The organism is Kribbella sp. NPDC051137 (assembly GCF_040682535.1).
In the GTDB taxonomy this organism is placed as follows: Bacteria; Actinomycetota; Actinomycetes; order Propionibacteriales; family Kribbellaceae; genus Kribbella; species Kribbella karoonensis.
In genome coordinates this window covers 204906-259669 of record NZ_JBFBBI010000008.1, presented here as the reverse complement: position 1 = coordinate 259669, position 54764 = coordinate 204906, and the positions used below count along the sequence as shown (strand labels likewise).

The 54764-nt window shown below is 69.6% G+C and carries 60 protein-coding genes and 1 pseudogene (2 of these 61 cut by a window edge); 23 read left to right on the top strand and 38 right to left on the bottom strand.

Features of this window, described 5'->3' with window-relative positions:
* The 5 genes from AB0M51_RS39315 to AB0M51_RS39295 all read right to left on the bottom strand — a co-directional run.
* On the bottom strand, positions 1 to 861 hold the 5' portion of the coding sequence (locus AB0M51_RS39315; protein WP_344198955.1) for a sugar phosphate nucleotidyltransferase. It extends 234 nt beyond the left edge of the window; 861 of the gene's 1095 nt are visible here — the first part of the coding sequence; it begins with the start codon at positions 859 to 861; its stop codon lies off the left edge, out of view.
* 9 nt (positions 862 to 870) lie between these two features.
* A complete protein-coding gene (locus tag AB0M51_RS39310; RefSeq protein ID WP_344198957.1) occupies positions 871 to 1890 on the bottom strand; it encodes an NAD(+)/NADH kinase in 1020 nt (339 codons plus the stop codon).
* A gap of 62 nt (positions 1891 to 1952) precedes the next feature.
* On the bottom strand, positions 1953 to 3014 hold the full coding sequence (locus tag AB0M51_RS39305) for a hemolysin family protein (protein WP_363753717.1): 1062 nt from the start codon (positions 3012 to 3014) through the stop codon (positions 1953 to 1955).
* Positions 3011 to 4348 carry a hemolysin family protein gene (locus AB0M51_RS39300; protein WP_363753714.1) on the bottom strand — a complete coding sequence of 446 codons (1338 nt, stop codon included), beginning with the start codon at positions 4346 to 4348 and terminating at the stop codon, positions 3011 to 3013. Before AB0M51_RS39300 ends, AB0M51_RS39305 begins: the two co-directional genes overlap by 4 nt.
* A 66-nt stretch (positions 4349 to 4414) precedes the next feature.
* Positions 4415 to 5242, bottom strand: coding sequence for an SDR family NAD(P)-dependent oxidoreductase (locus AB0M51_RS39295; protein ID WP_363753711.1), 828 nt, complete (start codon positions 5240 to 5242; stop codon positions 4415 to 4417).
* A 70-nt stretch (positions 5243 to 5312) separates the two neighbouring features.
* On the opposite strand from AB0M51_RS39295, the gene AB0M51_RS39290 reads away from it, so the two are divergent.
* Positions 5313 to 6227: a LysR family transcriptional regulator gene (locus AB0M51_RS39290; RefSeq protein WP_363753708.1), complete on the top strand. Its 915-nt coding sequence runs from the start codon at positions 5313 to 5315 to the stop codon at positions 6225 to 6227.
* Here the strand turns inward: AB0M51_RS39290 and tatA are convergent.
* Positions 6183 to 6482, bottom strand: coding sequence for a twin-arginine translocase TatA/TatE family subunit (tatA, locus tag AB0M51_RS39285; RefSeq protein WP_344198967.1), 300 nt, complete (start codon positions 6480 to 6482; stop codon positions 6183 to 6185). The genes AB0M51_RS39290 and tatA overlap by 45 nt on opposite strands.
* Positions 6483 to 6549: 67 nt before the next feature.
* Here tatA and AB0M51_RS39280 point away from each other — a divergent pair, with 67 nt between their 5' ends.
* Entirely contained in the window at positions 6550 to 7230 is a 681-nt protein-coding gene (locus tag AB0M51_RS39280; protein WP_344198969.1) for a TIGR03089 family protein, read from the top strand.
* Complete coding sequence (locus AB0M51_RS39275) at positions 7230 to 8009, top strand: SDR family NAD(P)-dependent oxidoreductase (RefSeq protein ID WP_344198971.1); 780 nt, start codon at positions 7230 to 7232, stop codon at positions 8007 to 8009. Before AB0M51_RS39280 ends, AB0M51_RS39275 begins: the two co-directional genes overlap by 1 nt.
* Here the strand turns inward: AB0M51_RS39275 and galE are convergent.
* From galE to AB0M51_RS39255, 4 genes are all read right to left on the bottom strand, one after another.
* Entirely contained in the window at positions 8006 to 8956 is a 951-nt protein-coding gene (gene galE / locus AB0M51_RS39270) for a UDP-glucose 4-epimerase GalE (protein WP_363753703.1), read from the bottom strand. The two genes, AB0M51_RS39275 and galE, sit on opposite strands and share 4 nt — an antisense overlap.
* Positions 8957 to 9028: 72 nt before the next feature.
* A complete protein-coding gene (locus AB0M51_RS39265) occupies positions 9029 to 9658 on the bottom strand; it encodes a class I SAM-dependent methyltransferase (protein WP_363753700.1) in 630 nt (209 codons plus the stop codon).
* Complete coding sequence (locus tag AB0M51_RS39260) at positions 9655 to 11733, bottom strand: spermidine synthase (protein WP_344198977.1); 2079 nt, start codon at positions 11731 to 11733, stop codon at positions 9655 to 9657. Before AB0M51_RS39260 ends, AB0M51_RS39265 begins: the two co-directional genes overlap by 4 nt.
* A 64-nt stretch (positions 11734 to 11797) precedes the next feature.
* Complete coding sequence (locus AB0M51_RS39255) at positions 11798 to 12631, bottom strand: serine protease (RefSeq protein ID WP_344198979.1); 834 nt, start codon at positions 12629 to 12631, stop codon at positions 11798 to 11800.
* Between the two features lie 249 nt (positions 12632 to 12880).
* Here AB0M51_RS39255 and AB0M51_RS39250 point away from each other — a divergent pair, with 249 nt between their 5' ends.
* Positions 12881 to 14380 carry an LCP family protein gene (locus tag AB0M51_RS39250; RefSeq protein ID WP_363753695.1) on the top strand — a complete coding sequence of 500 codons (1500 nt, stop codon included), beginning with the start codon at positions 12881 to 12883 and terminating at the stop codon, positions 14378 to 14380.
* Positions 14381 to 14392: 12 nt separating this feature from the next.
* Positions 14393 to 15391: a glycosyltransferase family 2 protein gene (locus tag AB0M51_RS39245; protein WP_344200702.1), complete on the top strand. Its 999-nt coding sequence runs from the start codon at positions 14393 to 14395 to the stop codon at positions 15389 to 15391.
* On the opposite strand, the gene AB0M51_RS39240 is transcribed toward AB0M51_RS39245, so the two are convergent.
* From AB0M51_RS39240 to AB0M51_RS39220, 5 genes are all read right to left on the bottom strand, one after another.
* Positions 15388 to 16146 carry an ABC transporter ATP-binding protein gene (locus AB0M51_RS39240; RefSeq protein ID WP_344198983.1) on the bottom strand — a complete coding sequence of 253 codons (759 nt, stop codon included), beginning with the start codon at positions 16144 to 16146 and terminating at the stop codon, positions 15388 to 15390. The two genes, AB0M51_RS39245 and AB0M51_RS39240, sit on opposite strands and share 4 nt — an antisense overlap.
* A complete protein-coding gene (locus AB0M51_RS39235; RefSeq protein WP_363753690.1) occupies positions 16133 to 17032 on the bottom strand; it encodes an ABC transporter permease in 900 nt (299 codons plus the stop codon). The genes AB0M51_RS39240 and AB0M51_RS39235 overlap by 14 nt, the downstream gene beginning before the upstream one ends.
* Positions 17033 to 17074: 42 nt before the next feature.
* The gene (locus AB0M51_RS39230) at positions 17075 to 17776 is read right to left on the bottom strand and encodes a tyrosine-protein phosphatase (protein ID WP_363753687.1); all 702 of its coding nucleotides are present in this window, start codon (positions 17774 to 17776) and stop codon (positions 17075 to 17077) included.
* Between the two features lie 2 nt (positions 17777 to 17778).
* Positions 17779 to 18444, bottom strand: a complete 666-nt coding sequence (locus tag AB0M51_RS39225; RefSeq protein WP_363753684.1) for a hypothetical protein — start codon at positions 18442 to 18444, stop codon at positions 17779 to 17781.
* Between the two features lie 80 nt (positions 18445 to 18524).
* Positions 18525 to 20456, bottom strand: a complete 1932-nt coding sequence (locus AB0M51_RS39220) for a carbohydrate binding domain-containing protein (RefSeq protein ID WP_363753681.1) — start codon at positions 20454 to 20456, stop codon at positions 18525 to 18527.
* Between the two features lie 112 nt (positions 20457 to 20568).
* Between AB0M51_RS39220 and AB0M51_RS39215 the strand changes: the two genes are divergently transcribed.
* A complete protein-coding gene (locus AB0M51_RS39215; protein ID WP_363753678.1) occupies positions 20569 to 21705 on the top strand; it encodes a substrate-binding domain-containing protein in 1137 nt (378 codons plus the stop codon).
* Here AB0M51_RS39215 and AB0M51_RS39210 read toward each other — a convergent pair whose 3' ends face one another.
* Positions 21706 to 22029 carry an AzlD domain-containing protein gene (locus tag AB0M51_RS39210; RefSeq protein ID WP_344198995.1) on the bottom strand — a complete coding sequence of 108 codons (324 nt, stop codon included), beginning with the start codon at positions 22027 to 22029 and terminating at the stop codon, positions 21706 to 21708.
* The gene (locus tag AB0M51_RS39205) at positions 22026 to 22715 is read right to left on the bottom strand and encodes an AzlC family ABC transporter permease (RefSeq protein WP_344198997.1); all 690 of its coding nucleotides are present in this window, start codon (positions 22713 to 22715) and stop codon (positions 22026 to 22028) included. The genes AB0M51_RS39210 and AB0M51_RS39205 overlap by 4 nt, the downstream gene beginning before the upstream one ends.
* Before the next feature lie 83 nt (positions 22716 to 22798).
* On the opposite strand from AB0M51_RS39205, the gene AB0M51_RS39200 reads away from it, so the two are divergent.
* Positions 22799 to 23356, top strand: coding sequence for an XRE family transcriptional regulator (locus AB0M51_RS39200; RefSeq protein WP_344198999.1), 558 nt, complete (start codon positions 22799 to 22801; stop codon positions 23354 to 23356).
* Between the two features lie 124 nt (positions 23357 to 23480).
* Here AB0M51_RS39200 and AB0M51_RS39195 read toward each other — a convergent pair whose 3' ends face one another.
* Positions 23481 to 24311 (bottom strand): SAM-dependent methyltransferase, encoded by an 831-nt coding sequence (locus AB0M51_RS39195; RefSeq protein WP_344199001.1) that lies wholly within the window; start codon positions 24309 to 24311, stop codon positions 23481 to 23483.
* Positions 24312 to 24474: 163 nt separating this feature from the next.
* Here AB0M51_RS39195 and AB0M51_RS39190 point away from each other — a divergent pair, with 163 nt between their 5' ends.
* Entirely contained in the window at positions 24475 to 25353 is an 879-nt protein-coding gene (locus AB0M51_RS39190) for a helix-turn-helix transcriptional regulator (RefSeq protein ID WP_344199003.1), read from the top strand.
* Positions 25354 to 25377: 24 nt separating this feature from the next.
* On the opposite strand, the gene AB0M51_RS39185 is transcribed toward AB0M51_RS39190, so the two are convergent.
* Entirely contained in the window at positions 25378 to 25869 is a 492-nt protein-coding gene (locus AB0M51_RS39185) for a helix-turn-helix domain-containing protein (protein ID WP_344199005.1), read from the bottom strand.
* A gap of 55 nt (positions 25870 to 25924) precedes the next feature.
* Between AB0M51_RS39185 and AB0M51_RS39180 the strand changes: the two genes are divergently transcribed.
* Positions 25925 to 26521, top strand: a complete 597-nt coding sequence (locus AB0M51_RS39180) for a GNAT family N-acetyltransferase (RefSeq protein WP_344199007.1) — start codon at positions 25925 to 25927, stop codon at positions 26519 to 26521.
* A 345-nt stretch (positions 26522 to 26866) separates the two neighbouring features.
* On the opposite strand, the pseudogene AB0M51_RS39175 reads toward AB0M51_RS39180, so the two are convergent.
* The 7 genes and pseudogenes from AB0M51_RS39175 to AB0M51_RS39145 all read right to left on the bottom strand — a co-directional run.
* Positions 26867 to 27469, bottom strand: a pseudogene (locus AB0M51_RS39175) (alpha/beta fold hydrolase); the annotation flags it as partial.
* Positions 27470 to 27505: 36 nt separating this feature from the next.
* Positions 27506 to 27853: a VOC family protein gene (locus AB0M51_RS39170; RefSeq protein ID WP_344199009.1), complete on the bottom strand. Its 348-nt coding sequence runs from the start codon at positions 27851 to 27853 to the stop codon at positions 27506 to 27508.
* Between the two features lie 22 nt (positions 27854 to 27875).
* Positions 27876 to 28070, bottom strand: coding sequence for a ferredoxin (locus AB0M51_RS39165; RefSeq protein ID WP_344199011.1), 195 nt, complete (start codon positions 28068 to 28070; stop codon positions 27876 to 27878).
* A gap of 11 nt (positions 28071 to 28081) precedes the next feature.
* Complete coding sequence (locus tag AB0M51_RS39160; protein WP_344199013.1) at positions 28082 to 29281, bottom strand: cytochrome P450; 1200 nt, start codon at positions 29279 to 29281, stop codon at positions 28082 to 28084.
* Positions 29282 to 29303: 22 nt separating this feature from the next.
* Entirely contained in the window at positions 29304 to 30524 is a 1221-nt protein-coding gene (locus tag AB0M51_RS39155; protein WP_344199015.1) for an FAD-dependent oxidoreductase, read from the bottom strand.
* Positions 30521 to 31165, bottom strand: a complete 645-nt coding sequence (locus AB0M51_RS39150; protein WP_344199017.1) for a helix-turn-helix domain-containing protein — start codon at positions 31163 to 31165, stop codon at positions 30521 to 30523. The genes AB0M51_RS39155 and AB0M51_RS39150 overlap by 4 nt, the downstream gene beginning before the upstream one ends.
* Entirely contained in the window at positions 31165 to 32370 is a 1206-nt protein-coding gene (locus tag AB0M51_RS39145; RefSeq protein ID WP_344199019.1) for a cytochrome P450, read from the bottom strand. Before AB0M51_RS39145 ends, AB0M51_RS39150 begins: the two co-directional genes overlap by 1 nt.
* Positions 32371 to 32491: 121 nt before the next feature.
* Between AB0M51_RS39145 and AB0M51_RS39140 the strand changes: the two genes are divergently transcribed.
* Positions 32492 to 33946 carry an MFS transporter gene (locus AB0M51_RS39140; protein WP_344199021.1) on the top strand — a complete coding sequence of 485 codons (1455 nt, stop codon included), beginning with the start codon at positions 32492 to 32494 and terminating at the stop codon, positions 33944 to 33946.
* Here AB0M51_RS39140 and AB0M51_RS39135 read toward each other — a convergent pair.
* Together AB0M51_RS39135 and AB0M51_RS39130 are read right to left on the bottom strand one after the other, a co-directional pair.
* Positions 33911 to 34702, bottom strand: coding sequence for a hypothetical protein (locus AB0M51_RS39135; RefSeq protein WP_344199023.1), 792 nt, complete (start codon positions 34700 to 34702; stop codon positions 33911 to 33913). The genes AB0M51_RS39140 and AB0M51_RS39135 overlap by 36 nt on opposite strands.
* Positions 34703 to 34734: 32 nt before the next feature.
* Positions 34735 to 35313: a dienelactone hydrolase family protein gene (locus tag AB0M51_RS39130; RefSeq protein ID WP_344199025.1), complete on the bottom strand. Its 579-nt coding sequence runs from the start codon at positions 35311 to 35313 to the stop codon at positions 34735 to 34737.
* Between the two features lie 58 nt (positions 35314 to 35371).
* Here AB0M51_RS39130 and AB0M51_RS39125 point away from each other — a divergent pair, with 58 nt between their 5' ends.
* On the top strand, positions 35372 to 35953 hold the full coding sequence (locus tag AB0M51_RS39125; RefSeq protein WP_344199027.1) for a winged helix-turn-helix domain-containing protein: 582 nt from the start codon (positions 35372 to 35374) through the stop codon (positions 35951 to 35953).
* Here AB0M51_RS39125 and AB0M51_RS39120 read toward each other — a convergent pair.
* Positions 35917 to 36417, bottom strand: coding sequence for a MarR family winged helix-turn-helix transcriptional regulator (locus AB0M51_RS39120; protein WP_344199029.1), 501 nt, complete (start codon positions 36415 to 36417; stop codon positions 35917 to 35919). The genes AB0M51_RS39125 and AB0M51_RS39120 overlap by 37 nt on opposite strands.
* Positions 36418 to 36477: 60 nt before the next feature.
* Between AB0M51_RS39120 and AB0M51_RS39115 the strand changes: the two genes are divergently transcribed.
* From AB0M51_RS39115 to AB0M51_RS39105, 3 genes are read left to right on the top strand one after another with little or no spacing between them, the layout of a single operon-like run.
* On the top strand, positions 36478 to 37359 hold the full coding sequence (locus AB0M51_RS39115) for a glutamate-cysteine ligase family protein (RefSeq protein WP_344199031.1): 882 nt from the start codon (positions 36478 to 36480) through the stop codon (positions 37357 to 37359).
* Positions 37310 to 38260, top strand: coding sequence for a hypothetical protein (locus tag AB0M51_RS39110; RefSeq protein ID WP_344199033.1), 951 nt, complete (start codon positions 37310 to 37312; stop codon positions 38258 to 38260). The genes AB0M51_RS39115 and AB0M51_RS39110 overlap by 50 nt, the downstream gene beginning before the upstream one ends.
* On the top strand, positions 38257 to 38649 hold the full coding sequence (locus tag AB0M51_RS39105; protein WP_344199035.1) for an MAPEG family protein: 393 nt from the start codon (positions 38257 to 38259) through the stop codon (positions 38647 to 38649). Before AB0M51_RS39110 ends, AB0M51_RS39105 begins: the two co-directional genes overlap by 4 nt.
* On the opposite strand, the gene AB0M51_RS39100 is transcribed toward AB0M51_RS39105, so the two are convergent.
* The gene (locus AB0M51_RS39100) at positions 38627 to 39457 is read right to left on the bottom strand and encodes an AraC family transcriptional regulator (protein ID WP_344199037.1); all 831 of its coding nucleotides are present in this window, start codon (positions 39455 to 39457) and stop codon (positions 38627 to 38629) included. The genes AB0M51_RS39105 and AB0M51_RS39100 overlap by 23 nt on opposite strands.
* A 70-nt stretch (positions 39458 to 39527) precedes the next feature.
* Here AB0M51_RS39100 and AB0M51_RS39095 point away from each other — a divergent pair, with 70 nt between their 5' ends.
* On the top strand, positions 39528 to 40319 hold the full coding sequence (locus AB0M51_RS39095) for a phytanoyl-CoA dioxygenase family protein (RefSeq protein WP_344199039.1): 792 nt from the start codon (positions 39528 to 39530) through the stop codon (positions 40317 to 40319).
* On the opposite strand, the gene AB0M51_RS39090 is transcribed toward AB0M51_RS39095, so the two are convergent.
* Positions 40278 to 41099 carry a hypothetical protein gene (locus AB0M51_RS39090; RefSeq protein ID WP_344199041.1) on the bottom strand — a complete coding sequence of 274 codons (822 nt, stop codon included), beginning with the start codon at positions 41097 to 41099 and terminating at the stop codon, positions 40278 to 40280. The two genes, AB0M51_RS39095 and AB0M51_RS39090, sit on opposite strands and share 42 nt — an antisense overlap.
* 272 nt (positions 41100 to 41371) lie before the next feature.
* On the opposite strand from AB0M51_RS39090, the gene AB0M51_RS39085 reads away from it, so the two are divergent.
* Positions 41372 to 42007 (top strand): hypothetical protein, encoded by a 636-nt coding sequence (locus AB0M51_RS39085; RefSeq protein ID WP_344199043.1) that lies wholly within the window; start codon positions 41372 to 41374, stop codon positions 42005 to 42007.
* On the opposite strand, the gene AB0M51_RS39080 is transcribed toward AB0M51_RS39085, so the two are convergent.
* The gene (locus tag AB0M51_RS39080) at positions 41985 to 42611 is read right to left on the bottom strand and encodes a TetR/AcrR family transcriptional regulator C-terminal domain-containing protein (RefSeq protein ID WP_344199045.1); all 627 of its coding nucleotides are present in this window, start codon (positions 42609 to 42611) and stop codon (positions 41985 to 41987) included. The two genes, AB0M51_RS39085 and AB0M51_RS39080, sit on opposite strands and share 23 nt — an antisense overlap.
* Before the next feature lie 89 nt (positions 42612 to 42700).
* Here AB0M51_RS39080 and AB0M51_RS39075 point away from each other — a divergent pair, with 89 nt between their 5' ends.
* Together AB0M51_RS39075 and AB0M51_RS39070 are read left to right on the top strand one after the other, a co-directional pair.
* Positions 42701 to 42904, top strand: a complete 204-nt coding sequence (locus AB0M51_RS39075) for a hypothetical protein (RefSeq protein ID WP_344199047.1) — start codon at positions 42701 to 42703, stop codon at positions 42902 to 42904.
* A gap of 93 nt (positions 42905 to 42997) precedes the next feature.
* On the top strand, positions 42998 to 43225 hold the full coding sequence (locus AB0M51_RS39070) for a hypothetical protein (protein WP_344199049.1): 228 nt from the start codon (positions 42998 to 43000) through the stop codon (positions 43223 to 43225).
* 15 nt (positions 43226 to 43240) lie between these two features.
* Here AB0M51_RS39070 and AB0M51_RS39065 read toward each other — a convergent pair whose 3' ends face one another.
* Positions 43241 to 44404 carry an acyl-CoA dehydrogenase family protein gene (locus AB0M51_RS39065; RefSeq protein ID WP_344199051.1) on the bottom strand — a complete coding sequence of 388 codons (1164 nt, stop codon included), beginning with the start codon at positions 44402 to 44404 and terminating at the stop codon, positions 43241 to 43243.
* A 135-nt stretch (positions 44405 to 44539) separates the two neighbouring features.
* Between AB0M51_RS39065 and AB0M51_RS39060 the strand changes: the two genes are divergently transcribed.
* Positions 44540 to 45877 carry a UDP-glucose/GDP-mannose dehydrogenase family protein gene (locus AB0M51_RS39060; protein ID WP_344199053.1) on the top strand — a complete coding sequence of 446 codons (1338 nt, stop codon included), beginning with the start codon at positions 44540 to 44542 and terminating at the stop codon, positions 45875 to 45877.
* Here the strand turns inward: AB0M51_RS39060 and AB0M51_RS39055 are convergent.
* The 3 genes from AB0M51_RS39055 to AB0M51_RS39045 all read right to left on the bottom strand — a co-directional run bounded on the left by AB0M51_RS39055 (position 45874) and on the right by AB0M51_RS39045 (position 48853).
* Positions 45874 to 47094 (bottom strand): MFS transporter, encoded by a 1221-nt coding sequence (locus tag AB0M51_RS39055; protein WP_344199055.1) that lies wholly within the window; start codon positions 47092 to 47094, stop codon positions 45874 to 45876. The genes AB0M51_RS39060 and AB0M51_RS39055 overlap by 4 nt on opposite strands.
* A 74-nt stretch (positions 47095 to 47168) precedes the next feature.
* Complete coding sequence (gene purE, locus AB0M51_RS39050) at positions 47169 to 47654, bottom strand: 5-(carboxyamino)imidazole ribonucleotide mutase (protein WP_344200704.1); 486 nt, start codon at positions 47652 to 47654, stop codon at positions 47169 to 47171.
* 26 nt (positions 47655 to 47680) lie between these two features.
* Complete coding sequence (locus AB0M51_RS39045) at positions 47681 to 48853, bottom strand: 5-(carboxyamino)imidazole ribonucleotide synthase (RefSeq protein ID WP_344199057.1); 1173 nt, start codon at positions 48851 to 48853, stop codon at positions 47681 to 47683.
* Between the two features lie 103 nt (positions 48854 to 48956).
* On the opposite strand from AB0M51_RS39045, the gene AB0M51_RS39040 reads away from it, so the two are divergent.
* Complete coding sequence (locus AB0M51_RS39040; RefSeq protein WP_344199059.1) at positions 48957 to 49517, top strand: GtrA family protein; 561 nt, start codon at positions 48957 to 48959, stop codon at positions 49515 to 49517.
* A 1-nt stretch (position 49518) separates the two neighbouring features.
* On the opposite strand, the gene AB0M51_RS39035 is transcribed toward AB0M51_RS39040, so the two are convergent.
* On the bottom strand, positions 49519 to 50418 hold the full coding sequence (locus AB0M51_RS39035) for a hypothetical protein (RefSeq protein ID WP_344199061.1): 900 nt from the start codon (positions 50416 to 50418) through the stop codon (positions 49519 to 49521).
* 58 nt (positions 50419 to 50476) lie between these two features.
* On the opposite strand from AB0M51_RS39035, the gene AB0M51_RS39030 reads away from it, so the two are divergent.
* Positions 50477 to 51691: a GNAT family N-acetyltransferase gene (locus AB0M51_RS39030; RefSeq protein WP_344199063.1), complete on the top strand. Its 1215-nt coding sequence runs from the start codon at positions 50477 to 50479 to the stop codon at positions 51689 to 51691.
* Here the strand turns inward: AB0M51_RS39030 and AB0M51_RS39025 are convergent.
* Positions 51688 to 52311, bottom strand: coding sequence for a PH domain-containing protein (locus AB0M51_RS39025; RefSeq protein ID WP_344199065.1), 624 nt, complete (start codon positions 52309 to 52311; stop codon positions 51688 to 51690). The genes AB0M51_RS39030 and AB0M51_RS39025 overlap by 4 nt on opposite strands.
* 142 nt (positions 52312 to 52453) lie before the next feature.
* Between AB0M51_RS39025 and AB0M51_RS39020 the strand changes: the two genes are divergently transcribed.
* Together AB0M51_RS39020 and AB0M51_RS39015 are read left to right on the top strand one after the other, a co-directional pair.
* On the top strand, positions 52454 to 53848 hold the full coding sequence (locus tag AB0M51_RS39020) for an OFA family MFS transporter (protein ID WP_344199067.1): 1395 nt from the start codon (positions 52454 to 52456) through the stop codon (positions 53846 to 53848).
* Positions 53849 to 53997: 149 nt separating this feature from the next.
* Positions 53998 to 54764, top strand: the 5' portion of a protein-coding gene (locus tag AB0M51_RS39015) for an AraC family transcriptional regulator (RefSeq protein ID WP_344199069.1). The gene runs 130 nt beyond the window's last position; only the first 767 of its 897 coding nucleotides appear in the window; the start codon lies at positions 53998 to 54000; the stop codon falls past the right edge of the window.

Here is a 54764-nt window from a genome sequence, read left to right as displayed (position 1 = left end):
GTACGTGTCGGCGAGCGCGGCCCAGGAGCCGACGTCCAGCCAGTGCACGGGCATCGGTACGACGACCACGTCCGCGTCGACCTTGCCCTGCGAGGCGGGTTCCATCACGGCGTAGTCGACGCTGATCTTGCGCAGGTTCGGGTAGATCTCGGCGAGGGTCGCCTCGCGGGCCGGGGTGTCCCAGACGGCGGCGACCTCGCGGAGGCGGGCGGCGGAGTCCGGGAGCAGGGTGTCGAGGACGTTCAGGACCGTGGACGCCCGCCAGACGAACATGCCGGAGTTCCACCAGAACCGCCCGGTGGCCAGGTACTGCTCGGCGGTCTCGCGGTCCGGCTTCTCGCGGAAGCGGTCGACGACGTACGCCGCGGTGCCCTCGATCGGCTCGCCGCGCTCGATGTAGCCGAGGCCGGTGTGCGGGTGGGTCGGCTCGATGCCGAACGTGACCAGCGACCGGCCGCGCGCCTCGACCACCTCGAACCCCTGCTCGATCGCGGTCCGGAACTCGTCTTCCGGGCTGATCAGGTGGTCGGAGCCGACGAAGGCGACGACGGCGTCCGGGTCGTTCCGCGCGACGACCGCGGAGGCCAGGCCGATCGCGTTCGCGGTGTCCCGGCGGGCGGGTTCGCCGATGATGTTGTGCGGGCCGAGCTCGGGCAGCTCCTTGCGTACGACGTCCGTGATCGCGCCGACCGTACAGACGTAGATGTTCTCCGGGGCGACCAGTCCGAGCAGCCGGTTGTACGCCACCCGCAGCAGCGACTGCCCGGCCGCCAGCGGCAGCACCTGCTTCGGCCTGTCGTCTCTGGACATCGGCCACAACCGTGTCCCTGAACCACCCGCCAGGATCACCACGTTTCGCATGCAGAGACCCTACCGGTCGGGCGGTTGCGGAATCCGGAGGTGCTGGAGGTCCGGCGGCACAGGGGTGTCCGACGGCTGCCAGAACAGCTCGGACTCCCCGTCGATCCCGGTCGCCGGCGCGTCCGTGAGACGGAACCGATCGCGCAGCCGGCCGTAGAAGTCGGTCGGCCGCAGCCGCACCAGCCGCAGCCGTCGCGGTGATCCGTACACCCCGATCCAGTCCCCGGGGTCGAGGACGCCGCGCAGCTGACCGTCGATGCTCACCGCCGCCTGCCCGGAGTGCGGCAGCACCCGCAGCGCGATCGGCTCGTCCGGTGCGGCGACGACCGTACGGTTGAACGTCATGTGCGGCGCGACCGGAGTGAACACGATCGCCTCGGTGGTCGGCGACAGGATCGGCCCGCCGGCGGCGAAGCTGTACGCCGTCGACCCGGTCGGCGTCGCCACGATCACCGCGTCCGCGGAGTACGACGCGAGCAGCCTCCCGGACAGGTACACACCCAGCGCGACCTGGTGGTCCCGCGCGAGCTTCTCCACGACCACGTCGTTCAGCGCGGTGACGTCGAGCGCCATGCCCCAGCCGTCGCCCTCGGCGACCTCGTGCCGGACCGGCGGCGGAGGCAGCGCGGGACCGTGGCCGTAGCGCAGCAGCGACTCGATGCCGTGCGGGATCTCCAGCGGCCGGGACGCTCGCATGGTCAGCGTCATCCGTTCCTCGTACGTCGCTCCGCCGTGGTGGACCGCTTCCAGCGCGGCCTCGACGTCCTTGCAGGCGACCTCGGTCAGGAACCCGACCTTGCCCAGGTCGACCCCGAGTACGGCGGCGTCGTTCTTCGCCGCGATCCGCGCACCGCGCAGGAACGTGCCGTCGCCGCCGAGCGTGACCACCAGGTCGGGGTCACCGGCATGATGCAGCTCCGCGGTCCCGGAACGCCGTTCCTCGTGGTCCTTCCAGACGTCGATGTCGGTACAGCCGATGCCGTGCGCGGTCGCCCAGCGCCGTACCGTCTCCGCGGTCTGCACCGCCACCGGCCGACCCTGATGAACCACCAACCCAAGCCGCGATATCGCCACACCACACGGTAACCCGGCTATTCGGCCGCCTGGACGATCGGATCGGTCTCGTCGTCGAACTCGCCGATCACCTCTTCGAGCAGGTCCTCCAGCGCGACCACGCCGATCGCCCGCTCGCCGCCGCAGACCACCGCGAGCTGCGAACGTTCGTCGCGCATGGTCCGGATCGCCTTCGCCACCGGGGTGTTGTCGCCGAGCTCGAGCGCCGCCATCATCAGGTCCGACGCCCGGCTCGCGGTGTCGCCGGCGGTGGTCGCCCGGGCCGCGTCGCGGACGTGCACGATGCCGCAGATCCCTGCAGAACCGTCGGTACCGGAAACGACGGCGAGCCTGGAGCGGCCTTCGCGGCGGCTGGTCAGCTCGATCTCGCGGGCGGTCGCGGTCGCCGGGACCGTGGACAGCTGGGCGATCGGCGTCATCACCTGGCCCACCGTCGTGTTCTGCAACGCGAGCATCGCGGTCAGCAGCTCGTGTTCGGGCTCCTCGAGCGTCCCGTGTTCGCGGGAGGACTCGATCAGCAGCCGCAGCTCGTCCGGCCCGTGGGCGTTGGCGATCTCGTTCTGCGGGGTCACACCGACCAGGCGGACGCACAGGTTCGCGATCCAGTTCAGCACGCTGAGCAGCGGCCGGAACACGTACGTGAACCCGCGGAACGGCATCGCCAGGATCAGCGCGGACCGCTCCGGATCGCTGATCGCCCAGGACTTCGGCGCCATCTCGCCGAGCAGGACGTGCAGCAGGCCGATGCCGCCGACCGCGATGATCAGCGCGACCACATGCCCGACGCCCTCCGGGATGTGCGCGAGCTCGAACAGCGGATGCAGCAGGTGCGCCACCGCCGGCTCGCTCAGCGAACCGAGTCCCAGCGTGCACAGGGTGATCCCGAGCTGCGCGCCCGCGAGCATCAACGACAGCTCGCTGACCCCCGCGATCGCGGCCCGGGCGGACCGGCTGCCGGAAGCGGCCGCTTCCTCGAGCCGGTGCCGCTTCGACGCCACGAGCGCGAACTCGGCCGCGACGAAGAAGCCGTTCAGCGCCAGCAGTACGACCGAGATGACGAGCGCCCACGTCGTACTCATGCCACACGCTCCATCAGGACGATGCCCGGCACCCGGCGCTCGATCGTCTGCACGGTGAGCCGTACCGACTCGGTCGGCACCGGCTTCCCGTCGTGGTCGATCCGCTGCGGCAGCTCCACCACCAGCGCGTCACCGACCTCCGGGATCCGGCCGAGCCGCGCCATCACCAGCCCGGAAACGGTCTCGTAGTCGTCGCCTACCGGCAGCGGTACGCCGGTGGCCTCCTCGACCTCGTCCAACCGCCAGCGGGCCGGCACCACCCACGACCCGTCGCCGCCTTGCACCAGGCCGGTCTCCGGCAGATCGTCCTCGTCGCGGATCTCGCCGACCAGTTCCTCCGCGATGTCCTCCAGCGACACGATGCCCGCGAACCCGCCGTACTCGTCGACGACGATCGCCAGCTGCCGGCGCGCGGTCCGGAGTCGTTCCAGTACCGCGGGCAGCGGCAACGTCGTCGGTACGGCGACCGGCTGGGTGGCCAGCGACCCGACCGCGATCGTCGCGCGATCGGCCGGTTCGAGCTCGACGACGTCGCCGATCGCGACCACGCCGATCACCTCGTCCACCGACCCGCCGACGACCGGGAACCTGCTGTGTCCGGTGTCCTGCAGCTCGACCACCCGGGTCAGCGGCTCGTCGCGGTGCACGGTGACGACGTCGACGCGCGGCACCATCGCCTCGCCGGCGGTCCGGCCGCGGAAGTCCAGGCCGCGGTCCAGCAGCCGCATGGTGTCCTCGTCCAGCAGGCCCTGCTCGTACGACGTCTCGATGATCCGGTCGAGCTCCTGCGGCGTCGCCCCCTGCGGCAGCTCCTCGACCGGCTCGATCCCGACCCGGCGGAGAATCCGGTTCGAGGCCGAGTCGAACAGGTGGATCACCGGGCCGGCCACCGCGAGGTACAGCAGCGTCGAGCGGGACAGCCGGAGCGCGATCGCCTCCGCGCGGGCGATCGCCAGGTTCTTCGGGGCCAGCTCGCCGAGCACCATCTGGATGATCGTTGCCAGCAGCAACGCCAGGATCACCGAGACGGACAGGCTCACGGCCTCCGGTACGCCGGCCGCGCCGAGCAGGTGCTGCAGCCCCTCGCCGAGGTACGGCTCCGCGAAGTACCCGGCGAGCAGCGCGGTGATCGTGATGCCGACCTGCGCGCCGGACAGCACGAACGACAGCCGTGCGGTGACCTTCAGCGCCCGCGCGGCCGCCGCGTCACCGTCCGCGGCCAGCGTCCGCAGCCGGCTCCGGTCGACGGCGACGTACGCGAACTCCTGGGACACGAAGTAGCCGGTTGCAACGGTCAGCACCAGGATCAGGCCCAGGCCGGCCAGGATCAGCATGACCGAACCCTATGAGAACTCGAGCGACCGCAGTACTGCGGGGTCACTCACGTCGAGGCGGCTGGCCTACCGTCCGGTGGTTGGCTTCCAGGGGACGACCTCGCCGTCGCGGACGAGTTCGCCGTACAGGTCCGGGTCGACCTGGTCGGCCAGGATCAGGTCGGCGAGCGGGCGGACCGCCTCGGCCGGGGACTTGGCCCGGCTGAAGTCGTCGAACCACGGGCGGGACGCGCGCGTGTCGACCAGGCCCGGGCAGACCGACGCGACCAGGGTGCCGGCGGCCAGGTCGTCCTCGCGGCGGTCCGCGGCGACCGCGCGGACCGCGGCGACCTGGGCGACCTTGGACGGGAGGTTGATCCACTCCGGCCACCCGTGCGCGGCCGCCGTGCCGTCGTGGACCGCCGTACGCCATTCCTCGACGACCTTCTCGACGTCGTCGAGCGAGGCGCCGTCGAAGCGTCCCCACAGCTGCTCAGGAAGCTGCTCCAGGGTCCCCAACGAGCTGGCGACCACGATCAGCCGACCGCCCGGTCGCAGGATCGGCCCGAAGGCGCGCAAGATGTACTGGGCCCCGAGGTTCGCCACGTCCGCGAACTCGTCGACCTGCTCGACCGGCGTCTTCCCCGGCTCCAGCGGACCGACTGCGTTCGACACCACGATGTCCACAGCCCCGAGCTCGTCAGCCAGCCGTTGCACGGCTTCGCCGTCGGTGACGTCCAGCACCCGGCCCTCGACCCGGGCCTTGCCTTGAACCCGAGCTGCCGCGGCGGCGACCCGTTCCGGGTTGCGGCCGGTGAGCAGGACGAGGTCTTCGGGGCTCATGCGGTTGGCGAGTTCTTCTACGAGTGCGTAGCCGATGCCTTGGTTGGCGCCGGTGACCAATGCGATTCTCATGCGGCCAACGTAGGCCTGCACGAGGTATGACTCCAGCGAAAGTTCGGCACAGGTGGTATGCGTAGACGTCATGGACTTCACCGATGTCTCGCCGGTCGCGTTGCGGATTTTCCGGGAGGTGGCGGAGCGGGGTACGTTCACCGCCGCCGCGGCCGCGCTCGGGTACACGCAGTCGGCCGTGTCACGGCAGATCGCGACGCTCGAGCGTGCCGCGGGCAGTCAGCTGCTGGAACGGCGTCGCGAAGGCGTCGTACTGACGGCGGCCGGGCAGGTGGTACTGCGGAGCGGTGCGGTCGTCCTCGACCAGCTGGACGCGGCGGCGCGGGAGCTGGCCGGGTTACCGGTCGCGGGCGGGACGGTGCGGCTCGGGTGGTTCCCGAGTGCCGGCGCGGTTTTGTTGCCGCGGGCAATCAGCGCGGTACGGCGTACGCATCCGGCGGTGACCGTGACGACGCGGGAGGGGTCCACGCCGGCGCTGGTGCGGGCGTTGCGGGCCCGGACGATCGACCTCGCGGTGATCGCGTCGGCGCCGCCGTTCCGGCCGCCGGACGCGGAGACGCCGGCGCTCAGGCTCGAGACGCTGGCCGAGCGGAGCCTGCTGCTGGCGGTGCCGACCGGGCATCCGCTGGCGGCGTACGACGCGGTCGACGTCGGCGAGCTGCGGGGTCAGCGGTGGATCGCCGGACCGGCGTCGAGCGGGGAGCTGCTGATGGGGGTCTGGCCGGGGCTGGACGAGCGGCCGGTGGTCGCGCACACGGTGCGTGACTGGTTCGCGAAACTGCAGCTGGTGGCGGCCGGGGCCGGCATCACCACGATCTCCGCGTCGATGGCACCGGCGGTGCCGGCCGGTGTCCGGGTGCTCACCGTCCGCGGCGGCCCTCAAGAACTCCGCCGCACCATCCTCGCCCGCCTCCCCGGCCCCCTGCCGGAGCCGGTCGCCCTACTGGCGGCCGCCCTCCGAGCTGCGACCGCCGAACTCACCTGAGCCCTCCGGCTGCGCCGGAGCAACAGGAGGCGTGTCCTGCTGCGCGGGGGCGGGAGTGCTGGGCGCCTGAGCTGGTGCTTGGGGGACCTGGGCCGGGGTGCTGTCGTCGCCTTGGCGGGCTTTCTCGAATTCCTTCATCGCCTTGGCGGCGTTGCGGGTCAGTTCCGGGAGTTTCTTCGCACCGAACAGCAGCACGACGATGACCAGGATGACGATCCATTCGCCGCCTTCCGGCAGCGCGAGCTCTGGCACCATGACGAACCCTTCTCTCCACTCATTCCCTCCCAACGTACGCCGGTCCGCGAACCGTAGGGTGGGCCATATGTCACAAGTCCTGCCCGAGCTGTTCGCGGCCGCGGTCCGCCGGGACGGCGCCCGGCCCTTCCTCACCTACTACGACGACGCGTCCGGCGAGCGGATCGAGCTCAGCGCGGTGACCACCGCGAACTGGGTCGCCAAGACCGCGAACCTGCTCACCGACGAGTACGACCTCGAGTCCGGCGACACCGTCGCCATCGGCCTCCCGCCGCACTGGCTCGGCGTGGTCTGGGCACTGTCCACCTGGTCCGCCGGCGCCGCCCTCACCAGCGGGACCGGCACCGTCGCGATCACCGGCCCCGACCTCGCGATCCGCGGCGAGCGCGAGACGGTCGCCTCCGCCCTCCTCCCCCTCGGCGGCCGCTTCCGCGAACCGCTGCCGGAGGGCGTGCACGACTACGGCGCCGAGGTCTACAACCACCCCGACGTCTTCTCGCCGTACGACGCCCCGACGCCCGCTTCCCCGGCGTACGACGACCTCACCCACGAGCAGCTGATCGGTGCGGCGGAACCCGTCGCCGACCGGATCCTGGTCACCCGGACGCTCACCGACCGGGACGGTCTGGGCCTGCTGGTCGGGGTGATCGCCGGAGGTGGTTCGATCGTGCTCTGCCGCAACCTGGACGCCGGGAAACTCGAGCGCCGGGTCGCGGACGAGAAGGTCGACCGAATTCTGGAGGGGTAGTGCGACGGTTCGAGGGCAAGGTGGCGCTGGTCACGGCGGCGGCGCAGGGGATCGGGTCGGCGGTCGCGCGCCGGCTGGCCGACGAGGGTGCGTCGGTCGTGGTCACCGACCTCCAGGAGGACAAGCTCGCGGAGGTCTCGAAGAGCATCGGTGACCAGGCGCTGCCGGTACGCGTCGACGTGACGAGCCGGGACGACGTCGACGCGGCGGTCACGGCCGCGGTGGAGCGGTTCGGCCGGCTGGACGTCCTGGTGAACAACGCCGGCGGCTGCATCGTACTGTCGGCGCCGGAGGACGCGACCGCGGAGGAGTTCCACGCGCAGCTCGACCTGACACTCGTCGGCGCCTCGCGCTGCATCCAGGCCGCGCTCCCGCACCTGGTGAAGAACCGCGGCAACGTCGTCACGATCAGCTCGGTCAACGGCCTCGCTGCCTTCGGCAACGTCGAGTACGCCGCCGCGAAGGCCGGCCAGATCGCGCTCAGCGTCAACTACGCCGCGCGGTACGGCGAGCTCGGCGTCCGCTTCAATGTAGTTGCCCCTGGCACCATTCGGACCCCGGTCTGGGACCACCAGCCGGGCACCCTGGAGCGGTTCAGCAAGATGTACCCGCTGGGCCGCGTCGGCGAGCCGGAGGACATCGCCGCCGCCGTCGCGTTCCTGGCCTCGGACGACGCTTCCTGGATCACCGGCCACACCCTCCCGGTGGAAGGCGGGATCCTGACCGGCCCGGGCGGGATGAACCTGGGCCCGTCAGGCTTCTTCAAGAAGGAGTACTAGCGCGGCCAGGCCTCCCACGCGGTCGCGAACATCTGGTCGACCGTGTAGGTGTTCTGCCAGCCGAGGTCGCGGGCCGCGAGGTCGCCGTTCGCCACCACGCGGGACGGGTCGCCGGGCCGGCGCGGGCCTTCCGAGGGCGTGAAGTCGATCCCGGTCACGCGCCGGGCGGCGTCCATGATCTCGCGGACCGACGTACCGGTGCCGCTGCCGAGGTTGTAGACGCGCTCGAGGGACTTGCCGGCGTCGAGCGCACGGGCGGCCGCGACGTGCGCGCGGGCCAGGTCGGCGACGTGCACGTAGTCCTTCACCGACGTACCGTCCGGGGTCGGGTGGTCGGTGCCGTAGATCTGCGGGGTCTTGCCCTGGGTGAGCAGGTTGCAGACGATCGGGAACAGGTTGTACGGGCTGGCGTCGTAGACCGTCGGGTCCCCGGAGCCGACCACGTTGAAGTACCGCAGCGAGGTGTGCCGCAGGTCGGCGGCGGCCGCCTGGTCGCGGAGCAGCCATTCGCCGATCAGCTTCGACTCGCCGTACGGCGACTGCGGGTCCGGCGCGGTGTCCTCGGTGACCACCTCGTCGCGCGGCGTCCCGTACACCCCGGCGCTGGACGAGAACACGATGTTGCGCACGGACTTCTCCGCCATCGCCTCGAGCAGCGACACCATCGCGGTGACGTTCTGTGTATACGTGTGCAACGGCCGCTCGACCGACACCCCGGCGTACTTGAACCCGGCCAGGTGCACGACCCCCTCGACCCCGTCGAGCGCCTCGCGCACCGCCTTGCCGTCGAGCAGGTTCGCCCGGACGAACGGCACGCCGTCCGGGACGAACTCGGCCTTCCCGCTCGACAGGTCGTCGATCACGACCACGTCGATCCCGTCGTCGCGGAACGCCCGCACCACATGCGCTCCGATGTACCCAGCACCACCAGTCACGAGCCACGTCATGTCTCAGATCCTGCCACCACACCACCGGCAGACCACGCGAAACGGGCCGAACCTGTACCAACCGGCAGCCGACTAGCAGACAACTGCCAGCCAGAAGTAGGACAACTCGGTCCACTCCACCTCACGCCCGACGTCGGCGGCGAACTGCTCCCGGGTCGGGAAGTTCTTCAGCACCTCGAACGTCCGCCCGTCGGACAGCCGCCGCGTCTGGTACGTGTCCCCGTGCGCGGTGGTCCGGGTGATCGGGTGGTTGCTGCCCTCCACGTACCGGTTGTCCGCGAAGATCACCACCCCTCCCGGCTCGACCCGGTCCAGCAGTCCTTGCGCGAACCGCCGGACGTCGGCCCGCGGCACGTGCGACCAGAAGAACCCGGCGAAGATCGCGTCGAACTGGCCGTCGACCGCACCGAGGTCGTACGCGTCCGCGGTCCGGAACCGCACGTCCGCCTCGCCGTACGACCGGGTGCGTGCGACCGCGAGCGGCTCCTCGTTGAAGTCGGTCGCGACCACGGACCGTGCCGTGGTCGCGAGGGCGGTCGTCCAGTAACCGGTACCGGCGGCGACTTCCAGCACCGAACGGCCTTCGACCAGTGGCGGCAGCAGCGCCCGCAACCGGGCGATGTCCTCCTGCCGCTCCGGCTTCTCGTACACCGCGTCGTACTCGCCGGCCCGCTCGCGGTAGTACTCGGTCAGGTCGTTCACTTCGGGACTGCCTTGAGCTTGGGCGTCAGCAGGAACGCACCGACGTACAGCAGCGCGGCGATGATCAGCAGCCCGTGGAACCCGATCACCAGCGCGGCGTACTCGAGACAGCCGCCGAGCATCGCGCCGAGCAGGTTCGCGCCGAACGACGCCGTACCGTCGGCGGTGTCGGTGAACCGCTTCGCGAAGATCACGTTCGCCGCGAAGATCGGCAGGAACGCGATCAGTACGGCGACCAGCGCGCGCAAGCCGACCGGCATCCCGAGCAGCCAACTGTCCGGGAACACCCAGGACAGCGCGAGCCCGCCGAACAGGACCGCGAACATCACCTTCACCGGTGGTGTCTTGAACTTCCTCGTCACTTCGACCGCGGCAAGCACCGCCACCAGCACGCCGGCGAACACGATCGCGTTCACGACCCACGTCGTACCGAACAGCAACGCGAACCCGGTGATGCTCTTCGTCTCCAGCAACATGAAGCCCGCGCCGAGCAGGAACAGGTCCGCGTACGGACGCATCCGCCGGTACGACGACCCGCCGCCCGCGATGCCCACGCCGACGATGCCCGCGACCAGGATCAACCCGAGCGTGACGAGGTACAGCGACGGGATCCGGTCCGTGAACAGGTACAGGAACGGACGGTTGTCGGTCGCCGGCGGCGGCGTCTCCGCGGTCGCACCGGCCCACTCGGACCCGCAGGTCTGGTCCTGCTCGGTGAGGCCGACCGTGACGACCGCCTGCTGCAGCCCGTCACCGATCCTGTCCACACACGGCTTGTGCCCGAACGCCGCCTGCGCGGTCGACGCCAGCCGGTCGATCAGCCAGGTCTCGCGGTAGTAGTTGTACATCGCGAACGCGCCACCGGGGTTCAGATGGTCGCGCGCCGACTCGAACGCCTGCTTGGTGAACAGGTAGCTCTCCAGCCGCAGCGAGCTCGCCCCGTTGACCAGCGTCAGCGAGTCCGGCAGCGCCAGCAGGATCATGTCGTACTTCTTGTTCGTCCGGCTCAGGAACGCACGCCCGTCGTCGATGTGCGACGTCACCCGCGGGTCCTGGTACGGATGATCCGGGTTCAGCTGCTTGCCGAGATCCCGGATCCGCGGGTCGATCTCGACCGCGTCCACATGCGTCGCACCCTTCTTCAGCGCGATCGCCACGTCGGAGCCCGATCCGGCCCCGATGATCAGCACGCTCTTCGGCGTCTTCCCGGTCGCCGCGCGCTCGTACGGCAGGCCGTACTGCGGCTCCCACTGCAGCCGCGACTCCGCCGGGATCGCCTGCTGGTGCGGTACGCCGTTCACGGTGATGGTGAGCAGCGGGACACCTTGCCAGGTGTACTGCTTGGTCTTCACCTTGTAGTACGGCGACCAGCTGAGGTCGGGCCGCGTCGACTCGTGGAACAGCACGCCGAGCATCACGAGCAGCGGCGCCAGCACGAGCGCGGCGCTCACCGCCGTGGCGACGAGCCGGGTGCCGGAGGCGGTCCGCGGGATCATCAGCGCCGCGAACACGATCGTGACGATCAGGCCCCACCAGATCGGCGGCGCGCCGAGGAACGACAGCGCGGTGAACGAGACGATCCCGACCAGGCTGCCGACCAGGTCGAAGCGGTACGCAGTCAGTCGCGGCAGCTCGGCGAAACAGCGGCCGACCAGCTCGGCCGGACCGGCCAGCACCACCGCGGCCGCGACGAAGATGATCGGCAGGATCACCCAGACCGGCGGGCCGGTGGTGTTCAGGCTGGTGAAGTAGATGACGCTGGAGCCGCCCCGGTTGACGGTCACCGGCTTCCAGGCGATCACCACGACCAGTAGGCCGAGCATGATCGGCGAGTAGTACGGCAGCCGCTTCGCGCGGCTCGAGCGCAGTACCCCGATCCCGATGCCGAGGAACGAGCCGAGCAGCACGAAGTTCGAGAAGTAGCTCAGGTGGACGACGTTCGAGCCGGTCCAGCGGATCAGCGCGAGCTCGGTGAAGAGCATCAGCGCACTGGACGCGACCAGCCGCGTCCGTACTCCGAACGGGCTCGGCCAACTGGGCGTGGACACGTGGTCGGTTGCGGAGTCGACAGCCATGCGGGGCGACGTTACCGGATTTCGAAGTGGCGTGCGTCACCCCGCAGGCAAACTTATCCCGACGTCAGCGACGGCGGGTGGGTTTCGGGAGTTCGCAGCCGGACTTGTTCAGGTCGATCGCGCGGTCGGCGGTCAGGCAGGTGTAGAGCCACCAGGTCTGCTCGCCGTACGCCGCCCCCTGGTCGACGGTGACGTTGCCGTCCGCGTCGACCTCGCACGGGTTGTTCACCGTGCAGCGCTCGCCGTCCTCGTTGCCGGTGTTGTTGATCCCGATCATCTCGCCGGTGCTGGTGCTGACCACGGGCGATCCCGACGTACCGCCGATGGTCTCGCAGCCGGGCTGCTGGTACTTGATCGAGTCCTGCCAGGTCCAGTCGCCCTCGCGGAGTTGCGGGATCGTGGCCTGTACCGAGCAGGTGTAGATCCGTTTCCAGTAACCGGAGACGACCGCCATCCCGGCGCCGTCGGCCGGGGCCTGCTTGGCGAGGGTCAGCGGCGTGACGTTCAGCCGGCTCTTGATCGACGCGTAGGTCTCGTTGACCTCGTACACGATCAGGTCGGTCTTGGTCATGGTGCCGAACAGGATCTTGTCGGCGCGGACCGTGCCGGCCCGGCTGGAATCCGGGTTCAGCAGCGTGATCGACCGGGTGGAGGCCTTGTTCACCAGGACCTGGCCGGGCTGCAGGAACCCGCCCTCGTAGCAGTGCCCGTTGGTCAGCACGAGGGCCTTGTCCGTGTCGACGGATTCGGCGTACCGGACGAGGGAGGCCGAGCAGTTGCTCAGCGCGGCGATGCCGGTGAAGTCGGCGCCAGGCGCCGCGGCTTGGGCCGCGCTGGTGCCGAGCAGGCTGGTGGTCGCGACCGCGGTAGCGGCCAGGACTGTGCGGAAAAGTTTCATGGGGGCGGTTTCCTCACTGTTTGTACTTGAAGGACTTCGTAACGCATCCGTCGCGCCTGGACCATCACAGGCGCGTGAAGCAGGGTGAAAGCACGGGTTTTCCTGCGCTGTGTGAGGAGGCTGCTACTCTTCGTCTCCGGATCCGCCCGGGTGCGAACCATCGGTACCACCGGCACGTCGTACCAAGTGATGACAAGCAACCAGGTACGGTCGGGAGCAGACCACCGGAGTGGAGAACGGAAGGACGTCATGCCGCAGGAGAAGCCAGACCTGCGCAATCTCCGCGAACCGGTCCGGTTCAAGCGGGCGCTGACACTGCTGTTGATGACGCTGGTCCTGCCGGGATCGGCCCAGATCGTCGCGGGCTCGAAGAAGGCCGGCCGCTGGGCCTGGCGGGTGGTCGCCGGGCTGATCGCGATCGTCGTCTTCCTGGTGATCCTCGGCCTGATCTGGCGCTCCGGGACGATCAACATCCTGGCCAGGCCGGGCACGCTGCGGCTGGTGCAGATCCTGCTGATCGTGCTCGCGCTCGGCTGGGCCGCGCTGTTCGTGGACGCCTACCGGATCAGCCAGCCGCTGACGCTGGAGCGCAACCACCGGCTGATCACCAGCATCCTCGACGGGGCGCTGATCTTCGTCGTGGTCGGGGCGCTGGTCTACGCGAGTGTGATCGTGAACACCCAGCGCGACTTCGTCGCCAGCGTGTTCGGCAACACCAAGAGCTCGAAGGCCGACAAGGGCCGCTACAACGTGTTGCTGATGGGCGGCGACTCCGGCGCGGACCGGGTCGGCACCCGGCCGGACAGCATGACCGTGGCGAGCGTCGACGCGAACACCGGCCGCACCGTCCTGATCGGCCTGCCGCGGAACCTCGCGAAGGTCCCGTTCCCGGCCGGCACGCCGCTGGCCAAGCAGTTCCCGAACGGTTTCCAATGGAAGAACTGCGGCATCGAGTGCCTGCTGAACGGCGTCTACACGTACGCCGCGAACCACAAGGACCTGTTCCCCGGCAACCCGAACCCCGGCGAGACCGCGACGTCGCAGGCGATCGAGGCGATCACCGGGCTGAAGATCAACTACTACGTGCTGATCGACCTGACCGGTTTCCGCGACCTGATCAACGCCGTCGGCGGAATCACCCTGGACATCGGCAAGCGGGTGCCGATCGGCGGCGAGACGTCCCCGATCAAGGGCTACATCGAGCCGGGCAAGAACGTCCACCTGGACGGCTACCACGCGCTCTGGTTCGCCCGCTCGCGCGCCGAGTCGTCGGACTACGACCGGATGGCCCGGCAGAAGTGCGTGATGTCCGCGATGCTGAACCAGCTGTCGCCGCAGACCGTGCTGACCAAGTTCCAGGGCATCGCGTCGGCCAGCAAGGAAGTCGTCAAGACGAGCATCCCGGCCGGTGAACTGGGGACCTTCATGGACCTCGCGCTGGACGCGAAGAAGCTCCCGGTGTCAAGCTTCTCCGCGGTCCCGCCGTTGATCCGCACGGCGGACCCGGACTTCGCGGTGATCCGGGCCAAGGTCGCGGAGGCGATCGCGAAGTCCGAATCGCTGGACAACGACGGCCCGGGAGGAGACGGTAAGACCTCGACGACCACTCCGCGTAGTACCGCGGGGACGTCCAGCAGCAAGCCCAGCACCACCCACACCACGAAGAAGCCGAGCAAGAAGCCGACCAGCTCAACGTCCACACCACCCGCCAACGGCGTCGACGACGTCGCATCGATCTGTAAGGCCTGACCTGATATGCCGCTGTCCCACTGGCCACCCGTGTCCGTCGTGATGCCCGTGCTGAACGAGGAACGCCACCTCGAGGAGGCGGTCGGCCGCGTCCTCGACCAGGACTACCCGGGTGAGCTCGAAGTCGTACTCGCGATCGGGCCGAGCAAGGACCGGACCGAGGAGATCGCGGACAAGCTGGCCGAGAAGGACCACCGGATCAGCATCGTGCCGAACCCGACCGGCAAGACGCCGGCCGCGCTGAACGTCGGGATCGCGCACGCCAAGCACGACATCCTGGTCCGGGTGGACGGGCACGGCGCGCTCACCGACGGGTACATCACCCGCGCGGTCGAGGTGCTGGACGAGAGCGGCGCGGACAACGTCGGCGGCGTGATGGCCGCCGAGGGCCGGACCCCGACCGAGATGGCGGTCGCCTGCGCGTACCGCTCCCGGCTCGGCCTGGGTGCCTCGACGTTCCACCAGGGTGGCAAGGCCGGCCCGGCCGACACCGTGTACCTGGGCGTGTTCCGGCGAGCCGCGCTGGAGCGGGTCGGCGGCTTCGACGAGACGATGCACCGCGCCCAGGACTGGGAGCTGAACTACCGGATCCGGAAGACCGGCGGGCTGATCTGGTTCAGCCCGGACCTGTCGGTGACGTACCGGCCGCGGTCCTCGCTGTCCGCGGTCGCGAAGCAGTTCTTCCACACCGGTCAGTGGCGCCGCGAGGTGATCCGCCGGCACCCGGAGACGGCCAGCAAGCGGTACCTGGCGCCTCCGGTCGCGGTGATCGGCCTGGCCGTCGGCACGATCCTCGGCATCATCGGTCTGGCCACCGGCGTCAGTTGGCTCGACCTCGGCTTCCTGGCCCCGCTCGGGTACGCCCTGCTGCTGATCTTCGGCTCGGCGATGGAGGGCCGCTACCTGCCCTGGAAGGCGCTGTTCTGGATGCCGCTGGTCTGCGCGACCATGCACGTCTCCTGGGGCCTCGGCTTCCTGGTCGGCCTCCGCGAGCGCCCGAAGGCCGCCTAACCGGCCCTGGTGGACTTGATGTAGGCGGCCACGACCTCGTCGACCGGACCGTCGAGTTTCAGCACGCCGGCGTCCAGCCACAGCGCCCGGTTGCAGGTCTCCTGCACCACCTCCAGGCTGTGGCTGACCAGGAACACCGTGCCTGCCTGGTCGCGGAGCTCCTTGATCTTCCGCTCCGACCGGACCCGGAACTCGGCGTCGCCGGTGGCCAGCGCCTCGTCGACGAGCAGGATGTCGTGCGTCTTCGCGGACGCGATCGCGAACTTCAGCCGGGCCTGCATACCGGTCGAGTACGTCGACATCGGCAGGTCGATGAAGTCGCCGATCCCGGAGAAGTCGACGATCTCGGCGTACCGGCGCTGGGTCTCGGCCGGGGACATGCCCATCGCGAGACACCCGAGGACAACGTTCCGCTCGCCGGTGAGGTCGTTCATCATCGCCGCGTTGACGCCGAGCAGCGACGGCTGCCCGCCGGTGTACACGACACCGGACGCGGGCGGCAGCAGGCCGGCGATCGCGCGCAGCATCGTCGACTTGCCGGAGCCGTTGCGGCCGATGACGCCGATCGCGTCACCCTTGTACGCGGTGAAGCTGACGTTCTTGACCGCGTGCACCTCACGGATCGTCGGCCGGTCCTGGCGGTTGATGATCCGCCGCAGCGCGGTCGCCGCCGTACCCTTGCCGCCCTGGCCTGCGATCACCTTGTAGATGATGTCCAGCCGGTCGGCGATGACCGTTGGTTCAGCCGCGTCCATAGCGATCCTCCGCACGCCAGAAGTACCAGAGTCCACCGGCCAGCATCAGGAACGCCCAGACGGTCGCGATCCACCACGCGTGCGGCAGCTCGTTCTTCACATGCTCGTGCAGCAACGCACGCCGGACGACGTCGATGTACGCCGAGATCGGGTTGAACGCCAGCACCTGGACCACCCAGCCCGGCGCGTGCAGCTGGGACAGCTTGTACGGCAGCGAGAAGAAGATCCCCGACGCGTACAGCCAGGTCCGTGTGATGAACGGCAGCAGCTGGCTGATGTCGGTCACGAACGTTCCGATCCGCGCGAAGACCAGGGTGATGCCGACGTTGAACATCACCTGCAACAGCATCGCCGGGACGATCATCAGCCATCGCCAGGTGGGACCGTCGGTGAACCCCACGACCAGGAACAGCAGGCCCATCGAGATGAGCATCTGGTTCAGCTCGTTCAGCACGTAGGCGAGCGGCAGCGTCGCACGCGGGAAGTGCAGGGTGCGGATCAGCGACAGGTTCAGCGCCAGCGAGCGGGACCCTTCGGTCATGCACCGCTGGGTGAACGTGAACACGAACACCCCGCTGAGCAGGAACGCGACGTAGTTGTCGATCCCGTTCCTCGTCCCGAGCAGCACACCGAAGGCGAGGTAGTACACGCCGGCGTTCAGCAGCGGGGTGAGGATCTGCCAGATCGAGCCCAGGCGGGCCCCGGCGTACATGGCGTAGGTGCGTGCGGCGGCGTAGCTGACGACGAACTTACGACGGCTCCACAGCTCGCGCAGGTACGAGCCGAGCGGCGGTCGGATCGAGCTCTTGGTGAGTCCGTAGCGTTCGGCGAGCGCGGCCGGATCGGTCAACCCAGGCGGCCCTTTCGGCACTGCGGCGGTCGGCATTGCGCCAATGTACTGCGGTCCGTGACGGGGTAGTGACGCAGGTCAGCCCACTAAGCGCCCTTTCAGGTTGCTGAGGTCGTTTTCAGTAAGACCACCGTGCCGCAGGTATGCCTCCGGCCCGCCGTACTCGGCGTCCAGATGCCGCAGGATCGCGACGATCGACTCGGCCCGGGTGTCCCGGAACTCGATCATTTCCGGGTGTTTCGACGCGTCCGGCTCGTCCGCCAGCTGCTCCTCCAGCCACCCCGCGAGCCGCGACTGGGTCAGGTAGTAGTCGGCGACGATCTCGTCCTCCGGTACGCCGGCGACGCTCAACGCCAGCGCGACCACCATGCCGGTGCGGTCCTTGCCGCCGTGGCAGTGCACGACGACCGCACCCTCCGGCTCGTCCGCGATCGCCTTCACCGCGGCCGCGAACAGCTCCGGCCGCTTGTCGAGCATCCAGATGCAGGCCTCGACGATCGTCGGCTGCCCGTGGTCCGGGTCGGCCGGATCCTGCAGGGACTGCCGAACGGCGAGGGGCGTGCCGGTGAACGGGGTCGGGTAAGCCGCCACTTCGCCGTCGCCGCGCAGGTCGAGGATCCGTGCGACGCCCGCGCGACGGAGCGCGACCACACCCGCTTCGGTCAGGTACTGAAGGCTGTCCGCGCGGATCAGCACGCCTTCGCGGGTCACCCGCCCGTCGGCGGTAGGCAGTCCGCCGACGTCGCGGACGTTGCGGCAGCCCGGCCAGTCGAGGTCCACGGTCACCGGTCCTGCGGACGGTCGGGGTTCGCGCCGGGACGGTACGGCGGCGGCGCCGGGAAGGTGTGCGGCGGCATCTGGTTCGGGTGGGCGCCGGGCTGGTTCGGATAGCCGCCGGGCTGGTTCGGGTGGGCGGCAGGTTGGCCGGGGTAGCCGGCCGACGGGTGGGGATAGTTGCCGGGGGCGCCTGGTTGGGTGGGGAAGGTGTTGGTGGGGCGGCGGTTGCGGTTCTTGCGGACCAGGCCGATCGCGAGGAACGTGGCGCCCAGCCCGATGAAGATCAGCAGCGAGAGGACCACTCCGAAGATCGACAGCACGAACGCCGCCACCGACGACTTCGGGCCGGCCGCGTACGTCGCGCTGGTCTCGCTGTCCGTGCACGAGATGCTGTAGTCACCGGCCGGTACGGTCGACGTCGAGCGCGCCACGACGTACCAGGTGTCGCCGTTGATCGTGATCGTCTCCGACCCGCCCGGCCGCTTCGTCGGTACGTCGTTGCCGCTCGCGTCCTTCACCGTGCACGGCGGGGCCAGCACCGGGACCGACGAGTAGATCGTCAGACCCTCCTTCTTCAGGTGCACCATGCCGCCCTCGATCGGCTGCGGCGTCCGCGGCGCCGTGACGACGATCCGCCAGACGAAGAACCCGGCCAGGAGCACGCCGACCACGAAACAGGCGATGCCGATGGCGGGCAGGATCGACTTCTTGGGCGCCGCCGGACTGCAAGCTCATACCTGCACGGTAGCGGCTACGGGGACTGCTTGGTGAGGCTGACGTCGTCGCAGTAGCCGGATCCGGTGCCCGTCCGCGTAAAGCAGTAGACGGTCGCTGTCGTCGCGCCGGGTCCGGTGGTGAACGTGGCGCTCCCGCCCCGCCACGTGGTGTTGACGAAGGACGGCGCGCGGACTTCCGACGTACCGCCGAAGGCCTTCGCGCCGATCACGATCTCGGTGTCGTACGCGCTGACACGTCCCCAGCCGGAGAGCACGTACGTCGTGTCGGGCTCGACCGCGACGACCTGCTCGGCGCTCGCCTGCGACGGGCCGAGCTTCAGGCTGTTCGTACCGCTGTGCACCGTGTCCGTCGCGACCGAGCCCCGGCTCGCGGTGATGCTCCAGTTCGTCGTACCGGATTCGAAGCCGCCGTTCTTGACCAGGTTCGTGCCCACGCACGCCACGTCGTCGAAGGTCGAGAGCTGATGGAACCCGATGTCCGGCCGGCAGTTGACCGGGACGCTCGAGCCGAAGTAGTCCGTAGCAGCCGATCCGGCCACGTTCAGGCCGGCCCGCAGGGCGGGTGAGCCGGACCGGAGTCGATACCCGTCGGGTGCGGTGCTGCCGGGCGAGACGAGCAACGGGTCGGCGGTCGACTTGTACGGGTCGGTCGGCTCGGTGGCGGGGTGGTTGCCGAAGTAGAGGTTCCCGCGGAAGACGTAGTTCGCTACTTGGTCGTATCCGCCGGAGCCGAGGTTGTCGATGATGTTGTTCGTCCAGGTCGCCTTGGTGGAGCTCGACCCGTTGTCCTCGATCACCTTCGTCGTCGATCCGCTCGGCAGGTAGAACGTGTTCGCGTAGATCTGCGCCGCGTTCTCGCCGGCGGCGTACAGGATGCGGGACTTGTCGTTGATCGAGAGGTTGTAGCGGACGATCGTCCCGGACGTGCTCCAGCCGCTGGCGCAGCCGCAGAACAGCACGAACCCGCCCTCGTTGTCGTGGCTGAAGTTGTACTGGAAGATCACGCCGCGGTTCCCGCCGTCGGAGTCGAACGCCATCCCGTCGTTGCAGCACGGCCGCCGGACCCGGTACACCTCGTTGTACTGGACGACGGTGCGGTCGCTGTTGATGGTCCAGATGCCGGCGTTGTTGCCGGCCGAGCGCATCCAGATGTCGTACGCCGTGTTGTGTTCGACGACCGCGTCCGCGCCGATCCGGAGCACGACTCCGTCGCCGCCGATGTCGTGGATGCGGTTGTTCCGGAAGACCACGTGCGTGTTCGCGGTCCAGGCCGGGCCCGACGTGCAGGCGTAGATGGCGCGGCAGCCCCAGCTCGACGAGGTCGTGAGGCCTTCCCGGTCGACGTGGTAGATCTCGGAGTTCTCGACCGTCACGTCGTCGAAGTGCGTCGGCGTCGTGGTTCCGCTGACCCGGAACTGGATGCCGTTGCTGTTCTTGGTGTCGCCGCCGTTGACGTCGTGCACGTAGACGTCGTCGACGACGTAGTGCGAGCCCGTGCCGAAGTCGGCGAGTTCGACGAGGATCCCGTTCCGCTCGGCGGCCGTGGCGCCCTGATTGGTGACCTCCAGGCCGCGGATCTCCCAGTACTGGACGTTGTACAGGTGCACCGCGGCGTAGACGGTGCCGCCGCCGGCGATGACCGGACGCGCACCCGATCCGTAGGTGTCGACGGTGACCGGCGCGGCGGCCGTGCCGGAGCCGGACGGTTTCAGCTGACCGGCACAGGTGGTGCCGCGGGCGAACAACAACCGGTCGCCGGCTGAGAAAACGTGCGCGTTGGTTTCCGAAAGCGTGTTCCACGGCGCGGCCTGGGTGCCGTTGCCGGCGGACGTCGCGGCACAGTTCACGTAGTACGACGTTCCCGCGGCGCTCGCGACGGGAGCGGGCAGGGCGAGGGTCAGCAACGTGACCACCAGGAGTGCGATCTTCAGTCTGACTGCGCGCATCGTGGCAACCTCCGGGCCTGGGCGGGCGAACCACCCTCAGGTCAGCACGGATCCCGGACGCGGCACGCCGAATCGGACAAAAGACGACAGCGTTTTCCCGTAGTTTCCGGTCATGGGGCAACTGCTCGGGTCGAAGCGCAGAGAGCTACTGGTCAAGTGGATCGAACGCACCGGCTCGGTGTCCGCCCTGGAGGCGGCGGCCGCGCTGGGCGCGAGCGTCCGGACGATCCAGCGGGACATCCACGAACTGTCGCTCGCCGGCCGGCTGACCCGGGTCCACGGCGGCGCGGTCGCGGCGGGCCGGCGTAAGCCACCCGGCGACGCGCGACTCCGCCTGGGGATCCTCGTCCCGACCCGCGGCTACTGCTTCGACGCCGTGCTCGCGGGCGCGGAACAAGCGGCTGCCGCGACGGGCAGCACGTTGATCGAGGCCGACTACGACTACACCGACGATCTCGCCGCCTCCCGGTACGCCCGGATCAGCAGCCTCGAACTGGACGGACTACTCGTCACACCACAGTTGCCCGCGACGACATGGGGCCAGTTGTGCGGTACCGACGTACCTGTCGTGCTGATCGAACGCCCATGGGAACTGGGCTGGGTCCGCGACCTCGACCCGGCCACCTCGGTCGCCGCGGCGCGTGCACCGGTCGACCACGTCTTCACCGATCACCAGAGCGGATTCGTGCTGGGCCTGGACCACCTGGCTGCCCTCGGCCACCGAACGATCCACTGCCTGATCCGCGACACTCCGACCGCCCCGGCGCTACTCGCGACGGCAACGGCGTACGCGGAGACCATCGCGCCGGCACGCGGCGTCACGCTGGGCATCACCCGTCTACGCCGCTCCGCCGACCAGATCCGGGTGCTCACCGATGCGATGCGGCAGCTGGATCCGCAGCCCACCGCCCTGTTCGTCCACACCGACGAAGACGCCGTGAACGCCCAGCAGTTGCTGGCCTCCCAAGGCCTCGCGGTCCCCGGCGACATCTCGATCCTCTCCTACGACGACGGCCTGCCCGCCAACCCCGCCACCGGCCTGAGCGCCGTCGCCCCTGACCGGGTCGCGCTGGGCAAACGAGCCGTGGAAATGATCGTCGATCGCCTCAGCAGCCGAGGCCACCACACGCACGAAGCCCACCCGCCCACCAAGCTCGCCATCGTTCCTCGCCTCCACCACCGCGCGACAACCGCACCGGCCGACGGAGCACGCCCAGCAGGCCCGTCAGCCGCAGCGCCTCCTCGGTAGTTACGGGACGCCCAGCAGGCGCAGGACGGCCGCGGTCGCGGCGGCGGCCACGACGACCAGCACGAAGGGTGCCTTGCGCCAGGCAAGTACTCCGCCGACCAGCACCCCGGCGGGGCGGGCGATACCGGCGGGACCGTGGCCGGCTGTCAGAGCGGACGTGGCCACCAGAGCGGTGAGCAGGACGACCGCGGCGACCGCCAGCAACTGGTGGATCCGTTCCGGGACCTCGAAGCGGCTGCGAAGCGCAGGCCCCGCGAACCGCAGCGAGAACGTGCCTACGGCAAGCACCCCGATTCCGGCCAGTACCAGAGGCGTGTTCGTCATCGAGCCACCTCCTCCCCCGCGGGCTTCTCCGCGCGGTAGAACAACAGGCCCACAAGGGCAAGCAGGACAGGCACACCAGCCGGCAGGAAAGGCGTTGCGGCCAAGGCGATCACGACACCGACGAGTGCCGCGATACGGGTACGGCGATCGCGCAGAGCCGGAAGGACGAGCGCCAGCAGGACCGCCGGGAACGCCGCATCCAGACCGAACACGTCGGTGTCGGTGATGATCGATCCGGCGAGGCCACCGATCACCACGCCGATGTTCCAGCAGACGAAGATGCCGATACCGCCCGCCCAGTACGCCGCTCGCCGCTGCTCCAACTCGTCCTGCCCCATCGCGAACGCGACGTTCTCGTCGGTCATCACGTGGCTGCCGGGCCACCGCCGCCACCCGCTGCCGATGACGTCGCTGACCGCCAGGCCGAACGCCACGTGCCGGGTGTTCACCAGCAGTCCCGCGATCATCGCGGCGATCGGGCTGCCACCGGCCGCGACGATCCCGACGAACAGGAACTGCGAGGCGCCCGCGAAAACGACGACCGACAGCAGGATCGGGACCCACAACGGCAGCCCGCCGCCGACGCTGATCGCGCCGTACGACATCCCGACGACGCCGTCGGCCAGACACACCAGCGCGATGTCGCGGGCCAGTCCCCGGTCGAGTGTTCGCCAGATCGAACGCATGGGCATTATGATGAACACCAGCCCACTGGTTCGTCAAGCCGAACAAACGGACCGCTATATCGAACACGGAGCGAACCACACCGATGGACAGCAGCAAGGCACCGCTCGACGTGATCGCAGCCTCCCTGCGCCGGCACCGCGCCCGCGCCGGACTCTCCCTCACCGAGGTCGCCAAGCGTGCCGGCGTCGCCAAGTCCACGCTGTCCCAGCTGGAGTCCGGCACCGGCAACCCGAGCGTGGAGACCCTGTGGGCGCTGGCCGTCGCGCTCGACACGCCGTTCGCCGCGTTGCTCGACCCACCGCGCCCGCGGGTGCAGATCATCCGCGCCGGCGAAGGCCCCGCGATCTACTCCGACCGGGCCGACTACAGCGCCACGCTGGTCGCGTCCAGCCCGCCGAACGCCCGCCGCGACCTGTACCGGATCGTCGCCTCCCCCGGCCCGGGGCGCAGATCCGACCCGCACATGCCCGGCGTCGTCGAACACGTCATCCTCAGCTCCGGCCGCGCCCTGGTCGGTCCCCTCGACGATCCGGTGGAACTGCGGCCCGGCGACTACATCGCCTACCCGGGCGACCTCCCGCACCTCTTCCAGGCCCTGGAAGAGCTGACGACCGCAACGCTCGTCTCGGAGCACGTCTAACCAGTTGCCCTGGGCAATCCGGTAACCGTTGCCACCTGCAACAACTCGGCAGCACAACGCCGGACGTTCTGACAACGGAAAAGCGGGGCGCCCCGGACCACCGGGCGCCCCGCTTGTACCGAGCTCAGAGTTTGCGGCCGACCGCACCGACGATGCACTCCTCGACCTGGTTCAGCGGCTTGAGCCGCGGACCGTCCGGCCACCAGTCGTCGCACAGCACCAGGCCCGGCTCGACCAGCTCCTGGTCCGGGAAGAACGTCATCAGTTCCGCGCGGGTACGGAACCGGCCACTGCCCATCGGGCTGTGGATGAACTTGTCCTCCATCTTCCGGGCGACCTCGGAGTGCTCCGGGGTCTCGGGGTTGAAGAAGTGTGAGACAACCGTGTACGACCCGGGCACCACCGCGTCGACGTACTTCTGCATGATCTGCGCGCCCTCGTCGCCGATGTAGTGGTGCAGCGTGCCGTTCTGGATCACGGCGATCGGCTCGCTGAAGTCGAGGAAACCGCGCACCTCCCTGTTGGCCAGCACCTCGTCCGGGTCGAAGATGTCGGCGCTGACGAACAGCGTGTTCTCGTTCTCCTCCAGCAGCGCGCGGCCGTGCGCGAGCACCACCGGGTCGTTGTCGATGTAGAGCACCTTGGCGTCGGGCTGGATCCGCTGCACGACCTGGTGGGTGTTCTCGGCGGTCGGGAGACCGGAGCCGCAGTCGAGGTACTGCGTGATGGCGGCCTGGCCGGCCAGGAACCGGCAGGCGCGGATCAGGAAGTTCCGGTTCGACTTGGCCAGGTCCTGGGCCTGCGGCGCCGCGGCCTGGACCCCGCGCAGTACCTCGCGGTCGACCTCGAAGTTGTCCTTGCCGCCCAGGAAGGCGTCGTAGACCCGGGCGATGCTGGCCCGGGCGGTGTCGACGCCGACCGGGATCGAACTTGGCGCTTTGGTGGCATCGACCATCAGTGAACCTCGCAGAAAGAGATCGGGAGTCTGTTCGGCCGACTCTACAGAGAGTACGGCCGACTGAACACATCGTGTCGGCGGCTGCGGGTAGACATATTCACGCACCGTTATGAAATGATCAACTGCTGCACACCGAATCACTGCTGCTGGGAGGCGAGAGGTGACCGAGCCGGCGTATGGCGGACCGACCGCCCTGCGCATCATGCTCGGCGTGTATCTGCGCCGGCTGCGCGAGGCCGCGGGCGTGACGCGTACCGACGCGGGCTGGGCGATCCGTGGGTCGGAGTCCAAGATCAGCCGCCTGGAGCTCGGCCGGGTCGGCTTCAAGGTCCGCGACGTCGACGACCTGCTGACCCTGTACAAGCTCGACGACCCGGAAGAGCGCGAGCGGCTGCTGACGCTGGCCAAGGAGGCGAACAACCCCGGCTGGTGGCAGCGGTACGACGACCTGACGCCGCAGTGGTTCCACTCGTACCTCGGCCTGGAGATGGCGGCCGACCTGATCCGTACGTTCGAGCTGCAGTTCGTGCCCGGGCTGTTGCAGACCCCGGACTACGCACGGGCCGTGATCCAGATGGCCCGGCAGGACCTGCCGTTGCCGAAGGCCGAGGTCGATCGCCTGGTGTCGTTGCGGATGAGCCGCCAGGACGTGCTGACGCGGCAACGACCGGCGCGGCTGTGGGCGGTCCTCGACGAAGGGGTACTACGGCGCCCGATCGGCGGCAAGGCCGTTCTCCGGACGCAACTGGAGTACCTGCTGGAGGCGTCCCGGCGGCACAACGTGACGCTGCAGATCATCCCGTTCGAGAAGGGCGGGTACACCGCGACCGGCGGCGCGTTCACGCTGCTGCGGTACAACGACGCCGACCTGCCGGACATCGTCTACATCGAGCACCTGAGCAGCGCGGTCTACCTGGACAAGCGCGAGGAGCTCGACACGTACGTCGTCACGATGGACGCCGTGTCGATCACCGCGGCCCAGCCCCGCGAGACCGAACGCCTGCTGCGCCGGGCGATCGAGCAGGTCGACAACCTCTAGGGTGCGTGGATTAGGGCACGTGCCCTAGCGGGGTTGTGCGCCCGGTCCGGCGCGGAACGCCACCTCGCGCGGGGTGGGCCGGTGGCCGCCCTCGCACTGCAGTACGACGTTCACGCGTTCGCCGCAGTCGCCGCGGTGCCGGGGCTCGATCGGCGGACCGGCGTCCAGCGGAAGGTACTGGTCGGCCCACTGCACCATCGCGACCAGCACCGGATACAGGTCCATGCCGGCCTGGGTCAGCCGGTACTCGGAGCGTTCGCGCTGACCGGGCAGGCGGTACGGGTGGCGCCGGATCAGGCCGCGCTCGATCAGCGCCGCGAGGCGTTCGGTCAGCATCTGCCGCGGGATGCCGGCGCGGGCCCGGATGTCCTCGAAGCGGCGGACTCCGACGAAAAGCTCCCGCAGGACGTGAAAAGTCCACTTGTCGCCGAGGATGTCCATCGTCCGGGAGATCGTGCAGTTCTCCGTGGACCAGTTCATCGCTTCCGGAACCTGTTCGTCCACCGCGCTACCCATGGCACCGATGATAAGTCCGCTTGACAGACTCAGCCAAGCCAGCAACGCTGAATCCGTGAACCAGACTCAGGCGGGACCGCTACTCGTCCGCCGCGCCGGCGAACCCGACGCGGACGAGCTGGCCAGGATGCTGACCGGGCTGACCGATCTCAGCCGTTACTTCCGCTTCCAGACCGCGATCGGTTCGCCACCGCGGACCGCGTTGCTGCTGCGGATGCTCTGCCCGGCCGGGGCCGCGTTCGTCGCGACCCGCGGACCGGCGATCGTCGGGCACGCCATGTGGGCCTGGGCTCCGGGAGCGGCGACCGCCGAACTGGCGGCGGTGATCGCCGAGGACGAGCAGCGCCGCGGGCTCGGCGTACGGATGCTGTCGATCGCCGCCGCGGACGCGATCGCTTCCGGCGCGACGCACTTCCTGTTCGTGGTCAGTGCCGCGAACGAGCGCTCGGTGCGGATGGTACGTCGACGGTGGCCGGACGCGGCGGTCGAGCGGGACGGCGCCCTGCTGAGCTTCGTCGCACCGGCACGACTACCGGACCAGCCGGAAGAACGCGCGGATGTCGTCGACCAGCAGACCGGGAGCCTCGAGCGCCGCGAAATGCCCGCCCCGGGTGAACTCCGACCAGTGGACGATTCGGTGCCGGCGCTCTAGCACCTTCCGGATCGCCGGGTCCGTCGGGAACACCGCAACGCCGGTCGGTACGCCCGGGTGGAGGTCGTCGGTCGCGCGGCGGTTCTCGTAGTACAGGTCGGCCGAGGTCGCGCTGGTGTTGGTGAACCAGTAGATCGACACGTCGGTCAGCAGGTGGTCGAGGTCGACCGCCTCCTCGGGCAGCTCGCGGGCCGGATCGGTCCACTCCCAGAACTTCTCCAGGATCCAGGCGAGTTGCCCGACCGGCGAGTCGCTCAGTCCGTACGAGACCGTTTGCGGACGCGTCCCCTGCAGGTCGGCGTACCCGGTCCCGACCGCCCGCAGCCGCTCGGCGGCCGCGAGCCGTTCGCGTTCGGCGTCGGTCACCACGTCACCCGGCCGGACGTCCTCCGGGAAGGCCAGTCCCCCGTTGATGTGGACGCCGGCCACGTGCTCCGGATCCAGTTGCCCGACGAGCGGCGACACGACCGATCCGGTGTCGCCCCCTTGCGCGCCGTACCGCTCGTACCCGAGCCGATGCATCAACTCCACCCACGCGCCGGCGATCCGTCCGTGGTCCCACCCGTCCGTCAACGGCACCGAGAACCCGTGCCCCGGCACCGACGGTGCCACCACGTGGAACGCGTCCCGCGGATCGCCGCCGTACGTCGACGGATCGGTGAGCGGCCCGAGTACGTCGAGGAACTCCGCGACCGACCCGGGCCAGCCGTGCGTCAGCACCAACGGCAGCGCCTCCGGCTCGGGCGATCGGACGTGCAGGAAGTGCACGGTCTGCCCGTCGATCTCGGTGAGGTACTGCGGAAAGGCGTTCAGCCGCGCCTCCCACGCCCGCCAGTCGTAGGCCGCCCACCGCTCGGCCACACGCCGCACGTACTCGACCGGCACCCCGCGCTCCCAACCACCAGGTAGTTGCCGAGGCCAACGAACCGCTCGGAGCCGGGCGCGCAGTCCGCGATCTCCGCGTCCGCAACCGTGATCCGGAACTCAGAGATCATGCGCCCGCTCGTGCAACGGCTCGTACAACCCGACCTCGCCCCCACCCGGCAACCGGAACGCCGTCAACACACCCCACCGCTGCCGCTCCACCGGACGCACGAACTCCACGCCCCGGGACGTCAGCTCACTCATCGTCCGCTCGAGGTCGTCGCACATCAGCAACAGCTCGTGCGCCGGAGCCCCCGCCGGATGCACCGCCACCTCGGCCGGCGGCAGTTCGAAGATCAGCCAGCCGTGGCCGGCGTCGACGGACGGGTACTCCAGCACGTCCCGGAAGAACGCGCGATCCGCGTCCGCGTCAGTGCTGTAGACGATCACATGCGCACCGTTGATCATCTACAGCACTGTAGTCGCGTGCTCAGTCCTCGACGAGGATGGCCAGCGCCGGGCAGACCGCGGCTGCCTGGTGGATGTCGGCGGCGAGTTCCTCCGGCGGGTTCTCGTTCAGCAGTACCACGATGCCGTCCTCGTCGCGCTGGTCGAACACGTCCGCGGCGGCCGTCACGCACTGGCCGGAGGCGACGCACTTGTCCTGGTCGATGATGACCTTCATATGGGTTCCTTTCACCACGTCACGGGAAGTGAGTAGACGCCGTACACGGCGCCGTCGTGCTTGAACGGGATCTCCTCCAGCCCGACGGCCCGGCGCAACGTCGGGATCCGCCGGTACAGCGTGCTGTACACGACCTGTAGCTCCATCCGCGCCAACGGTTGCCCGAGGCACTGATGTACGCCGAACCCGAACGCCACGTGCCGTCGCGCGTCCCGGCCCAGGTCCAGCGCGTCCGGGTTCTCGAACACCGACGGGTCCCGGTTGCCGATGTCGTTCGGCAGGATCACGCCGTCGCCGGCCTTCAGCACCTGCCCGTGCAACTCGATGTCCTCGAGCACCGCCCGCCGTCGCCCGTTGTGCGTGATGTTCAGGTAGCGCAACAGCTCCTCGACCGCGCCCGCCACCACCTTCGGGTCGTCGGTCTCCCGCAGTACGGCGAGCTGGTCCGGATGCTCCAGCAGCGCGAGGGTGCCGAGGGCAATCATGTTCGCGGTGGTCTCGTGGCCCGCGATCAGCAACAGGACGCCGATCCCGGCCGCGTCCTGCCGGGTCAGCTCACCCGCCTTGACCCGGTCGGTCAGCCCGGACAGCAGGTCGTCGCCCGGGTTCTCGAGCTTCTCGCCGACGAGGTTGTCGAGGTATGTCGCGAGGTTGCCGTGCGCCGCCGCCCGCTCCTCCGGGGTCGCGGTCATCCGGATCAGGTTCTTGCTGTTCTGCTGGAAGTAGCCGTGGTCGGCGTACGGGACGCCGAGCAGCCGGCAGATCACCAGCGACGGCACCGGCAGCGCGAACGCCTCCACCAGGTCCACCGGGTTCGGCCCGGCCAGCAGGTCGTCGATCAGTCCGTCGACGATCTGCTGTACGCCGGGACGCATCGCCTCGATCCGCTTGATCATGAACGGCGCGGTCACCATCCGGCGCAGCCGCGCGTGCTCCGGGTCGTCCATCAGGATGAACCCGATGCCCACCCCGTCGTCGTTGCGCGGCGGCTCACCGGTCGGGCTCGGGTAGCCGGACCGCCGGACGTCGGAGCTCAGGCGCGGATCGGCGAGCAGCGTGCGCTGGTCGTCGTACCGCGTCACCAACCACGCGTCCTTGCCGAAGATGTTCACCTTGGTGAGTGGCGCTTCCGCTTGCAGGTCGCGGAGTTGCGGCGGCGGATCGAACGGACAACCTGATGCCCGGGTCATCGGATAGACAGGTGTTGTCATAGGTGTCCTTCCCCAGAGAGGTTTACGTGCCCACCAGGTGCTGCCGGTGGGCACGGGTCTGTTTCGGTGTGTTCCAGCCGAGGACGCCGACGATCCGGCCCGCGTCGCGGTAGTGCGCGACGAACCGCTCGCCGACGGTGCCCTCGGCAACCATCAGGTCCGCGGACGGGCGGCCGTGAAGCTGGAGCTTGGTGCCGAACTGGTCGGTCCAGAAGTACGGGACCGGGCGGTAGGGCTGGTGCTCGCCCACGATGTTGGCGGCGACGCAGAGCGCCTGCTCGGTGGCGTTCGTCCGGTTCTCCAACCGGACGAACCCGTCCTCGTGCCGCCAGCGCGCGACATCACCTGCCGCGTAGATCCCCTCACCTGCCTGACAGAACTCGTCACACACAATCCCGTTGTCGACTGTCAGCCCACTACCTTCCAACCACCCGGTCGCCGGTGTCGCCCCCAACGCGACCACCGCCACATCGGCCGGCAACACCTCCCCACCCACCAGCCGTACGCCGCTCACCCGCCCGTCCACGTCCTCCAGCCCGTCCACCGCACACCCCAGCCGAAGCTCAACCCCCTCAGCCGCGTGCAAGTCCCCCAGCAGCGCTCCGACCACCGAACCGAGCTGCGCCTCCATGAGCGCCGCCTGCGGCCCGGCAAGCGTCACCGCAAACCCGAGCTTGCGAACGGTCGCGGCGATCTCCGCCCCCAAGACCCCGTCGCCCACCACCACAACCCGCGGCCCTCTGGCAGCTCCGCCACCACCGCCACAACGCGCACCCTCACCGACGACATCCGCGACTCCGCCGCCCGGGCGCGGACTCCCACCCCCGCCTCCAGGGGCGAGTGCTTTGCGCAGCGCAGCTGCGTCGTCGAGGGTGCGTAGTACGTGAACGCCTTCGAGGGGTGGGCCGGGAAGGTGGCGTGGGGTCAGGCCGGTAGCGATCACCACACGGTCCGCGGTGAAGGATCTGCCGGTGGTGGTGTGGACGGTGTGGTCGGACAGCGAGACCGCGGGGTCGCCGAGGACGAACTCGGCGTCGAGAGCTGAGAGCATCGCGTCGGGGCGCAACCGGGTGCGGCTCTCGTCCCAGTCCCCCAGCAGGAACTGTTTGGACAGCGGCGGCCGGTCGTACGGCGGGTGACACTCGGCACCGAGCACCGTGATCCGATCCCGGAAACCCTTGCGCCGCAGGGCTTCCGCGGTGGTCAGCCCGGCCGCGGAAGCCCCCACCACGAGCACGCTCACGAAGTCACCGGCGCGGTCAGCAACCCGACGATGCCGTCGATCAACCCGCCGGCCATCTCCTCCCACGTCGCCCGCGCCGTCGGCCGCCCCTCGGCGAGCGCCAGCTCGAACTCGGCGGTCATCTGGATGATCAGGTGCCGGGCCATGTCCCCGCGCTCGATCCGCACCGCCGGCGGCAGGTCCGCGAGATGTTCCGCGAGCCCGTCGACGACCCGCGTCAACGACGGCGAGTTCCGCGACTCCAGCAACTGGATCTCCCGCAGCCCCGGGTCGTTCATCAGCTGCGCGCTGAACCGCGCCAGCCAGCTCGGCGTCCCCAGGCTCGCCATGTGGTCGGTCGCCGACCGCACCAGGACCGTCACCCAGTCCCGGACGTCGGGCTCCGCGCCGAGCTCCGCGAGCAGTTCCCGCCGCCGCGCCTCGACCGGCTCCGCGTGCTTGCGGACGATCGCCCGGACCAGGTCGGTCTTGGTTCCGAAGTGGTACCCGACCGCGGTGTTGTTGCCCTGCCCGGCCGCTTCGCTGATCTGCCGGTTCGACACCTCGTGCACGCCGCGCTCGGCGAACATCCGCTCCGCCGTCGCCAGGATCAGCTCCCGGGTCGCGTTCACCCGCGCCGCCCGGACCTCTTTCGCCATCATCACCAGATCACCCTTACCTCCCGCAGCCCGCCGACGAGCAGCCCCTCGACCAGGGGCAGTTCCGCGGACGGCACAGCCAGCGCCAATGTCGGCAACCGACGCAACAACACTTCCAGTACGACCTGCAACTCGGTCCGCGCCAGCGACTGCCCGATGCAGGAATGCGGCCCGGCGCCGAACGCGAGGTGCACGTTCGGGCTCCGGGTCAGGTCCATGTCCGCGGCGTCCGCGAAGATCCGCTCGTCCCGGTTCGCCGAGGCCATGCTGCACACCGCGGTGGTCCCCGCGGGCAGTACGCCGTCGGACAGCTCGAGCTCCTCGGTGACGTACCGGATCATCCCGAACCCGGCGTTCGCGTCGTACCGCAACGCCTCCTCGACCGCCGTCCGGACGAGGGCCGGGTCGGCGAGCAACTGCTCCCAGCGGGTGCGATCGGCGAGCAGCATCGCCATCATCTTGCCGATCATGTTCGTGGTGGTCTCGTGCCCGGCGATCAACAGGCCCATCCCGGTGGAGACCAGCGCCTCGTCGGTGAGCTTGTGTCCGGCCGCGTCGGTGCCGGTGATCAGGTCGCTGAGCAGATCGGTGCCGGGCTCGGCACGCTTCGCCTCGATGTGCCCGGTCATGTACGCCGCGAACTCGGCGTGCGCGGCCTCCATGTCCGCGGCGGAGTACCGGCTGAGGTTGAGGAACGTGTCGGACCAGTACGAGAACCGCTCCCGGTCGGACGCCGGTACGCCGAGCAGCTCGCAGATCACCCACACCGGCAGCGGGAACCCGAGCGCCGCCTTCAGGTCGGCCGGCTGACCGCCCGCGACCATACCGTCGACGAGCTGGTCGGCCATCGCCTCGATCGACGGCCGGAGCGCCGCCATCCGCTTGGCGGTGAACCACTTGGTGATCATCCGGCGCCAGCGCTGATGACCGTCCCCGGACTGCGGCACGCCGGGCCGCCGCCGGTCGAAGACGCCCGTACCTTCCGCGGACACCCGCGCGGACCCCTCCGCCGTCCGGCTGAACCGGGCGTCGGACAGCACCTGGCGGACGTCGTCGTACCGGGTGAGCAGGGTCGCCTGGTCACCGCTCGGCAGTTGCACGTGCGCCACCGGGCACTGCTGCCGGAGCCTCTCCCACTCGGGCGGCGGTTCGATCGCGTCAACGGGTGGGATCGGGTACCGGACGAGCTGCTGCTCACTGTCGGTCACAGGCCATCACCTCCGTGTGGTTGTGTTCCCAGCTTGCCTCGCCCACTTGTTTAAGTCAACTGCCTGACTTAGGCTATTGGTTGCAGAAACCAACTATCTAGTTCAGCCTCAGGAGGCTGTCGTGTCCGCTTCATCCGTGCGCGCCGGGGCCGTCGTGCCGGTGCTCGCCTCGGCCGGAATCACGGTCGCGCTGATGCAGACCCTGGTGATCCCGCTGGTCCCCGAGCTGCCGCGGCTGCTGCACGCCTCGGCCGCCGGGACCGCCTGGGCGATCACCGCCACCCTGCTCGCGGCCGCGGTCGCGACCCCGATCATGGGTCGTCTCGGCGACATGTACGGCAAGCGCCGGATGCTGCTGATCAGCGTCGGCATGCTGGTCGCCGGCTCGGTGGTCGCCGCACTGAGCAGCTCGTTGGTCCCGATGATCGCCGGCCGGGCGCTCCAGGGCCTGGCGGCCGGCGTGATCCCGCTCGGCATCAGCATCATGCGCGACGAGCTGCCGTCCGAGAAGATCGGCACGGCGGTCGCGCAGATGAGCGCCTCGCTCGGCGTCGGCGGCGCGCTCGGGCTGCCGGCGGCCGCTCTGCTGGCCGAGAACTTCGACTGGCACACGTTGTTCTGGGTGTCGGCCGCACTCGGCGTGATCGTCTTCGGGCTGATCCTGCGGTTCGTCCCGGAGTCGTCGGTGCGCTCCGGCGGCCGGTTCGACCTGCTCGGTGGGATCGGGCTGTCGGTCGGCCTGATCTCGTTGCTGCTGGCAATCTCCCAGGGCGCGAGCTGGGGCTGGACCGGCGGCCGGACCCTCGGCCTGTTCGCGCTCGCCGTCGTCGCGCTGCTCGCCTGGGGCTGGTGGGAACGCCGTACCACCGAGCCGCTCGTCGACCTGCGGACCACCGCGCGGCCGCAGGTGCTGCTGACCAACCTCGCGTCGATGGTGTTCGGGTTCGCGATGTTCGCGATGTCGCTGGTCCTGCCGCAGTTGCTGCAGATGCCGAAGGCAACCGGTTTCGGGCTCGGTCAGTCGATGCTCACGTCCGGCCTGGTGATGGGCCCGTCCGGCCTGATCATGCTGGTCGCGGCCCCGTTCTCGGCGAAGATCTCCAGCACCCGCGGGCCGAAGGTGACGCTGATGCTCGGCGCGCTCGTGGTCGCCGCCGGGTACGGCGTGGGCAGCGTGCTGATGAGCTCGGTCTGGGAGCTCGTGCTGGTGTCGCTGCTGATCGGCACCGGGATCGGCCTGGCGTACGGCGCGATGCCCGCGCTGATCATGTCCGCCGTACCGGTCTCGGAGACCGCGGCCGCGAACAGCTTCAACACGCTGATGCGGTCGATCGGTACGTCGGTGTCCAGCGCGGTGGCCGGCGTGATCCTGGCCAACCTCACGATCAGCCTGGGCGGCTACACCCTGCCGTCGCAGAGTGGCTTCCGGGTCGTCCTGCTGATCGGCGCCGGCGCCGCGCTCACCGCACTGGTCGTCGCGTCGTTCATCCCCGCCCGCCGCTCCGCCGCCCCGGCTCCGGCCGGTGCCTTCGCGGACAGTTCACTCGAGGACCGGGTCGGGCTCGCGGACAGCTGACGCGTGGACGGCGGCGTGGTCGACGTCGCTGTGCGTCAACGCCAGGTAGGCGACGAGCACGGCGAACAGCAGCAGCCCGACCAGGGTCACGGGGCCGATGCCCCAGCCGACGCCGCCGTACCGGCTGTCCTTGCCGAGCCAGTCGGCGATCGACGCACCGAGCGGCCGGGTCAGCACGTACGACGCCCAGAACGCGATCGTGACGTTGAGACCCAGCTTCCACAGGCCGAGCGGTACGACGATGAGCACCGCGAACAGCAGGATCGACCAGGTGAAGCCGAGCCCGAAGTCGATCGCGGTGGCGTCGCCGACGGCGGTTCCGAGACCGAACGTGAGCAGAACGACGCCCCAGTAGAACCGTTCCCGCCGGGCGGTGGTGATCGAGTGCACCGAGATGGTGCCCTCACTGCGCCGCCACCAGGTCAGCAGAGCGCAGAGCAACCCGAGGTAGACGATCGAGTCGAACCAGTACGGCGTACCGAGTGCGACGTGCGGTCCGTCCGCGATCATCGTGCCGAACAACGCGACACCGAGCACGGTGACCCAGTAGCGCACCGGGTGGTAGGTGGTGGCTTTCAGCTGCAGGTAGAGGGCGGTGGAGAAGGTACCGACCCCGACCACGGCGGCCAGCGGGATGCTGACGGTGCCGAGGTAGTCCGACGCGGTCTCGCCGATCCCGGTGGTCAGCAACTTGACCGCCCAGAACATCAGGAACACCGCGGGGACCTTCGGGGCCGGGAAAGCTCTTGTTCGCATGGCCCCGAAGGCTAGGTGGAACCAGCTGAGAGTTACCTGATCCCGGCGAGGAAGTCGAGGGTGCGCTGCAGCACCAGCTTCGCCGCGGCCTCGTCGTAGCCAGGCAGCGAGGAATCCGCGAACAGGTGCTCCTTGCCGGGGTACAGGAACAGCTCGACGGTGTCGACCGCGGCGGTCAGCGCGCGGGCCGCGTCGATGTCACCGCCCTCCTCGGCGAAGAACGGGTCCTCCTCCATCGCGTGGATCTGCGCAGGCACACCCTCCGGCCAGCTGCCGAACTCCTCGGCCGGCAGGCACGAGTAGTAGAACAGTCCGCCGGCCGCACCCGCCCGGGTCTGGGTGAGCTGCTGCGCGGGCACCACGCCGAGCGAGAACCCGGCGTACACGACGTTCGCCGGCAGGTCCTGCGCGGCCGCGACACCGCGCTCCGCGATCACGCCGAAGCCGGTCGCCCGGGCGTAGTCCATGCCCTCGTCGAGGGTGGCGTAGGTGTTGCCCTCGTAGAGGTCCGGCGTGTGGACCGTGTGGCCCGCCTGCCGGAGCTCGTCGGCGAACGCCTTCACCCCTTCGGTCAGCCCCTGCGAGTGGTGGTACAGCACGACCTCGGCCATCATCAACTCCAATGATCCAAATATCTCGAACAATCGGCGATGCTAGTCTATTCGAACCATGTCAAGCAATAAGCCGGTTCCTGACTACGAGCTCGCGGACACCGTCGAGCTGACGACCGCGGAGCAGGTGCGGGCGATCAGCGACCCGTTGCGGACCACGATCCTGGGGCTGCTGCACGAGCGCGCCGCGACCGTGACCGAGCTGGCCACCGCGGTCGGGCGGCCGAAGAGCACGGTCGCGCACCATGTGAAGGTGCTGACCGAGGCGGGCATCCTGCGCGTGGTCCGGACCCGGCGGGTGCGGGCGATCGAGGAGCGCTTCTACGGGCGGGCGGCGCGGATGTTCTTCGTCGGGCTCGGCCGGCAGGGCGCGGACGGGCAACTGCCGCACGACTTCAACGACTTCGAGGTCGCGGCCCAGGAGTCCAAGCCGGCGTACGACGCGGGCGAGATGCGCTCGTTCATCCGGCACGCCCGGATCCCCGACGAGCGGGCCGCGGAGTTCTGGCAGCAGGTGGACGCGTTGATCCACACGTTCGACCAGCTTCCCCGGGCGGGTGGTACGACGTACGGCTTCACCGTCGGGCTCTACCCGATCGGCGACTACCCGACGCTGCCACCGGCCGAGGACGAGGGCTGATCTCCTTCGGCCGCGATCCGGTCGATCACCCCGATCAGCCGCTCGAGGACGTCCCGGACCACGGCATACTCCTGCTCGCCGAACTCCTGCTCGAACCGCTCCTCGAGGTCGGCGAGATACTCGAAGCCGTCCCAGGACACGTCCAGCCCGTGCTCGGTGTAGGTGACGATCTTCGCGCGGCGGTCGTCCGGATCGGCCTTCATCTCCAGGAGATCGAGCGCGACCATGTCGCGGATCACCTCACCCATCGACTGCCGGGTGATCCCGGCCCGCACGGCCATGTCCGCGGCCCGGGCGCCTTCGGCGTGCAAGGTGGCGAAGACCGAGTTGTGCGCCATCTTCACCTCGGGGTGCCCGTCGGCGTGCGCCTTCCGCACCATCTCCGTCTGGAGCGCGCGATTGGCCCGGTCGATCAGCGCGATCAGCGGTTTGTGCTTCGGTCCGCGCCTCTGAGCTCTTGACATACCGTAAGGATACCTTCCAATATTTTGACAGGAATCCTTACGGTATCAGGGAGGGGCCCGATGGATCCCAGGGAGCTTCACCCAGCGGTGGCCGGGCTGTTCGCGCGGGGACGCGGGCGGTCGACAAGGGTCGCCATCGAGCAGGAGTACGTGGTCTTCGCGGCGAACGGGGGCGTGGTGCCGATCGAGGACGTCCGGCAGGCGGTCGCGGGATCGCCGTACGTCAGCTTCGAGCCTGGCGGGCAGCTGGAGCTGAGCCTGCCCCCGTCGCCGGACCCGGTCCGCGACCTGTGCCGGACGACCGCCGCTCTGCGCCGTCGGCTCGGCGGGATCACGCTGCGGCCGATCCCGGTCGATCCGCGCGAGGACGTGCCGTTGCAGCTGACCTCGCCTCGTTACGTCGCCATGCAGCGGCACTTCGACCGGATCGGGCCGGCCGGTCGGGTGATGATGCGCCGGACCGCGTCCACGCAGTTCTGCCTGGACTGGTGGCCCGGCCGCGCGGGCCTCGAGCAGTGGCGGGTGCTGAACCTCGCCGGTCCGGCGCTGGCCGCGCGCTTCAACCGCAGTGGACGGCTCGCTGTGTGGCAGGCGGTCGATCCGGCGCGGACAGCGTTCGACGATCGGCTGCTGTACGGCGACGACCCGGTCGCGGCGTACACGGCCTTCGCCGCGGCCGCCACCGTCTTCGTCGACGGGCCCGCCGGTCACCTGAGCACGCTGTTCCCGCCGGTACGTCCGCGCGGGACCTATCTCGAGGTCCGCTACTTCGACGCGCAGGAACCGCACGTGGTCGGGCGGATCGCCGGAATCCTCCGGAAACTCATGTACGACAACGCTTTCCGGCATGACGTACTCCGGAGAACCCGTTGCACAGAAGGGATGTGGCGCGATGAACGGCGTACTGTTCGTCACCGATCCGCTGCCCGGCTTGCAGGCTGACATCGACGCGAGCGTCGGGCTGATGGCCGCGACCCAGGACCTGGACCTCGACGTCTGGTGCTGCGAGCCGGAGGACCTTGCGGTCGTGGACGGCCGGCTGCACGTACAAGCCCGGCGGATCCGGCTGCGGCCGCGGGTGCCCGGCGACGACCACCGGTGGATCGTCGACCCGACCTGGTACGACGACCTCGGTACGTCGGTCGTGGACGTCGCGGCGTTCGCGCTCGTACACCTCCGGATCGACCCGCCCGTCGACGCGCGGTACCTGCACACGACGTACCTGCTGGATCTCGCCGGCACGCGGGTCGTGAACCGCCCGGCAGGCATCCGCGCGCTGCACGAGAAACTGGTCGCGCTGCGGTTCCCCGAACTGTGCCCGCCGACCTATGTCGGCGCGGATCCGCAGGCACTGCGGTCGTTCGTGACGCGCGTCGGCACGGCGGTCGTGAAACCGGTCGACGGGTTCGCGGGGAACGGTGTCTGGCTGGTCCGCGACGACCAGGGCACGATCGCGCTGCTCGAATCGGCGACGGCCGGCGGCCGGCGGCAGGTGATCGCCCAGCAGTATCTCCCGGCGGTTGCGCAGGGCAACAAGCGGTTGTTCCTGCTGGACGGTGAGCTCGCCGGCGCGGTGGTCCGCCGCCCGGCCGCCGGCGACTTCCGGATCGGTCCACCGGTGGCCGCGGCCGGGATCGACGAGCACGACCGCGCGATCGTCGCCGCCCTCGGACCTGAACTCCGCAAGCACGGCCTGGTCGTCGCGGGCGTCGACGTGATCGACGGCCGGCTGATCGAGGTCAACGTCACCTGTCCCGGCGGCATGCACAAGACCGACGCGCTGCTCGGGACGCGACTGAGTCACACCATCGTGAGCAGTTTGTTCGAAGGAGCACTCTTATGAGCGCCATCACCGTGATCTGCATCGCCCTGCTGGGCATCCTGCTGTTCCTGCTCGGCGCCAACGTGACCCGCAACCGCGCGATCCGGGGTGCGGGCAACCAGCTGCCGACCGACCCCGCCGACCCGTTGCTGATCGCGGTCCGCGCGCACGGCAACGCGGCCGAGTACATCCCCACGATGATCGCGCTTCTCGTGGTCTGCTCCGCGCTGTCCAGCAGCTGGGTGGTCGACGTCCTCGCCGTCGCATGCGTCGTCGTCAGGTTCACCCACGCCGTCGGCATGCTGCGCTCGAGGACGCTCGCGTCGTACGGGCAACTCCGCGCCATCGGTGCCTCCGGCACCTATCTGGTCGGGGTCGCGCTCGGCGTCACCGCGCTCGCGACGATCTGACCTGGGTCGGCGTACTGCCGGTGTGCTGCCGGAACACTCGCGCGAAGTGCTGACTGGAGCTGAAGCCGAGGCTCAGCGCGAGTGCGGTGACCGTCACGTCGCTGGACTCGAGCAACTGGCGGGCGCGGTCGATGCGGCGTTCGTTGAGGTAACGGTGCGGCGGCTGGCCGAGCTCGGCGGCGAACAGCTCGGCCAGGTACGCCGGTGCCAGTCCGGCACGGTCCGCCAGCTCCGTCAACGTCCAGCGTTCGTGGAACTCCTGGTCCAGCAGGCGTTTCACCGTCCGTACGGCGGGATGCATCGGGAGCTGCGGTACGGCGGACGGGGCGAGCGACCGGGAGAACGCGAGCACCAGGTGGTCGACGGCGAGCGTCAGCCCGGTGTCGGCGTACTCGTACCGGGTCGTGAGCTCCCGGACCAGCTGCGCGAACGCGTACGTGAGCTCGCCGGCCTCCCGGTGGACAACCCCCGACGGCATCGCGAGCCCGGGATGACGCCGGCGTACGACGTCGAGGTCGACGGCGGCGAAGAAGAAGTGGTGGTTTCCGGAGCGGCCGGCGAGGTGGTGCCTGACACCGGGCGGTACGGCGAACAGGTTGCCCGGGTGCAGCGCGTAGCTCTCACCGTCCGCAACCCAGTGCGTGATGCCGTGCTGCTGCAGGTAGATCTCCCAGACGGGATGCTCGTGCGGCTGGATCAGGAACTGCTCCGGGACCCACTGTTCACCGGCGTGCAACAGGCCGCTGGCCGGCGTGAACCCTTCGGCGTGGAAGCCGGCGCGGAGCCCGTCGGGTCGGTACAGGGACACCTGAAGATTGTGTCCGTCCGACTGAACATCGGCAACGCTTCTTCTGCGTCCTCTCCCTAGGTTGATCACCATGGACGCTGACGACATTGCCTTCTACCAGGAGCACGGGTACTGGATCTCGCCGGTGATCGTGCCGTCCGACGTACTCGACGCGGCCGAGCGCGGGATGGAGCGGTTCTACGCGAACGACCACGACCACGTGCTTCCCGACGTACCGGCGACGCGGGGCTGGCGGCCCGAGCACGGAGACGTGCTGCGGAAGAACGACTACTCGTCGTTGCGGGTCGACGAGCTGGCCGCGCTGGTGCGTCACCCGGCGATCGCGGAGACGGCCGCCGCGCTGTCCGACGCGGACGGTATCCGGTTGTGGCACGACCAACTGCTGTACAAGCCGCCCGGCGGGTCGGCGAAGGTCGGGTGGCACACGGACCGGCAGTACTGGCAGTCGTGTACGTCGGACAACATGCTGACGGCCTGGGTCGGGTTCCACGACGTCGACGAGCTGAACGGGGCGGTCGCCTTCATGCCGGGCAGCCACCGGTGGTCGGTGACCGGGCTGGACTTCTTCTCGCAGGACGCGGCCGGGCTGGAGGCGTCGATCGTCGAGCAGGGCTTCGACCCGGCTCCTGTCGTACCGTCGATGAAGCGCGGCCAGGTCAGCTTCCACCACTGCCGGACCGTGCACGGCAGCTCGGCGAACCGCAGTACGGCGCCGCGCCGGTCGCTGGCCATCCACCTGCAGCCGTCGGACAACCGCTGGCGTCCCGGATCCGGCCATCCGAACGACGAACTGGTCCGCCGCACCCCGGACCCCGACTACTCAGACCCCGTGATCCAGCCGCAGCTCTGGCCGTTGGTTTAGCGCCCAGCCGAACTGCTCCCACACGTCGCAGGCCTCGTGAGCGAACCGACCGGGCTCGTCGGCGGGTGAGACCGGGGCGTGCGTGACGACGCGCTCGTCGACCTGCCCGCCGAGTGCGCGCAACCGGTCCGCGAGCGCGTGCGCATGCGACGTCGCCTGGTTCGGGATGATCGTGTCCGCGGGCGACCACACCAGCCGTACGGCGATGCCGGCCAGCTCGGCGGCGTACGAGATCGGGCTCCGGCGGGCGTAGTCGCCGGGCAGCTCGGACGGTGGCCCGCCGACCTCCTCCTGGATGGTCGCCTCGACGCCCAGGAGTGCGTCGCTCGCGCGGCCGTCCCGGATGTCGTCGTGCCAGCGTGCGAGATCGACCAACGGGTTGACGGCCCACACCGCGCGGACCGCGTCGGCGTGCTGGGCGGCGAACACCAGAGCCTCCTGGCCGCCCATCGAGAGGCCGCCGACGGTCACCACATCGGTCTCGTGGACATCCTTCGCGACCGCCCAGGTGGCGTCGAGGTGGTCCTGCCACGCCAGCGAGTTGCCGAGCAGCACCCGCCCACGACTACGCGGCGCGACCACGACCTGGCCGTTGGCCTCGGCCGCGGCGAGTGCACCGTCGAGCGGCCTGATCAGCAGGTCGCCGGCGGGTTCGCCGTACAGCACCGCCTCGGGCGTGAAACCGAACGGATGGAACAGCACGGTCACACCGCGTACCGGACCGTCGGGCACCCCCACGAGATACTCCCTGTCACCGGTGTGCAGGCGGTGCACGTCCATCAGACCCTCCTCGGAGACGGATTCGGAGAATCTTACGGTTCTGGCGTCATGGATCGGACGGGCGAGCGTCTCAGGGCGTACGGGTCACCTGCCGGCCAGGTAGGTGACCACGATCGGTAGTCAAACGGGGATCTGCCATGTTGATCGACAAGCTGCGTAAGCCACTACCCACCGCCACCGCTCCGGAACCGGAGCAGCCGGTATCAGATCCGGCCCCCGGACGCGGCCGACATCGACTGAGCGGTCCCAGCAACGAAGCTGTCTTCCGGCCGTTGCTGCAGTCGCTGGCCGCCGGTTCGGACCCGGCGCCGCACGCGGCCGCGGCAGGACGCCGGCTGGCGGAGCGGGAGGTCCCGCTGACGATGGCTCTCGACGTACTGCGGCAGACGTACCGGACGGTCGGCGAGGAGCCGTCGTTCGAGGCGATCCGGATCCTCTGCCAGAGCTGGACCGAGTGCACGCTGACGTACCTGCACGCGTCGTCCTGCGAGGACCACGGCACCGGGCTCGCCACCACGCCGCACCTCCGGACCCGGCTGACGGAGCTCTACCGGATCGCCGAACGCCAGGGCTGGTACCTCCCCGACACCCACATCCTGGTGATCGCCGAACCGGTGGCCGCACAGCCGTGCGACTCCCAGCTCGCCAATCTCGGCGGCGCGATCCGTACCGCGTTCCGCGACCCCGAGGTGATCGCCCGGCTGGGCGCGGTCCGGGTGGCCGCGATCGTGCACGCCGACGACCATCTCACCGAACACCTCGGCACTTTGCGGTCGATGATCGGCTACTGGCCGGAGAACGGCGAGCCGAGCACGGCCGGCACTCCCCGCACCAAGGTCTGGTCCGAGCGGCTCCCCACTCTGTCGGACTGGTCCGACAGCTTCGTCAACGACCTCGCGCTGGGCTGAGCCCGTTCACCAGCGCGGTCAGGCCGACCGCGAACTCGTGGTCCGGGCCGAGTGCCTGGACCTCGGCGGCCAGCCGGAACAAGTGCTCGGCGCCGGGCGGTACGTCGTCCGGCGTCCGGAAGGTGATGTCGCTGCCGTCGCGGGCGGTCTGCTGCTCCAGCGTGGCGCCGATCGTGTAGCGGGAGACCGCGACGAAGGCCAGGATCGCGTCGGCCCCGGTGAAGCCGTGCCGCTCCAGGAACGACACCTGGGCGATCGCGTTGCCGAGCTCCGGTGCGCGCGGGCCCGCGACGGCGAGCAGGCGGGCGCCGTCCCGGACTCCGAGCATCGCCCGGCGCAGACTCCGCGCGTTGCGGACCAGGAACGCCCGCCAGTCCTCGCCTGACTCCGGGAGCCGATCGGTATGCCCGCGCTCCAGGACCTCCGCGGCGACCGCGCTGAGGATCGCGTCCTTGTCCTGGAAGTGGTGGTACAGCGCCGGCTGGCGAACGCCGAGCCGCGCCGCGATCGCGTGCAGCGACAACTTGTCCAGCCCGCGCTCGTCCAGCACCGCGATCGCGGCCGCCACGATCGCGGCCCGATCCGTCCGTCGCTGCTGAGGCACGACCGCACCGTACCCGCGCGAACCCGGAGGCGTGAAACTTATCGGTGATAAGCTTCGGCCGACCACGCACCGTGACGAAGGAGTGACCGATGGCCGACGGGGACGCCTGGACCGGAGTCGTCGTGAAGAAGTCCCGCGCGATGTACGACGGCGCGAACCTCTACCGCAAACTCGAGGTACGGCTGGACGGCGGCGAGGTCCGCGACGTCAAGGTGAAACGCGACCTGTGGAAGTCCCTCGAGGTCGGCGACCGCGTCTCCAAGGCGGCCGGCGCCGACCCCGAGCGCGGCTGATACGCCGAAGAAGGCGGCTGTTTGCTCACGATCCGGGCGGTCGCGGGTCCTCGTGTCGCGGACTCGCGGAAACTGGCGCATAGTGGAACTCTCATGCTGCCCAATCGCGCGACGACGCGTCGTCACCTGTCCACGAGCCCCTTCGCCGCCAAGGTTTCCGAGTCAGTCAGAAGTTTCGACGTCGGTGAGCGCGTCTCCCACGACAAGGAAGGGCTGGGCTCCGTCCGTTCAGTCGCCCCCGACGGCGCGGTGATCGTCGATTTCGGCGGCGACAGACTGGTCCGTGTCCTCCCGCCCTTCGCCAAACTTCACGCCCTCTGACCAGCGCAAGCGCCCTCAGCCGATGCCCTTGAGCAACTGGCGGGCCATCACGATGCGCTGGACCTGGTTGGTGCCTTCGTAGATCTGGGTGATCTTGGCGTCGCGCATCATCCGTTCGACCGGGTAGTCGTGGGTGTAGCCGTAGCCGCCGAGGAGCTGGACGGCGTCGGTGGTGACGGCCATCGCGGTGTCGGAGGCGAAGCACTTGGCGGCGGCTCCGAAGTACGTGAGGTCCTTGTCGTCGCGCTCGGACTTCGCGGCGGCGGCGTAGGTGAGCTGCCGGGCGGCCTCGATCTTCATGCCCATGTCCGCGAGCATGAACTGCAGGCCCTGGAACTCGGCGATCGCCTTGCCGAACTGCTTGCGTTCCTGGACGTAGCCGAGCGCGTAGTCGAGCGCGCCCTGGGCGATCCCGAGCGCCTGCGCGGCGATCGTCACCCGGGTGTGGTCGAGGGTCTGCATCGCGGTCGCGAAGCCGGTGCCCTCGGCGCCGATCATCCGGGACGCCGGGATCCGGACGTTGTCGAAGTACACCTCGCGGGTCGGCGAGCCCTTGATGCCGAGCTTCTTCTCCGGCGCCCCGAACGACACGCCCTCGTCGGCCTTCTCGACCACGAACGCGCTGATGCCCTTGGACCGGGCGTTCGGGTCGGTCACCGCGAACACCGTGTAGAAGTCCGAGACGCCGGCGTTGGTGATCCACCGCTTCACGCCGTTGAGTACGTATTCGTCGCCGTCGCGCACCGCGCGGGTCTTCATCGACGCCGCGTCCGAACCGGCCTCCGGCTCTGACAGGCAGTACGAGAACATCGAGTCGCCCGAGGCGACCGGCGGCAGGTAGCGCTGCTTGACCTCGTCCGAGCCGGACAGCAGCAGCGGCAGCGAGCCGAGCTTGTTGACGGCCGGGATCAGTGACGTCGACGCGCACGCGCGGGCGACCTCCTCGATCACGATCACCGTGGCGAGTGCGTCCGCGCCGGCCCCGCCGTACTGCTCCGGGATGTGCGGCGCGTGGAAGTCGGATGCCTTCAGCGCGTCGTACGACGCCTTCGGGAACTCGGCCAGCTCGTCCACGTCCCCCGCGTGCGGGGCGACCTTGGCGTCGCAGACGTCGCGAACGGCCTCGCGGATCGCCTGGTGCTCCTCGGACAGCGCGTACAGCTCGAATGAGTTACTCACGAGTCACACAGTACGACGAACAACCCGTGCGTGGCGTGCGTCGTACGCCGAAAGTGAGCAAGTACGCACGGAATGGAAGACCGGCAGACATGAGCCGGTCACCGGCTGATAACCACGATGGGTAGAGTCCCCGACATGAGTGAAGCGACGTCCCGACCGCTCCGGATCGCCGTCATCGGCACCAACTACCTCGGCGCGAACACGGCCGCCGGGATGGCCGAGTTCGGTTTCGACGTGATCGGGGTCGAGATCGACGAGCACCGGCTGAAGCTGCTGAACGACGGCAAGGCCCCGCTGTACGAACCCGGGCTCGACCCGCTGCTGAAGAAGCACGTGGACTCCGGCCGGCTGCGGTTCACCAAGGACTACAGCGAGATCGCCGACTGGGCCGACGTGCACTTCGTCTGCGTCGGTACGCCGCAGCTCGAGGGCAGCGAGGCCGCCGACCTGGCGCAGGTGCACTCGGTCGTCGACATGCTCGCGCCGCTGCTGACCAGGCCGGCGCTGGTGGTCGGCCGCTCCACGGTCCCGGTCGGTACGTCGAAGATCGTCGAGGCGCGCTTCCACGCCGAGTCCCCGGCCGGCACCGGCGTCGAGATCGCCTGGCAGCCGGAGTTCCTCCGTGAGGCGCACGGCGTCGACGACACGCTGCACCCGGACCGGCTCGTCTTCGGCGTCCAGTCCGAGGCCGCCGAAACGACGCTGCGGGAGGTGTTCGCGACCCCGATCGCCGAGGGCTCCCCGGTAGTGGTCTGCAACCTGCCGACCGCCGAACTGGTCAAGGCCGGCGCGAACGCGTTCCTGGCCACGAAGATCTCGTTCATCAACGCGCTCGCGGAGATGGCCGACGCGACCGGCGCCGACGTCACCCAGCTCGCCGACGCGCTCGGGTACGACAAGCGGATCGGCCGCGGCATGCTGAACGCCGGCCCCGGGTACGGCGGCGGCTGCCTGCCGAAGGACCTGCGCGCGTTCATGCACCGGGCCGGCGAGCTCGGCGTCGAGGAGGTCATCACGCTGCTCCGCGAGGTCGACGACATCAACCACCACCGGCGTGCCCGGATCGTTGACCTCACCCACGAGATGCTCGGCGGCGAGTGGTCCGGCAAGAACGTCACCGTGCTCGGCGCCGCGTTCAAGGCCGGTACGGACGACGTCCGCGACTCGCCGGCGCTCGACGTGGCCGGCCGGATCCAGCTGCACGGCGCGAGCGTCACGGTCTACGACCCGGAGGCGATGGAGAACGCCCGCCGTGTCCGGCCCACCCTGCGTTACGCCCAGTCTGCCGTCGACGCCTGCCGCGACGCCCACGCCGTACTGCACCTCACCGAGTGGCCTGAGTTCCGCGAACTCGACCCGGCCGTCCTGAAGGACGTCGTCAGCACCCCGGTCGTCGTCGACGCCCGCCTCAGCCTGAACGCCGAAGCCTGGCGCGCGGCCGGCTGGACGTACCGCGCCCCCGGCAAGCCTTAGGCGACGGTCGCCGCACGGACGACGGGCCGGGTCAGAACGATGCACCCGGTGAGGGCGGCCAGGACCGAGATCATCAGGCAGACGCCGGTGATCCCCACGCCGCGGACGTCGGCCAGGCCGCCCAGCACCGGGTTCATCACCATCAGCGCGATGTTCTGGCTGAGTACGACGATGGACTGCAGGCGGGACTGGAACTCACGCTCCACCGAGTTCATCAACAGCGGCAGCACGTGACCGGTGAACGTGCCGACGCCGATCCCGCTGACGACGCCCGCCGCGAAGGTCAGCGGCAGCGGGTCGAGCTGCGAGAGGCCGAGCAGCCCGACCGCCGCGAGCAACAGACCGAGCGCAGCGAAGATGCCCGGTCGCGGGAACGCGCCCCGCATCAGGATCCGCAGCGCGATCACCCCGACGCCGAGGCTGCGGCTCGCGATCAGCAGTCCGGCGGTCGCGGCGTTCCAGCCGTGATCGCGCGCGAGCAGCGGGAACAGCAGGGCGTCGAGCGGCATCAGCAGGCCGGCCGCGACGAACATCGTGATCAGCAGCGCGCGGGTCAGCGGACGGCCGAAGGCCACCCGGATCCCGGCGCCGATCGACCGCAGCATCCCCGTCGGCACCCGGCCAACCGGAGCGATCGTCTTCCGCAACACGATCAGTACGGCGATCATCACGCCGAACGTCAGCGCGTCGAACCCACCGGCCGCCTTCAACCCCGACCAGCTGACCAGCACACCGCCGACCGCCGTACCCGTGACCGCGAACACCACGCCCGTCACCTGGAAGCTCGCGAGCGCCCGCGGCACCTGCTGCGGCGGGACGAGCAGGCGGGGCATCGCCCGCGACGACGGCAGGAAGAACGCGTCGATGGAGCCGACCACCAGCGCCAGGATCACCAGCAGCCAGACCGGCTCCCCCACGGCTGCCGACGCCGGCACCAGCGTCGCGGTCACCACGAACATCGCCGTGCAGCTGGCGAGGAGCACCCGGGGTGCGCCGTAGCGGTCGCCGACCGCGCCACCGATCAGGAGCAGGGCGGCGCGGGGTGCGGCGGCGAGCAGCAGGATGAGGCCGGCGACGCTGCCGCCGTGGCGGGTGGCGGACCAGCCGATGCCGAAGCTCATCGTCAGGTCGCCGAGGAGGGACACGGCAGCGCCGAAAAGCCAGATCCAGTAGCGGACCGGAATGCGCTGCGTGTCCGATTCAGTGGGCGGAGTCACGATCGACGACCTTAAACGACAACCGATGGGATCTCATGACTACCCGCCCCCGTCCTGTCAGACCAGCACCCAGCTCAGCCTTTACGCAACTCTGCCGCCCCGTCACGCACCGTGCTGCCCTTCGCCCGGGCAGCCTCCGCGAGCGACTCCTGGAAACCGATCATCCGGTCCCGCAGCACCTCGTCGGAGGCGGCCAGGATCCGGACCGCCAGCAGTCCCGCATTCCGAGCGTTCCCGATCGAGACCGTCGCAACCGGAACTCCGGCCGGCATCTGCACGATCGACAGCAGCGAATCCATCCCGTCGAGGTACTTCAGCGGCACCGGTACCCCGATCACCGGCAGCGGAGTCACCGACGCCAGCATCCCGGGCAGGTGCGCGGCGCCGCCGGCGCCGGCGATCAGCGCCTTGAGGCCGCGCTCGTGCGCCGACTTTCCGTAGTCGATCATCTCGGTCGGCATCCGGTGCGCCGAGATCACGTCTGCCTCAAAGGGCACGCCGAACTCGGTGCACACCTCGGCAGCCGCCTTCATCGTCGGCCAGTCGCTGTCCGACCCCATCACAATGCCGATCACGGCCAACTCTCCTATTCGTCGATGGTGCCGGTCAGGTAATCGGCCGCGTGCCGCGCCCGGGAACGGGTCTCCTCGAGGTCGTCGCCGTACGCCGTGACGTGGCCGACCTTGCGGCCCGGCTTCACCGACTTCCCGTAGAAGTGCACCTTCAGCCCCGGGTCGCGGGCCAGGCAGTGCAGCAGCCCGCGGTGCATGTCCGCGACGTCGCCGCCGAGCACGTTCACCATCACGGTGTACGGCGCTCGCGCGGCCGGCGAGCCGAGCGGCAGGTCGAGCACCGCGCGCAGGTGGTTCTCGAACTGGGACGTGACCGCGCCGTCGATCGACCAGTGGCCGGTGTTGTGCGGGCGCATCGCGAGCTCGTTGACCAGCAGCCGGCCGTCGCGGGCCTCGAACATCTCGACCGCGAGGACGCCGACGACGCCGAGCTCGCCGGCGATCCGGAGCGCGGTCTGCTGCGCCTGCGCGGCCTTCGCCGGGTCCAGCCCGGGCGCCGGCGCGGTGACCTCGACGCAGATCCCGTCGCGCTGCACGGACTCGACGATCGGGTACGCGACCGCCTGGCCGTGCGGCGACCGGGCCACGATCGCGGACAGCTCGCGGACGAAGTCCACCTTCTCCTCGGCCAGGATCGGTACGCCGCTGCCGAACGCGGTCGCGACCTGCGGGTCGTCCGGCCCGTCGACGAACCAGACGCCCTTGCCGTCGTACCCGCCGCGGGTCGTCTTCAGGATGATCGGGAAGCCGCCCACCCGCTTGGCGAAGTCCGCGACGTCGGCGGGCGTCTCGACCACCTGGTGTGCGGGGGCGGGCGCGTCGAACGTGTCCAGCCGGGCACGCATCACGGCCTTGTCCTGGGCGTGTACGAGCGCGTCCGGGCCGGGGCGCACCTGCACTCCGTCCGCCTCGAGCGCGTGCAGCAGGTCGGTCGGCACGTGCTCGTGGTCGAACGTCACCACGTCGCACTCGGCGGCGAACCGGCGTACCGTCTCGGGGTCCTTGTAGTCGCCGACCGGGGCGTCCGCGACCGCCTGGGCGGCCGAGACCGCGGGGCCTTCGGCGAGCACGCGGAGCTGGACGCCGAGCGCGACGGCGGCTTCCTGGGTCATCCGGGCCAGCTGGCCGCCGCCGACCATGCCGACCACGGGGGTACCGACGGGGAGATCCTTGCGATCGAACTTCACGGTTGTGAGCCTAACCGGGCCGATTTCGGCCTCGCCCCCTGGCCGGGTACCGTGGGAAGCTGCCCTGCCGTCGCGGTGTGATCACAGAAGGTTCCGAACCCCGTTGAAGCTCGTCACCAAGCTGTACCACCAGTTCCAGCACCTGGTGCACGAAGTGGCCAAGTTCGGTCTGGTCGGTGTGCTCGGTCTGGTCGTGGACCTGCCGATCTACAACTGGCTCGTGTTCAACAACCCGTTGGTGCTCGGGGACTCCGGGATCGGCATGCTGCACCACAAGCCGCTGACCGCGAAGCTGATCTCGACCACGGTCGCCACGGTCGCGACGTACTTCGGGAACCGGTACTGGACGTGGCGGCACCGCGAGCGCTCCGGGCTGCACCGGGAGTACGTGCTGTTCTTCGTGCTGAACGGGATCGGCCTGCTGATCGCGGCCGGCTGTCTGGCCTTCTCGCGGTACGTGCTGGACCTGCACACCTGGCTGTCGGACAACATCGCCGCGAACTTCGTCGGCCTCGGCCTCGGCACGCTGTTCCGGTTCTGGTCGTACCGGAAGTTCGTCTTCAAGGAAGAGATCGCGCTCGACGAGGTCGAGCACACCCCGGCGCCGGACTCCCCGGCGGAGCTCGACGGGGAGTCCACGGGCGACCTGCCCGTCGTGCGCTGAGTCACTCGCCGTTCAGCGGAGCGCCCGGGTCCTTGATCCGTGCGTAGACGTTGTCCGCGAAGCTCGCGGGGACCTTGCCCAGCGACCGGATCACGGTGGTCGCTCCGGTGAAGCGGCCGACGGCGTACAGGTAGGCCGTGTCGGTGTCCTTGTCGATCCCGAGCAGGACCGTGCCGTACACACCGCACTTCTGGGCGAGCAGCGTCTCGAAGCCCTGCCAGGTCCTGCCGCGGACCTGCTTCACGACCGGCTTCAGCGGTGCACCCGTCGGGATGTGGATCGTGTAGAGCGCGCCGCCCCGGGTGTTGGCGACGAACGTGTCGTACGTCGCGGCCTTGCTGACCAGCGCCATCGACTTCACCGCCGCGAACCCGGGCGCGGAGCCGGCGCTCCGCCAGACGCCCTTCGAGCTGACGGTCCAGCGGAACAGGACGCCGTCGTTCCGCAGGCCGTAGACGGTCCACCGGGAGATGCCGGCCTGGGTCGGGCCCTGGTACTCGGCCTCCTCGACCGTCGTGAAGCTCCCCCAGCCGCCACCGATCCGGCGCAGTCCGGCCGGCCGGTCGGCGGTCCCGTCGTGCGCGCTGTACGTCGCCTGGTACAGGGCGTCGCCGATGATGACGTAGCCGTACACCGAGTACCCGCCGAAGCCGTCGTCGAGCACCGCCATGCTCGCCATTTCCTTCACCTGGCCGGGTGCGAACGCACCCCTCCCGAGCGATGCCGGCGTGCCGCGCGGCGGCGTGGTCGACACGACCGCCACATAGTTGTGGTCCCCCGCGGCCGTGATCGACGAGGCGCTCAACCCGCAGTTGGCCGCCGTCGTGGCAGCGGCGGTCGTCGGCACCAGCGTCGCGGTGACCAGGACGGCCGCCGCGATCGTTCCGAGTGGTTTGATCATTGACCCACCCCCTTTATCTGCCTTGATGATCGCGCGAACGCGATGGTTGTATGCGGGCATGACTGAGATCGAGGTGCGGACGGCCGGCGTGGCCGACATGGATGCGGTGCGGGCCGTCTTCAGCGGCGCGATGATGTTCGACCCCGGGGCGGAGAGCGATCTCGACCGGCAGCTGGCCGAGGTCGAGCGGACACTGGTCGCGACCGACGGCCCGGAGGTCGTCGGGACCGTGACCGCGCGGACCCGCGATCTCTCGGTGCCCGGTGCGGTGGTGGCCGCCGCGCACGTGACCGGCGTGGGCGTCCGGGCGACCTATCGTCGGCGCGGCGTGATGTCGCGGCTGATCGGGCGGCAGCTCCGCGACGTACCGGAGGCGATCGCGGCGCTGTGGGCGAGCGAGTCGGCGATCTACGGGCGCTTCGGGTACGCCGCGACCGCCCGGGAGGCGGGCTACGAGATCGACCTGCACCGGGTTGGTCCGACCAACGACCGGATCCGTCCGGGCGCACTCGGCGTACTGACCGTCGACGAGGCGTTGAAGGAGCTTCCGGCGGTGTTGCGCCGGCTGCAGGAGCAGCGCCCCGGCATCTCCGGGCGATCGGACGCGCGGTGGCAGAAACGCCTGCTGGACAAGCCCGAGGAGCGCAACGGGCGGACGGCGCGGCAGATCCTGGTGCACCGCGACGAGAACGGCGCGATCGACGGGTACGCGCTGTGGCGCGGCAAGATGAACTGGCTCCCGGTCGGCCCGGCGAACGAGGTGCTCGTCGAGGAACTCGTCGCGCCGGACGCCACGGCGTACCGGGAGATCTGGCAGCACCTGCTGACGATGGACCTGAGCGCGAAGCTGATGTACGGACACGCCGCGCTGGACGAGCCGCTGCAGCAGCTCGTCACGACGACGACCGCGCTCGAGCGGCGCGTGAGCGAGTCGCTGTGGCTCCGGGTGACCGACGTACCGCGGGCGCTGCAGCAGCGGCAGTACGTCGTACCGGTCGACGTCGTGCTCGACGTCCGCGACGACCTGATCGAGGCGAACACCGGGCGGTTCCGGCTGACCGCCGACGGGTCCTCGGTGAGCTGTGAGCGCACCGGCGACCCGGCCGACCTCAGCCTCTCGGTGACCGAGCTCGGCGCGGTCTACCTCGGCGAACGCGCACTGGCCGAGTTCGCCGCCACCGGACGCGTCGTCGAGCACACGCCCGGTGCTGTGAATCGGGCGACCGCCGCGTTCCGCTGGCCGGTCTCGCCGGTCAGCCTCGAGATCTTCTAGCGGTCGTCGCCGGAGCTGAAGATCGTGTCGCCGTCGTCCCCGCGCTGCTGCTTCGGCGGCTGTACCGGCGGGCGGCGGCGCATGTGCTCCGGCGGCTCCTCGTCGTCGAGGATGCCGTCGCCCATCTTGCCGTCCGGCCCGCCGAACAGCAGGTCGGACATCTGCAGGTGGACGTGCTCGACGTGCGGTACGTCGGGCAGCACCACCTGACCGCGCTCGCCGGCGGACTCGATGTGCAGCGTGCCGCAGCCGAGCATCCGGTCGATCAGGCCGTGCTCGTAGGACACGTCGTTGATCCGCATCAGCGGGATGTCCCGCCCGGTCCGGGTGAGCACGCCGTGCCGGGTGATCAGCCGCCGGTTGGTGATCGTGTACGTCGAGAAGAACCAGTCCAGGAACGGCCGGACCGCGAACGCCGCGAGGATCACCACGCCGACCGCGAGGATCGCGATCCGGGCCGGCTGCTGCAGCGACCCGTTCGGCACGATCGCGGCCAGGAAGCCGCCGAGGGCGGCCACCACCAGCAGCAGGAAGACCGGCCCGATCAGCGCCTTCCAGTGCGTCCGGGTGCTGACGACGACGTACTCGTCCTCACCCAACAACTTCGCCGAGATCGCCATACCCCCAGTCTCACAGGTCGCGGGTTCGGTTGTCCTGTCCCGACACGATCGGACTCCAAAGATGGTTTAACACTTCACAAAGTGCATACAGTGAGCCAGGATGCGCGAAGGGTTGTCAGCTGAGGGACGAGAGGAAGCCGTGATGGCAGTCTTGTCGATACTCGACCGGGAGCACACCGTCGCACCGCCGGGATACAGCCGCTGGCTGATTCCGCCGGCCGCACTGGCCGTTCACCTCTGCATCGGCCAGGCGTACGCGACCAGCGTCTACAAGACCTCGATGGTCAAACACTTCGGCAGCAGTCAGACGGCCGTCGGCGTGGTGTTCAGCATCGCGATCGTGATGCTGGGGCTGTCCGCCGCCGTCGGCGGCACGTGGGTGGAGCGCAACGGCCCGCGGAAGGCGATGTTCGTCGCGGCCTGCTTCTGGGCGTCCGGCTTCCTGGTCGGCGCCCTCGGCGTCGGCACCGGCCAGCTCTGGCTGGTCTACCTCGGGTACGGCGTGATCGGCGGCATCGGGCTCGGGATCGGGTACATCTCCCCCGTCTCCACACTGATCAAGTGGTTCCCGGACCGGCCCGGGCTCGCGACCGGCCTGGCGATCATGGGCTTCGGCGGCGGCGCCCTGGTGGCCAGCCCGCTGTCCCGGCAGCTGCTCGGCCTGTACGACTCCGGCTACGACCCGAACGTCAGTACGTCGGTCGCGGGCGGAGGCGCACTCGTCGGGCTGTTCCTGACCCTGGGCGTCGGGTACTTCGTGATCATGATGTTCGGCGTCTTCAACATCCGGGTGCCGGCCGACGGCTGGGCACCGGACGGCTTCGACGCGGCAGCCGTCCAGCAGAAGACTTTGGTGACCAGCGGGAACGTGTCGGCGGCGAACGCGATCAGGACGCCGCAGTTCTGGTTCCTGTGGATCGTGCTGTTCTGCAACGTGACCGCGGGGATCGGCATCCTCGAGCAGGCCAGTCCGATGATCCAGGACTTCTTCCGCGGCTCCTCCGGCAAGTCGACGGTTGCTGTCGCGGCCGCGGCCGGGTTCGTCGGACTGCTGTCGATCTTCAACATGGGCGGGCGATTCGGCTGGTCGACGACGTCGGACGTCATCGGGCGCAAGCCCATCTACGCGATGTACCTCGGCGTCGGGATCATCGCGTACTTGCTGCTCGGCACCGTCGGGCACACCAGCACCGTGGTCTTCGTGCTGCTGGCGGCGGTCATCATCTCGTTCTACGGCGGCGGTTTCGCGACCGCGCCGGCGTACCTGCGGGATCTCTTCGGCACCTACCAGGTCGGCGCGATCCACGGGCGGCTGCTGACCGCGTGGTCCGCGGCCGGGATCGCCGGGCCGCTGATCATCAACGGATTCCTCGACCACGAGGGCAAACCCGGCACGCTGACCGCGGCGGCGTACCGGCCGGCGCTGTTCACGATGGTCGGCGTACTCGCCGTCGGCTTCGTCGCGAACCTGCTGATCCGCCCGGTCGCCGCCCGGTTCCACGAACAGCCCGCGTCGACGGTGGAGGCCACGTCATGAATCAGAGCGCACGCCTGGCGATCTCCTGGCTGCTGGTCGCCGTACTCCTCGGGTACGGCGTCATCGAGACGCTGATCACCGCGGTCAAGATCTTCAAGTAGAGCGAAAACGATCAAGTACGACGACGCAGGCGGCGGCACGATGGTGGCATGACCACCGACGTGTTCGCCGCCTTCGTCTCGGTGCTGGCCGACGCTCTGGATGACCATGCAACCTCGGACGAGCTCGCCGGGCGGGTCGGACTGTCGCGGTCGCACCTGGACCGGATGGTCGAGGCAGCGGCGGGTGAGCGGCCCGGGCAGCTCAGGCGGCGGATCCTCCTGGAACGGGCGGCGTACCGGCTGCTGACCGAGGGCGGGAGCATTCTCGACGTCGCGGTGGAGGCCGGGTACGGGTCGCACGAGGCGTTCACGCGGGCGTTTGCCCGGGCGTACGGCGTACCGCCCGGGCAATGGCGCGGACGGCCGGACCGGATCCGGCTGGAGGCGTCGAGCGGTATCCACTTCCACCCGCCGAACGGGTTGCGGGTGCCGGCGCGGGACGAGGTGAGTTCGATGGATCTGGTGCGTTCGATGATCGACCATCACGTGTGGTTGCTCGGGCAGATGCTGCAGCAGGCGGCGCGATTGACCGACGAGCAACTGGACCGGCGGATCGAGATCTCGGTCGAGGGGATCGACGCGGAGCCGACGGTGCGGTCGTTGCTGTCCCGGCTGGTCGGGCAGCTCGGGATGTGGCACGCGAACCTGGCTGGGCAGGAGTACGACTTCTCGGTCGAGCAGGGCGAGAGCGTGCAGAGCATGCGCCGGCGGCTGGACGTGGTGGGGCCTGCGTTCGCGGGCGAGGTCGGGGACCTCTGTACGGCGAACCGGCCGGACGAGCTGATCGTGTGCCCGGGTGACAGCGTCGAGGTCTA

Coding starts and splice junctions, on each gene's coding strand:
- AB0M51_RS39305 (WP_363753717.1), bottom strand. CDS start 3,014: ATGAGTACGACGTGGGCGCTCGTCATCTCGGTCGTACTGCTGGCGCTG.
- AB0M51_RS39300 (WP_363753714.1), bottom strand. CDS start 4,348: ATGCTGATCCTGGCCGGCCTGGGCCTGATCCTGGTGCTGACCGTTGCA.
- AB0M51_RS39295 (WP_363753711.1), bottom strand. CDS start 5,242: ATGAGAATCGCATTGGTCACCGGCGCCAACCAAGGCATCGGCTACGCA.
- AB0M51_RS39290 (WP_363753708.1), top strand. CDS start 5,313: ATGGACTTCACCGATGTCTCGCCGGTCGCGTTGCGGATTTTCCGGGAG.
- tatA (WP_344198967.1), bottom strand. CDS start 6,482: ATGGTGCCAGAGCTCGCGCTGCCGGAAGGCGGCGAATGGATCGTCATC.
- AB0M51_RS39280 (WP_344198969.1), top strand. CDS start 6,550: ATGTCACAAGTCCTGCCCGAGCTGTTCGCGGCCGCGGTCCGCCGGGAC.
- galE (WP_363753703.1), bottom strand. CDS start 8,956: ATGACGTGGCTCGTGACTGGTGGTGCTGGGTACATCGGAGCGCATGTG.
- AB0M51_RS39260 (WP_344198977.1), bottom strand. CDS start 11,733: ATGGCTGTCGACTCCGCAACCGACCACGTGTCCACGCCCAGTTGGCCG.
- AB0M51_RS39255 (WP_344198979.1), bottom strand. CDS start 12,631: ATGAAACTTTTCCGCACAGTCCTGGCCGCTACCGCGGTCGCGACCACC.
- AB0M51_RS39250 (WP_363753695.1), top strand. CDS start 12,881: ATGCCGCAGGAGAAGCCAGACCTGCGCAATCTCCGCGAACCGGTCCGG.
- AB0M51_RS39240 (WP_344198983.1), bottom strand. CDS start 16,146: ATGGACGCGGCTGAACCAACGGTCATCGCCGACCGGCTGGACATCATC.
- AB0M51_RS39235 (WP_363753690.1), bottom strand. CDS start 17,032: ATGCCGACCGCCGCAGTGCCGAAAGGGCCGCCTGGGTTGACCGATCCG.
- AB0M51_RS39220 (WP_363753681.1), bottom strand. CDS start 20,456: ATGCGCGCAGTCAGACTGAAGATCGCACTCCTGGTGGTCACGTTGCTG.
- AB0M51_RS39215 (WP_363753678.1), top strand. CDS start 20,569: ATGGGGCAACTGCTCGGGTCGAAGCGCAGAGAGCTACTGGTCAAGTGG.
- AB0M51_RS39210 (WP_344198995.1), bottom strand. CDS start 22,029: ATGACGAACACGCCTCTGGTACTGGCCGGAATCGGGGTGCTTGCCGTA.
- AB0M51_RS39205 (WP_344198997.1), bottom strand. CDS start 22,715: ATGCGTTCGATCTGGCGAACACTCGACCGGGGACTGGCCCGCGACATC.
- AB0M51_RS39200 (WP_344198999.1), top strand. CDS start 22,799: ATGGACAGCAGCAAGGCACCGCTCGACGTGATCGCAGCCTCCCTGCGC.
- AB0M51_RS39195 (WP_344199001.1), bottom strand. CDS start 24,311: ATGGTCGATGCCACCAAAGCGCCAAGTTCGATCCCGGTCGGCGTCGAC.
- AB0M51_RS39185 (WP_344199005.1), bottom strand. CDS start 25,869: ATGGGTAGCGCGGTGGACGAACAGGTTCCGGAAGCGATGAACTGGTCC.
- AB0M51_RS39170 (WP_344199009.1), bottom strand. CDS start 27,853: ATGATCAACGGTGCGCATGTGATCGTCTACAGCACTGACGCGGACGCG.
- AB0M51_RS39165 (WP_344199011.1), bottom strand. CDS start 28,070: ATGAAGGTCATCATCGACCAGGACAAGTGCGTCGCCTCCGGCCAGTGC.
- AB0M51_RS39160 (WP_344199013.1), bottom strand. CDS start 29,281: ATGACAACACCTGTCTATCCGATGACCCGGGCATCAGGTTGTCCGTTC.
- AB0M51_RS39150 (WP_344199017.1), bottom strand. CDS start 31,165: ATGATGGCGAAAGAGGTCCGGGCGGCGCGGGTGAACGCGACCCGGGAG.
- AB0M51_RS39135 (WP_344199023.1), bottom strand. CDS start 34,702: ATGCGAACAAGAGCTTTCCCGGCCCCGAAGGTCCCCGCGGTGTTCCTG.
- AB0M51_RS39130 (WP_344199025.1), bottom strand. CDS start 35,313: ATGGCCGAGGTCGTGCTGTACCACCACTCGCAGGGGCTGACCGAAGGG.
- AB0M51_RS39125 (WP_344199027.1), top strand. CDS start 35,372: ATGTCAAGCAATAAGCCGGTTCCTGACTACGAGCTCGCGGACACCGTC.
- AB0M51_RS39120 (WP_344199029.1), bottom strand. CDS start 36,417: ATGTCAAGAGCTCAGAGGCGCGGACCGAAGCACAAACCGCTGATCGCG.
- AB0M51_RS39115 (WP_344199031.1), top strand. CDS start 36,478: ATGGATCCCAGGGAGCTTCACCCAGCGGTGGCCGGGCTGTTCGCGCGG.
- AB0M51_RS39110 (WP_344199033.1), top strand. CDS start 37,310: ATGAACGGCGTACTGTTCGTCACCGATCCGCTGCCCGGCTTGCAGGCT.
- AB0M51_RS39105 (WP_344199035.1), top strand. CDS start 38,257: ATGAGCGCCATCACCGTGATCTGCATCGCCCTGCTGGGCATCCTGCTG.
- AB0M51_RS39095 (WP_344199039.1), top strand. CDS start 39,528: ATGGACGCTGACGACATTGCCTTCTACCAGGAGCACGGGTACTGGATC.
- AB0M51_RS39090 (WP_344199041.1), bottom strand. CDS start 41,099: ATGGACGTGCACCGCCTGCACACCGGTGACAGGGAGTATCTCGTGGGG.
- AB0M51_RS39075 (WP_344199047.1), top strand. CDS start 42,701: ATGGCCGACGGGGACGCCTGGACCGGAGTCGTCGTGAAGAAGTCCCGC.
- AB0M51_RS39070 (WP_344199049.1), top strand. CDS start 42,998: ATGCTGCCCAATCGCGCGACGACGCGTCGTCACCTGTCCACGAGCCCC.
- AB0M51_RS39060 (WP_344199053.1), top strand. CDS start 44,540: ATGAGTGAAGCGACGTCCCGACCGCTCCGGATCGCCGTCATCGGCACC.
- purE (WP_344200704.1), bottom strand. CDS start 47,654: ATGGGGTCGGACAGCGACTGGCCGACGATGAAGGCGGCTGCCGAGGTG.
- AB0M51_RS39035 (WP_344199061.1), bottom strand. CDS start 50,418: ATGATCAAACCACTCGGAACGATCGCGGCGGCCGTCCTGGTCACCGCG.
- AB0M51_RS39030 (WP_344199063.1), top strand. CDS start 50,477: ATGACTGAGATCGAGGTGCGGACGGCCGGCGTGGCCGACATGGATGCG.
- AB0M51_RS39025 (WP_344199065.1), bottom strand. CDS start 52,311: ATGGCGATCTCGGCGAAGTTGTTGGGTGAGGACGAGTACGTCGTCGTC.
- AB0M51_RS39020 (WP_344199067.1), top strand. CDS start 52,454: ATGGCAGTCTTGTCGATACTCGACCGGGAGCACACCGTCGCACCGCCG.